Origin of the sequence: Aeromonas media, from assembly GCF_020423125.1 — a bacterium.
GTDB classification, from domain to species: Bacteria; Pseudomonadota; Gammaproteobacteria; order Enterobacterales; family Aeromonadaceae; genus Aeromonas; species Aeromonas media.
This window is the reverse complement of record NZ_CP075564.1, coordinates 1,800,630-1,858,300: the sequence shown is the minus strand read 5'-3', so window position 1 is coordinate 1,858,300 and position 57,671 is coordinate 1,800,630. Positions and strand designations below refer to the sequence as shown.

Genomic DNA, 57,671 nt, shown 5'->3' with positions numbered 1-57,671 from the left:
GGTCTCCAACGTGCTGGCCGATATTCCGGGCATGGTGGTGGTCACCGGCCACACCGACAACTCCCAGGCGCCGGTGGAGCTCTATCGCAACAACTGGGAGCTGTCGGTGCTGCGAGCCGCCACCATAGTCCATACCCTGCTCACCAACCCCAAGCTGGATTCACGCCGCGTCATCGCCCAGGGCGTGGCGGACACCCAGCCCCGCTTTGCCAACGACACCCCGGCCCATCGCCAGGCCAACCGCCGGGTGGAGATAGTGCTCTCCCAGGGCAAAGCGGCAGAGCAGGCCCTTCCCCTCCTCGCCCCCTGAGGAAAAGACCCCGCCATGCGGGGTCTTTCGTTTTGTCGATTAGTTTGTTTTTTGCACCATTTCGCCATTTCTCTCACCGCGTAAAAGCAATTGAAAATGATTCTCAAATGAGAAAATTGACCCCGCTAGCAAAACGCGATTTTCCCCCCGTTGATTAATAATTAATCCTTTGAAATGACATGTAAATCAGTATGAAAGTGGCATACTACGTAGCATCCTTGTTAAGTCACATGATTAATTCGGTTAGGGAAAACCTATATGTTTGCTGATATTGCTGTCCAGCATTGGGCCTTTGCTGTCTACGTCATTGGGGCCATCTGCATCTGTCTGACCATGATAGGCGTCGCCGCCTTGCTGGGGGGACGAGCCTATGGCCGTGCCAAAAACAGGCCCTTTGAATCGGGCATCGACTCCGTCGGCAATGCCCGTCTGCGTTTCTCCGCCAAGTTCTATCTGGTCGCCATGTTCTTCGTCATCTTCGACGTCGAGGCGCTCTATCTCTTCGCCTGGTCTGTCTCCGTTCGGGAGAGCGGCTGGGTCGGTTTCATCGAAGCCACCATCTTCATCACCCTGCTGCTGGTAGGCCTCATCTACCTGTGGCGCATCGGTGCCCTCGACTGGGCCCCGAAGAAACGCGTCCTGACTGACAAGAAGCCAGACTGATTTACCGATTATCCCTTTGAGGTTGCACCATGAAGTACACCCTGACCCGGATTGACCCGGATGCGCCCGTTGAGCGCTACCCCCAGGAACAGCGCCAGACCGTCGATGACCCGCTGGCGCAGCAGGCGACCCGCGGCATCATGATCGGGCGCCTCGAAGAGGTGCTGCAAGACACCGTCAACTGGGGCCGCAAGAACTCCCTCTGGCCCTACAACTTCGGCATCTCCTGCTGCTATGTGGAGATGTGTACCGCCTTCACCTCCCCCCATGACGTGGCCCGCTTCGGCGCCGAAGTCATCCGGGCTTCGCCCCGTCAGGCGGATTTCATGGTGATCGCAGGGACTCCCTTCATCAAGATGGCGCCGGTCATCCAGCGCCTCTATGAACAACTGCTCGAACCCAAGTGGGTCATCTCCATGGGGGCCTGTGCCAACTCGGGCGGCATGTATGACATCTATTCCGTGGTGCAGGGGGTGGACAAGTTCCTGCCGGTCGACGTCTACATCCCGGGCTGCCCGCCCCGTCCCGAAGCCTTCCTGCAAGCCCTGATGCTGCTGCAAGACTCCATCGGCAAGGAGCGCCGTCCCCTCTCCTGGGTGGTGGGCGATCAGGGGGTCTACCGTCCCCAGATGCAGGCGGAGAAGGATCGCAAGCGGGAAGAGCGCATCCAAGTCACCAACCTGCGCACGCCGGATGAGATCTGACCATGAAACTGACTCGAGAATTCCCAAGCAACTACACCATGGCCCAGGGGCAGACGGCGGATCACGCCGATGCCCAGGTGGTCGGCGAACTCTTTGCCCACTTCGGTGCAGAGCGCTTCACGGTGCAGAGCACCCGCACCGGGGTGCCGGTGATCTGGCTCTCCCGCGATCTGCTGCTGGACGTGATGGGCTTTTTGCAAAAGCTCCCCTCCCCCTTCGTGATGCTGTTTGATCTCAGCGCCACCGACGAGCGGATGCGCAGCCATCGTCACGGCCTGCCGGACAGCGACTTCACCGTCTTCTATCACCTCATCTCCATCGACCGTAACGCCGATGTGATGCTGAAGGTGCCGCTGATGGAGAGCGATCTGCACCTGCCCACCATCAGCCGCCACTTCCCCAACGCCAACTGGTACGAGCGGGAAGTCTGGGATCTGATGGGCATCACCTTCGACGGTCACCCCCATCTGACCCGCATCATGATGCCCAAGAGCTGGCAGGGACACCCGCTGCGCAAGGACTACCCGGCCCGCGCCACCGAGTTCGATCCCTTCATGCTCGATGCGGTCAAGCAGGATCAGGAGCAGGACAACCTGCTGTTCAAGCCCGAAGAGTGGGGCATGGCCCGTGGCAACGAGAACGAGGACTACATGTTCCTTAACCTCGGTCCCAACCACCCCTCGGCCCACGGTGCCTTCCGCCTGGTGTTGCAGCTCGACGGGGAAGAGATCCGCGACTGCGTGCCCGACATCGGCTATCACCACCGCGGTGCCGAGAAGATGGGCGAGCGCCAGTCCTGGCACAGCTACATCCCCTACACCGACCGGGTCGAGTACCTGGGGGGGGTGATGAACAACCTGCCCTATGTGCTGGCGGTCGAGAAGCTGGCGGGGATCAAGGTACCCAACCGGGTCGACATGATCCGGGTGATGATGGCGGAGCTGTTTCGCATCCAGAGCCACCTGCTGTTCCTTGGCACCTACATCCAGGACGTGGGTGCCATGACCCCGGTCTTCTTCACCTTCACCGACCGGCAGAAGATCTACACCATCATCGAGGCTATCACGGGCGCCCGCATGCACCCGGCCTGGTTCCGTATCGGCGGTGTGGCCCACGATCTGCCCACCGGCTGGGCTCGCCTCATCCAGGACAACCTGCTGAGCTGGCTGCCCAAGCGCTTGATGGAGTATGAAAAGGCCGCCATGCGCAACAGCATACTGCGCGGTCGCACCATCGGCGTCGCCGCCTACAACACGGCGCAGGCGCTCGCCTGGGGCACCACGGGGGGCGGTCTGCGGGCCACCGGCCTCAACTTCGATGTGCGCAAATGGCGCCCTTATTCCGGCTACGATCAGTTCGAATTCGAGGTACCGGTGGGCAGCAACGGGGATGCCTACGACCGCGCCACCGTGCGCATCGAGGAGATCCGCCAGAGCATGCGCATCATAGAGCAGTGCATGAAGAACATGCCGGCGGGGCCCTTCAAAGCGGATCACCCGCTCACCACGCCGCCGCCCAAAGAGCGCACCTTGCAGGACATCGAGACCCTGATCACCCACTTCCTGCAAGTGTCATGGGGCCCGGTGATGCCGGCCGCCGAGTCCTTCCAGATGATAGAGGCGACCAAGGGCGTCAACAGCTACTACCTGACCAGCGACGGCTCCACCATGAGCTACCGGACCCGGATCCGGACCCCGAGCTTTGCCCACTTGCAGCAGATCCCCTCGGTGATCCGTGGCCAGATGGTGTCGGACCTCATCGTCTACCTGGGCAGTATCGATTTCGTTATGTCAGATGTGGATCGTTGAGTCCTCTCGCCCCGGCCGACGGGGCGAAGGGCAAGACGCGCAGTAAAGGGAAAAGCCACAAAAGGTCAAGTCATGAGCCAATGTCAGTGTCACAATAACCAGACCCCCCAAGGGCAAGGGGCATGCAGCAGCACACAGGGCGATTTCGTCCTGAGCCAGGCTGAGCGCGATGCCATCGAACATGAGAAACACCACTACGAAGATCCCCGTGCCGCCAGCATAGAAGCGCTCAAGATAGTGCAGCAGGCCCGCGGCTGGGTGCCCGACGGTGCCATTCACGCCATCGGTGCCGAACTCGGCATCCCCGCCAGCGACGTGGAGGGGGTCGCCACCTTCTACAGCCAGATCTTCCGCCAGCCGGTGGGTCGCCACATCATCCGCGTCTGCGACAGCATGGTCTGCTACATCAACGGCCACGAGCAGCTGCTGGCCGGTCTGAAAGAGGTCGTCAATCTGGTCCCAGGCCAGACCTCCCCGGATGGCCGCTTCACCCTGCTGCCGGTCTGCTGCCTCGGCAACTGCGACAAGGGACCTGCCATCATGATAGATGACGATACCTATGGCGGACTCGATCCGGTGACGTTGCTGAAAACCCTGGAGGCTTACCCATGAGCATCCAGCCAGGCAAGACACTCGCCTCCCTCGGCACCGCCAACCGCATCCCCCGCGCCCCCGAGACCCATCCCCTCACCTGGCGGCTGCGGGATGACGGCCAGCCGGTCTGGCTGGAGGAGTATCAGGCCAAACAGGGCTATGAAGCCGCCCGCAAGGCACTGGGCCAGATGAGCCCGGATGATATCGTCAGCACCGTCAAGGACGCCGGCCTCAAGGGGCGCGGCGGCGCCGGCTTCTCCACCGGGGTGAAGTGGGGCCTGATGCCCAAGGACGAGAGCATGAACATCCGTTACCTGCTCTGCAACGCCGACGAGATGGAGCCGAACACCTACAAGGATCGGCTGCTGATGGAGCAACTGCCCCACCTGCTGATCGAGGGGATGATCATCAGTGCCCGGGCCCTCAAAGCCTATCGCGGCTACATCTTCCTGCGCGGTGAGTACGTGGATGCCGCCATCCACCTGCGCCGCGCGGTGGAAGAGGCCAAAGCCGCCGGTCTGCTGGGCAAGAACATCCTGGGCTCGGGCTTTGACTTCGAGCTGTTCGTCCACACCGGCGCCGGCCGCTACATCTGTGGCGAAGAGACGGCGCTCATCAACTCCCTGGAAGGGCGGCGCGCCAACCCGCGGGCCAAACCCCCCTTCCCCGCCGTTTCCGGTGTCTGGGGCAAACCCACCTGCGTCAACAACGTCGAGACCCTGTGCAACGTGCCCGCCATCATAGGCAACGGCGTTGCCTGGTATCAGGGACTGGCGCTGCCGGGGTCGGAAGATCACGGCACCAAGCTGATGGGCTTCTCCGGCAAGGTGAACAACCCCGGCCTCTGGGAGCTGCCGTTTGGCATCACAGCCCGCGAGCTGTTCGAGGAGTACGCCGGCGGCATGAAGCCCGGCTATCGCCTCAAGGCCTGGCAACCGGGGGGCGCCGGTACCGGCTTCTTGCTGCCCGAACACCTGGATGCCCAGATGTATGCAGGCGGCATCGGCAAGGTCGGCACCCGCATGGGCACCGGGCTCGCCATGGCGGTGGATGACAGCATCAACATGGTAGGCCTCTTGCGCAACATGGAAGAGTTCTTCGCCCGCGAATCCTGCGGCTGGTGCACCCCCTGCCGCGACGGCCTGCCCTGGAGCGTCAAGATCCTGCGGGCCCTGGAGCGAGGCGAAGGCCAACCCGAGGATCTCGCCACCCTGGAGCAGCTGGTCAGCTTCCTGGGGCCAGGCAAGACCTTCTGTGCCCATGCCCCCGGCGCCGTCGAGCCCCTTGGCAGTGCCATGAAGTACTTCCGGTCCGAGTTCGAGGCCGGGGTCAAGGCCCCCCATGACAATCACAAGCTGTTCAAGGGTATCCAGCCCAATCTGCTGGGCGAGCGCTGGTAATACGTCAGGACGCATCGGGCAATAGCCGATTTCACAAAACAGGTTTCAGGGAAGTTGTATGGCAACCATTCATGTAGACGGTAAAGAGTTCGAGGTAGACGGGGCAGACAACCTGCTGCAAGCCTGTCTGTCGCTGGGTCTGGACGTCCCCTATTTTTGCTGGCACCCGGCGCTCGGCAGCGTCGGCGCCTGCCGCCAGTGCGCGGTCAAACAGTACCAGAATGCCGACGACAAGCGCGGCCGCCTGGTCATGTCCTGCATGACCCCCTCCACCGATGGCACCTATATCTCCATCGAGGACGAAGAGGCGAAGGAGTTTCGCAAGACGGTGGTGGAGTGGCAGATGACCAACCACCCCCACGACTGCCCGGTGTGCGAAGAGGGTGGCGCCTGCCACCTGCAGGACATGACGGTGATGACGGGCCACAACAGCCGCCGCTACCGCTTCACCAAGCGCACCCACCAGAATCAGGATCTCGGCCCCTTCATCAACCACGAGATGAACCGCTGCATCGCCTGCTATCGCTGCGTGCGCTACTACAAGGATTACGCCGGCGGCGAGGATCTGGGGGTCTATGGCGCCCACGACAACGTCTACTTCGGCCGGGTCGAGGATGGCACCCTGGAGAGCGAGTTCTCCGGCAACCTGGTGGAGGTCTGCCCCACCGGCGTCTTCACCGACAAGACCCACTCCGAGCGCTACAACCGCAAGTGGGACATGCAGTTTGCGCCCAGCATCTGCCAGCAGTGCTCGGTCGGCTGCAACATCAGCCCGGGGGAGCGTTATGGCGAGCTGCGCCGCATCGAGAACCGCTTCCACGGCGCCCTGAACCACTACTTCCTCTGTGATCGCGGCCGCTTCGGTTACGGCTATGTCAACCAGGCCGATCGCCCGCGCCAGCCGCTGCTGCGCGATGGCAATGACAAACTGGCCATCACGGTGGATGGCGCCCTCAACCGCGCTGCCGATGCCCTGCGCACCGCCGCCGGCATCATCGGCATCGGCTCGCCCCGCGCCTCGCTCGAGAGCAACTTCGCCCTGCGCGAGCTGGTGGGCGCCGACAACTTCTACGCAGGCGTTGAGCAGAGCGAATGGGCCTGCCTGCAGAAGATGCTGCATGTGCTGCACCAGGGCGGGGTACGTACCCCGAGCCTTAGGGACATGGAAGAGGCCGACGCCGTGCTGGTGCTGGGTGAAGATGTCACCCAGACGGCCGCCCGTATTGCCCTGGCCCTGCGTCAAGCGGTCAAGGGCAAGGGACGCGAGATCGCCCGCAAGCTGAAGGTGGACTTGTGGCAGGTCGCCGCGGTGCAGACGCTCGCTCAAAATGAGCGCTACCCCTTGCTCATCACCAGCCTGGATCAGACCCGTCTCGACGACGTGGCCGCCGATACATTGCATGCCCCCCACGCCGATCAGGCCCGCCTCGGCTTTGCCATCGCCCACCTGCTCGACGGCTTGGCCCCTGCCCCGCAGGATCTGGACGCCGATCAGCTGGCGCAAGCCAGCCGCTGGGCCGAGCTGCTCGGCAATGCCAAAAAGCCCCTCATCATCGCAGGCAATGGTGCCCGCAGTCAGGCGCTGATCGAGGCAGCCAGCAACATAGCCCACGCCCTCAAGGGTCGCGGTCAGGCCGTCGAACTGGCGCTGGTGGCCCAGGAAGCCAACAGCCTGGGGCTGGCCATGCTGGCTGGCAACGCCGCCCCGCTTGAAGCTGCCCTCGAGCGCATCGAAGGGAGCGATCGGCTTGCGCTGATCACCCTGGAGAACGATCTCTACCGCCGTGCCCCCCGCAACCGGATCGATGCCGCCATCAAGCGCCTGCAGCATCTGCTGGTGGTGGATCATCAGGACACCCGCACCGCCCAGCAGGCCCACCTGGTGCTGCCTGCCGCCAGCTTCGCGGAGGCCGATGGCACCCTGATCAACATGGAAGGCCGCGCCCAGCGCTTCTTCCAGGTCTATGCCCCCGCCTTCTACGACGCCGACATCCAGGTACGCGAGGGCTGGCGCTGGCTGGCCGCGCTGCAAGGCACGCTGGACAGAAAGGCCCCGCGCTGGAGCACCTTCGACGAGGTGAGTGCGGCCTGCGCCGCCTCGGCTCCGCTACTGGCCACCATGCGCGAAGCCGCCCCCAACGCGGGTCTGCGCATCCGTGGCATGAAGCTCGCCCGCGAGCCGCACCGCTACAGCGGCCGCACCTCCATGCTGGCGGATCAGAACGTGAGCGAGCCCCGTGTGGCGCAAGACCCCGACTCCCCCTTCAACTTCTCCATGGAAGGCTATGCCGGTGCCCGCCAACCCCTGCAACAGGTGCCGTTCGCCTGGGCACCGGGCTGGAACTCCCCCTCCGCCTGGAACAAGTTCCAGGACGAGGTGGGTGGCAACCTGCGGGCCGGCGATCCCGGTCGTCGCCTGCTGGAGCCGGGCAGCGAGTCCCTCGGCTGGTTCGACACCATTCCCGCCCCCTTCAGGGCAGAGGCAGCCCTGCAGGTGGTCAGTTATGACCAGCTGTTCGGTGGCGACGAGCTCTCCGCGCGCAGCCCCGTCATCCAGGCCCGCATGGGGGACCCCGAGCTGGTGCTGAACCCGGCCGACGCCGCCCGCTTGGCCCTTCATGCCGGCCATCTGGTGGCCTTCTCCTGGGGTGGCCACCACTGGCGGCTGACCCTGCGGATCAGCGAACGGCTGGCACCGGGCCTGCTCGGCCTGCCCCTGGGGGCCCATGGTCTGCCGACCGCGCTGCACCAGGCCTATGTGACTGACTTGCAGGAGGCCATCGCATGAGCAATGAGCTGATCGATCTGTTGCTGGAGGTAGGCAAAGCCTTGATCGTGCTGGTGGGGATCGTGGGGGCTGGCGCCTTCATGAGCTTCATCGAGCGCCGTCTGCTGGCGCTCTGGCAAGACAGGTACGGCCCCAACCGGGTGGGCCCCTTCGGCCTGCTGCAACTGGCGGCCGACATGGTCAAGATGTTCTTCAAGGAGGACTGGATCCCGCCGTTCGCGGATCGCCGGATCTTCGTGCTGGCCCCCATCATCGCCTTCACCGCCTTCATCCTGGCGTTTGCGGTGGTGCCCATCACCCCCACCTGGGGCGTGGCGGATCTCAACGTGGGGCTGCTCTACATCCTGGCCATCGCAGGGCTCGCGGTCTACGCCGTGCTGTTCGCCGGCTGGTCGAGCAACAACAAGTACTCATTGCTCGGCAGCCTGCGCGCCTCGGCCCAGACCCTCTCCTACGAGGTGTTCCTCGGCCTCTCCTTGATGGGCATCGTCATCCAGACCGGCAGCTTCAACCTGCGGGACATAGTGGAAGCGCAAGCCGGTTTGTGGAACGTGATCCCCCAGTTCCTGGGCTTCATCACCTTCCTGTTTGCCGGGGTTGCCGTCACCCACCGCCACCCGTTTGACCAGCCGGAGGCCGAGCAGGAGCTCGCCGACGGCTATCACATCGAGTACGCGGGCATGAAATGGGGTCTCTTCTTCGTGGGCGAGTACATCGGCATAGTGCTGATCTCCTCCCTCATCGTGACCCTCTTCTTCGGTGGCTGGCACGGCCCCTGGTTGCCGCCCTTCATCTGGTTTGCCCTGAAGACCGCCTGTTTCATGGTGTTCTTCATCCTGCTGCGGGCCTCCCTGCCCCGCCCGCGCTTTGACCAGGTGATGTCCTTTGGCTGGAAAGTCTGCTTACCGCTTACCTTGCTCAACATGCTGGTAACCGGCGCCGTCGTGCTTATGAACGTGCAGTGAGGCACCAATGAAAATTACGAGCATTATCAAGGGTGTTGGCACCCAACTGCGCAGTCTGGGGATGGTCTTCTCCCATGCATGGCGCCCCCGCGAGACCCTGAACTACCCGGAGCAGCAGGTCTATGCCGCGCCCCGTTTCCGTGGCCGCATCGTACTGACTCGGGATCCGGACGGTGACGAGCGCTGTGTGGCGTGCAACCTGTGCGCCGTGGCCTGCCCGGTCGGCTGCATCTCGCTGCAAAAAGCGGAGCGGGACGACGGTCGCTGGTACCCGGAGTTCTTCCGCATCAACTTCTCCCGCTGCATCTTCTGCGGCCTGTGTGAAGAGGCCTGCCCCACCACCGCCATCCAGCTGACGCCGGATTTCGAGATGGGGGAGTATCGCCGCCAGGATCTGGTGTACGAGAAGGAAGATCTGCTGATCAGCGGCCCCGGCAAATACCCGGACTACAACTTCTACCGCATGAGCGGGATGGCCATCGACGGCAAGCCCAAAGGGGATGCCGAGAACGAAGCCAAGCCCATCGATGTCAAGAGCCTGCTGCCCTAGGAGTCAATCATGGAACTGGCATTTTATGCCGCGGCCCTGGTCGCCGTTTACAGCACGCTGCGGGTCATCAGCACCAGCAACCCCATGCATGCGCTGCTCAATCTCATCATCTCCCTCATCGCCGTGGCCATGATCTTCTTCTGCCTGGGGGCCTCCTTCGCAGGCGCCCTGCAGGTGATCGTCTACGCCGGCGCCATCATGGTGCTGTTCGTGTTCGTGGTGATGATGCTGAACCTGGGTTCCTCCCAGGATCAGGAGCGCAACTGGCTCACCCCCATGACCTGGGGTGGGCCCGCCCTGCTCTCCCTCATCCTGCTCGGCTTTCTGGCCTACGGTATCCTCGGGGTCACCGGCGGTGAGCTGGGGCTGACCGACGTCAGCGCCAAGGAGGTCGGCATCGCCCTGTTCGGCCCCTATGTGCTGGCGGTGGAGCTAGCCTCCATCCTGCTGCTGGCGGGTCTGGTCACCGCCTATCACCTTGGCCGTGAAGACAAGAGCGGGGAAGTGCTTTCCGTCCCCAAAACCGCCCCCCGTCCGAACCAAGAAGGAGGTCAGCAATGAGTGGTATCCCCATGGTGATGCATGACCTGCTGCTGGCGGCTTGCCCCCTTTCCGTCCTGCAAGCGCAAGGAGAATGGCGATGAACGGAATCCCAATGGAACACGGCTTGCTGCTGGCCGCCATCCTGTTCTGCATCGGTTTGTGCGGTCTGCTGATCCGCCGCAACCTGCTGTTTATCCTCATGAGTATCGAGATCATGATGAATGCGTCCGCGCTGGCGTTCGTGGTGGCAGGCAGCCGCTGGGCCCAGGCCGACGGCCAGATCATGTACATACTGGTGATTTCTCTGGCGGCAGCGGAGGCCAGTATCGGCCTCGCCCTGTTACTGCTGCTCTATCGTCGTTACCACACCCTGAACGTGGACACTGTGAGCGAGATGCGCGGATGAGCCTCCTATACCTGACTTTTCTATTCCCCCTGCTGGGGTGGCTGGTGCTGGCCTTCTCCATCGGCCGTTTCGGCGAGCGTAGCGCGGCACTGATCGGTGTCGGCAGCATAGGCCTGTCGGCCCTGACCACGCTCTGGGTTGGCATCGACTTTTTCGGCAACATGCCGGAAGGCGGCGTCTATACCCAGACCCTGTGGCAGTGGATGTCGGTGGGCAGCTTCGCCCCCACTTTCCGTCTGGCGCTGGATGGGCTGTCCCTCACCATGCTCGGGGTGGTGACCGGGGTGGGCTTCTTCATCCACCTGTTCGCCTCCTGGTACATGCGCGGGGAAGAGGGCTATTCCCGCTTCTTCACCTACACCAACCTCTTCATCGCCAGCATGGTGTTCCTGGTGCTGGCCGATGATCTGCTGTTCGTCTACCTCGGCTGGGAAGGGGTGGGGCTGTGCAGCTACCTGCTGATCGGCTTCTACTACCGCAACCCCGCCAACGGCGCCGCCGCCCTCAAGGCATTCGTGGTGACCCGGGTCGGCGACGTCTTCCTCGCCATCGGGCTCTTCGTGCTCTACCGCGAGCTCGGCACCCTCAACATCCACGAGCTGCTGGTGCGCGCCCCCGCGATGTTTGCCGAGGGCTCCCCTGCCCTGTCGTTCGCCTGCCTGATGCTGCTCGGTGGCGCGGTCGGCAAGTCCGCCCAGCTGCCGCTGCAGACCTGGCTGGCAGACGCCATGGCGGGCCCGACCCCGGTCTCGGCGCTGATCCACGCGGCCACCATGGTGACCGCCGGTGTCTACCTCATCGCCCGCACCCATGGTCTGTTCCTGCTGGCCCCGGAGATCCTCCATCTGGTGGCCCTGGCCGGTGCCATCACGCTGGTGCTGGCAGGCTTCGCCGCCCTGGTACAGACCGACATCAAGCGGATTTTGGCCTACTCCACCATGAGCCAGATTGGCTACATGTTCCTGGCTCTGGGGGTCGGCGCCTGGGAAGGGGCCATCTTCCACCTGATGACCCACGCCTTCTTCAAGGCGCTGCTGTTCCTCTCCGCCGGTGCCGTCATAGTCGCGACCCATCACGAGCAGAACATCTTCAAGATGGGCGGCCTGCGCAAGAGTCTACCGCTGGTCTATGCCTGCTTCCTGGTGGGGGGCTCGGCCCTGGCCGCGCTGCCGCTGGTCACCGCCGGCTTCTACAGCAAGGACGCCATCCTCTGGCAGGTGCAGGCCAGTGGCCAGAGCACCCTGCTGTGGGCCGGTCTGGGTGGGGCCTTCCTGACCTCCCTTTACACCTTCCGCCTCATCTTCATCGCCTTCCATGGCAAGGTGCAGACCGAGGCGCACGCCGGACACGGTCTGGCCCACCAGCTGCCGCTGCTGGTGCTGCTGGTGCTCTCCACCGGGGTGGGTGCATTGATAGTGCCGCCGCTCGCCGGGGTGTTGCCGGCTGGCCCCGGGGATCATATCGAGGAGGGGCGCCACGCTCTGGAAGTAGCCTCCGGTATCGTCGCCATCGCCGGCATCGCTTTGGCCGCCTTCCTCTTCCTCGGCGAACGTCGCCTGGCGAAGGGGATCGCCGAGAGTGCGCCGGGCCACGCCCTCAGCACCCTCTGGTTCAATGCCTGGGGCTTTGACTGGCTCTATGACTGGCTCTGGGTCAAGCCCTACCTGCTGACAACCCGCTTGCTCGGCAAGGACCCACTGGATCGGATGATGAACCTGCCCGCCGTGCTGGCCCAGGGTGGCCACCAGCTGCTGGCCTGGACCGTCTCCGGCAAGCTGCGCTGGTACGCCGCCTCCATGGGGATGGGCGCCGCCCTGATCCTGGCCCTGCTGCTGCTCGGCTGATCCATGAGCCCAATATGTGTGGCAGGCCAGGGGCCTGCCCGACTAGAACCTAGACGAGAGCTGATATCGTGACCTTACTCTGGATCTTGTTAATTCCTTTCATCGGCGGCTTGCTCTGCTGGCAGATGGAGCGGCTCGGCGGACAATTCGTTCGCTGGGTAGCCCTGCTCTCCATGAGCGCCTGTCTGGTGCTCTCCGGTGCCATCTGGCTGGGGGGTGACTTCTCCCTCGCGAGTCCCGGCCTCCCCGTCTGGGCGGCCGAGTGGCAGCAACCCTGGATCCCCCGCTTCGGCATCTCATTGCACCTGGCGGTAGACGGATTGTCCCTCCTGATGGTGATGCTCACCAGCTTCATCGGCGTGCTGGCCATCCTCTGTTCCTGGAAGGAAATCGTGCAGCGCATCGGCTTCTTCCACCTCAACCTGCTGTGGATCCTGGGGGGCGTGCTCGGCGTCTTCATGGCGGTGGACCTGTTCCTGTTCTTCTTCTTCTGGGAGATGATGCTGGTCCCCATGTACTTCCTGATCGCGCTCTGGGGCCACTCGGTCACCGACGGCAAATCCCGGATCAACGCGGCCACCAAGTTCTTCATCTACACCCAGGCGAGCGGCCTCATCATGCTGGTGGCCATCCTGGGCCTGGTGCTGACCCATCACGCCAGCACAGGTGTCTTCACCTTCAACTACCTCGACCTGCTCAACACTCCGATGAGCAAGGGCGTACAGTGGCTGCTGATGCTGGGCTTCTTCATCGCCTTCGCGGTCAAGATGCCGCTGGTGCCGCTCCATGGCTGGTTGCCTGACGCCCACAGCCAGGCGCCGACCGCGGGCTCGGTGGACTTGGCAGGGATCCTGCTGAAAACCGCTGCCTACGGCCTGCTGCGCTTCACCCTGCCGCTGTTCCCGGAGGCTTCCGCCGAGTTTGCCCCCTACGCCATGCTCCTTGGCCTGTTCGGCATCGTCTACGGCGCCCTGCTGGCCTTCGCCCAGACCGACATCAAGCGCCTGGTGGCCTACACCAGCATCTCCCACATGGGCTTCGTGATGATCGCCATCTATTCGGGCAGCGAGCTGGCCCTGCAGGGCGCGGTGGTGCAGATGATCGCCCACGGCCTCTCCGCCGCCGGTCTGTTCATCCTGTGTGGTCAGCTCTACGAGCGGCTGCACACCCGGGATCTGCGTCTGATGGGCGGCCTCTGGGGTCGGCTGCGCTACCTGCCCGGCGTCATGCTGTTCTTCTCGGTAGCCTCCCTTGGCATGCCGGGGACAGGCAACTTCGTCGGCGAGTTCCTGATCCTCATCGGCAGCTTCCAGGTAGCCCCCATCATCACCATCATCGCCACCTTCGGCCTGGTGCTGGCCTCGGTCTACTCCCTCATCATGCTGCAGCGCGCCTGCTTCGGTGCCCCCAGGGACGAGAGCGTCCTCAAGGGCCTGGACAGACGGGAGCTGGCCATGATGCTGACCATCGCCGGCCTGCTGGTGCTGCTCGGTCTCTACCCGCAACCCGTGCTCGACACCGCCAGCAGCAGTCTGCTGAGCGTGCTGCACTGGTACGCGCTGCCAGCCACAGGAGCACTGCAATGATGCCCTCTCCTTCTCTCTCCCTTTCCTTGTCCACGCCGGGAGCCTTGTCATGACGTTTACCGCCGCCCAACTATTGGCCCTGCTGCCCCTGTTGCTGACCACGGGAGCCATGGTCGCCCTGATGCTCGCCATCGCCTGGAAACGCTGCGATGACACCGCCTTCGTGGTGACCATCACAGGTCTCAACCTGGCGCTGTTTTCCCTGCCCATCGTCATGGCCCAGGGGGATCAGGGGGTCACTCCCCTGCTGCAAGTGGACAGCTATGCAGTCTTCTACATGGGGCTGGTGCTCATCGGTGCCCTGGCCACCTGTACCTTCGGTCGCTCCTGGCTCAAGGGCTACCCGGACAACCGGGAAGAGTTCTACCTGCTGCTGCTGATCGCCACCGCCGGTGGCCTGGTGCTGGCGGGCTCCCGTCACCTCGCATCGCTGTTCATCGGGATCGAGATGCTGACCCTGCCCATGTTCGGTCTGGTGGGTTATGCCTACCGCGAGCGCCACTCCCTGGAGGCCAGCATCAAGTACATGGTGCTCTCCGCCGCCGCCACCGCCTTCCTGCTATTCGGCATGGCGCTGCTCTATGCCCAGGCGGGCAGCCTGAGCTTCAGCGATCTCGGCCTGACCCTGGCCCAGAGCCCGGCTCACCACCCGCTGCTGATGGGGGGATTCGGCCTGATGCTGGTGGGCTTCGCCTTCAAGTTGTCGCTCGCCCCCTTCCACCTCTGGACCCCGGATGTCTATGAGGGCGCCCCGGCGCCTGTGGCCACCTTCCTCGCCACCGTGAGCAAGATAGCCGTGTTCTGCGTGCTGCTGCGCTTCTACCTGGCGGTACCGGCCACCTCGGATCCCATGATCCACTGGCTGCTGGCAGCCATGGCAGTCATCTCCATCGTGGTCGGCAACCTCCTGGCCCTGATCCAGACCAACATCAAGCGGATGATGGGTTACTCCTCCATCTCCCACTTCGGCTATCTGCTAGCGGTGATAGTGGCAAGCCGCCTCGGCCAGATGCCGGTGGAAGCGGCGGGTGTCTACCTGCTGATGTACCTCTTCACCAGCCTGGGGGCCTTCGGCGTCATCAGCATGATGTCGAGCCCCTATCGCGGCAAGGATGCGGACTCTCTGCACAGCTACCGAGGCCTGTTCTGGAAGCGCCCTTACCTGACCGCCGTCATGACGGTGATGATGCTCTCCTTGGCGGGCATTCCCATGACGCTGGGCTTCATCGGCAAGTTCTACCTCATCGGGGTGACGGTCGATGCCAAGCTGTGGTGGCTCTCCGGCGCCATCGTGCTCGGCAGTGCGCTGGGTCTCTACTACTACCTGCGCGTCATGGTCACCCTCTACCTGCGCGAACCCGGCATGCAGCTGCGCGATGCCAGGGCCGACTGGGCCTTCTCCTCCGGCGGGCTGGTGGTGCTGCTCTCCGCTATCCTGGTGGTGGCGCTCGGCATCTATCCCCAGCCGGTCATCAGCCTGGTACAGGGCTTCCAGCACGTGGTGCTGCGCTAGCCTCAAGTGCAGCCCACACAACAAAACCGGCCCCCGTGGCCGGTTTTTTTATCTCCCCAGACTGCCGGGCCCTGGGGTCAAGCTCGCCGTGCCAATGCCCTCCTCCCGTTCAGCCTCTCACCTCAACGCTCATCTTTGCTCTCCCCTCCCTCAGTCACCATTCACCAGCCATCACCCCAAGGGGCATAAAGCCTCTCACGCGCCCATAAAAAAGGCGCTGTCCCAATTACGTGTTGGAAGACTAACCTTGGAGTAGGTCATCACCTTGAGGGCCTCCATCATGGATACCCAAGCCTTCCAACATCTCCTTACCCTGTTCCCGCAACTCTCTGTCCGACAACGACATATCGCTCAACGTGAGTTGCAGCAACCCAGCTTGCCTTCTCGCATTAACGCCTTGCTACCGGATTGCCCTGCTTGTCCCCATTGTCATGCACAGCCAGACCAGCTTGCTCCCTGGGGCTGGACTCGGGGGTTACGGCGTTACCGTTGTAAACAATGCTTGCGGACCTGCTCTACCTTGACCAAGACGCCATTGGCACGCCTGAGAAAATCCCAATGCTGGCAAGCCTATGCCCAGGCGCTCATCGACGGTCTAACCGTCAGAGCAGCGGCTCGGCGCTGTGGGGTCAGCAAGAACACCGCCTTCCTGTGGCGCCATCGCTTTTTGCGTGCCATGGCGGAGCATCGGGCCGACCATGAAGGCGGGATTGTGGAAGTGGATGAGACCTTCTTTCTTGAGTCCTTCAAAGGCCAGCATGTCTGGTCACGACCAGCCCGACAGCGAGGTGGCAAAGGGCGAACCCGAGGAACGGGACCGGATTACATCCCGGTGGTCGTGGTGCAAGACAGGGAAGGCCATCTGGCCGATTTCCAACTGGAGCAACTGGATGCCAGGCATGTGAAGGCGGTCCTGGCGCCGCTAGTCGACAAGGATGCGGTGCTGTGCAGTGATGGGGCAGGCGTGTATGCGAGCTTTGCCCGTAGCCAGGGATTGAGCCATCAGGTGCTGCATAACCGGGCGGGACAGCGAGTGATAAGCGGTGCTTACCATATCCAGCATGTGAACGGGTATCACCGCAGGCTAAAGGAATGGATGGAGCGATTTCACGGTGTCGCGACGTCTTACTTGAAGCATTATCTGGGTTGGCGGCGGATGCTGGAGCGTTATCAACGAGGGATAGACGTCAGGTGTTGCTTGCATGAGGCGCTAGGGCGCCCCATGCAACACGTAATTGGGACATAGCCATAAAAAAACCGGCCACGGGGCCGGTTTATGACTTTCTACCATGTCAGCGCGGGATTAACCCAGACGCACGCGAGCGTTTCTGAACATCCGCATCCAGGCGCCATCTTCGCCCCAGTTGTCCGGGTGCCAGGAGTTCGCCACTGTGCGGAACACCCGCTCCGGGTGCGGCATCATGATGGTGGCGCGGCCGTCCGTGGTGGTGACCGCAGTGATGCCCGCCGGCGCCCCGTTCGGGTTGGCCGGGTACTGCTCGGTGACCTGACCCCGGTTGTTCACGAAACGCAGCCCCACCAGGCCGCTCTGTTGCAGCGCGGCAAGGTGAGCGGCGTCGCGCACCTCTACCCGCCCTTCCCCGTGGGAGACGGCAATCGGCATCACCGAGCCCGCCATGCCGGCGAAGAAGGCGGAGGGGGAGTCCTGCACTTCCACCAGGCTGAAGCGCGCCTCGAAACGCTCGGAGCGGTTGCGCACGAAGCGCGGCCACAGATCGGCCCCCGGGATGAGGTCCCGCAGGTTGGACATCATCTGGCAACCGTTGCACACCCCCAGCGACAAGGTATCGCCGCGCTCGAAGAAGCGCTGGAACTGCTCGCGGGCCCCGTCGTTGAACAGGATGGACTTGGCCCAGCCTTCCCCCGCCCCCAGCACGTCGCCGTAGGAGAAGCCACCACAGGCCACCAGGCTCTGGAACTCCTCCAGCTTGATGCGACCGGACAGGATGTCACTCATATGCACATCCACCGCCGCGAACCCGGCGCGATCGAACGCCGCCGCCATCTCCACGTGGGAGTTGACCCCCTGCTCGCGCAGCACCGCCAGACGGGGGGAGACCCCGCGGGCGATATAGGGCGCGGCCACGTCCTCGGACGGGTTGTAGGTCAATCTGGCCTGCAGACCCGGATCGGTGGCGTCCTGACGGGCAGCGTGCTCCTGATCCGCGCACTCCGGGTTGTCCCGCAGGCGCTGCATCTGCCAGCTGGTCTCGCCCCAGAGGGTGCGAAGCGCAGTGCGGCTGGCGCGGTACACTTCGGTGCCGGCGCGCTGGAACAGGATGAGGTCGTCTTCACGCACCGTGCCCAGCACGTGGGAGCAAGCCGCCAGACCGTGACCGGCCAGCAGGGTCAGCACCGCTTCCTTGTCGTCGCGGCGCACCTGGATGACGGCCCCCAGCTCCTCGTTGAACAGCGCCGGCAGCAGGTCGCCACCCACGCGATCGAGCTGGATGTCGAGGCCGCAGTGACCGGCAAACGCCATCTCGGTCAGGGTGACGAAGAGGCCGCCGTCGGAGCGGTCGTGGTAGGCAATCAGCTTGCGATCTGCCACCAGCGCCTGTATGGCGTTGAAGAAGCCCTTGAGCTGGACCGGGTTGTCCAGATCCGGGGCACTCTCGCCAAGCTGGCGATAGACCTGGGCCAGGGCAGAGGCGCCGAGGCGCTGCTTGCCGTTGCCAAGGTCAATCAGGATAAGATCGGTCTCGCCGAGATCGGTACGCAGCTGCGGCGTGACGGTATTGCGCACGTCTTCCACGCGCGCGAAGGCGGAGATAAGCAGGGAGAGCGGCGAGGTGACGCTGCGCTCCTCCCCGTCCTGCTGCCAGCGGGTCTTCATGGACATGGAGTCCTTGCCCACAGGGATTGTGATGCCAAGGGCCGGGCAGAGCTCCTCGCCCACCGCCTTGACCGCCTCATAGAGGCCGGCATCTTCCCCCGGGTGACCGGCGGCAGACATCCAGTTGGCGGAAAGCTTGACCCGCTTGAGGGAACCGATATGAGCCGGCGCCAGGTTGGTGAGCGCCTCGGCCACCGCCATGCGGGCAGAAGCCGCGTGGGAGAGCAGCGCCACCGGGGTACGCTCCCCCATGGACATGGCTTCACCATGGTAGCTGTCGTAGGTAGCGGCGGTGACGGCGCAATCGGCCACCGGGATCTGCCAGGGGCCGACCATCTGGTCGCGGTTGACCAGACCGGTCACGCTGCGATCGCCAATGGTGATGAGGAAGGATTTCTCCGCCACTGTCGGCAGGCGCAGTACCCGCTCGGCCGCGTCACTCAGGGTGATGCCGTCCAGTTGCAGCGCCTTGCCCTGGGCGGGCAGGGTCTGCACGTCGCGGTGCATCTTGGGCGCCTTGCCGAGCAGCACGTCCAGGGGCAGATCGATGGGCTGGTTGTCAAAGTGCGCATCCGAGAGCGTCAGGTGCTTCTCTTCGGTGGCGGTACCTATGACCGCATAGGGGGCGCGCTCACGCTCGCACAGGGCCTTGAACAGGGGCAGCTTGTCCTGGGCGACCGCCAGCACGTAGCGCTCCTGGGATTCGTTGCACCAGATCTCCAGCGGGCTCATGCCCGGCTCGTCGCTGGCGATGGCACGCAAGTCGAAGCGACCGCCCCGATCGCCGTCGTTCACCAGCTCCGGCATGGCATTGGAGAGGCCGCCGGCGCCCACATCGTGGATGAAGACGATGGGGTTGTCATCGCCCAGCTGCCAGCAGCGATCGATCACCTCCTGGCAACGGCGCTCCATCTCGGGGTTGTCCCGCTGCACAGAGGCGAAATCGAGGTCTTCGGCAGACTGGCCGGAGGCCATGCTCGATGCCGCGCCACCACCCAGACCTATGTTCATGGCCGGGCCGCCCAGCACGATCAGGGCTGCCCCCACCGGGATCTCCCCTTTCTGGACGTGTTCGCTGCGGATGTTGCCTATGCCGCCCGCCAGCATGATGGGCTTGTGGTAGCCCCGCACCTCGACGCCGTTGTGGCTCGGCACCTGCTCTTCGAAGGTACGGAAGTAGCCGAGGATGGCCGGACGACCGAATTCGTTGTTGAAGGCGGCGCCGCCAAGGGGCCCCTCCTGCATGATGTCAAAGGCGCTGACAATGCGGCTCGGCTTGCCGAAATCCTGCTCCCAGGGCTGCTCGAAACCTGGGATGCGCAGGTTGGAGACGGAGAAGCCCACCAGGCCCGCCTTGGGCTTGGCGCCACGGCCTGTCGCGCCCTCGTCGCGAATTTCGCCGCCGGAGCCGGTGGCCGCCCCCGGGAAGGGGGAGATGGCGGTCGGGTGGTTGTGAGTCTCCACCTTCATCAGGATGTCGACGCGCTCCTGGTGATACTGGTATTCGCCACTGGCGGGGCTCGGGAAGAAGCGGCCACCCTGGCTGCCTTCCATCACGGCGGCGTTGTCTTTATAGGCAGACAGGACATGATCCGGCGTCTGCTCGAAGGTGTTCTTGATCATCTTGAACAGCGACTTGGGCTGCTGCTCACCGTCTATGGTCCAGTCGGCGTTGAAGATCTTGTGACGGCAGTGCTCGGAGTTCGCCTGGGCGAACATGTAGAGCTCGATGTCGTTGGGATTGCGACCAAGGCGGGTGAAGTTCTCCACCAGGTAGTCGATTTCGTCATCGGCGAGGGCCAGGCCCAGCTCGATGTTGGCCGAGGCCAGGGCGCTGCGGCCACCGCCCAGCACATCCACCTGGGTGAAGGGGCGCGGTTCGTGATGGGCAAACAGGGCGGCAGCCTGGCTCGGCTCATCGAACACCACCTCCATCATGCGATCGTGCAGCAGGGCTGCGACCTCGCCACGCTGGGCAGTGGTCAGCTCACCCTTGGCCTGCACGTAATAGGCAATGCCGCGCTCCAACCGCTTGACCTGGTTCAGGCCGCAGTTGTGGGCGATGTCGGTTGCTTTGGAAGACCAGGGGGAGATAGTGCCGGGGCGGGGGGTAACGAGAAACAGCTGACCGCTGGGGGTGTGTTCCGGGATGGTCGGGCCGTAGCGCAGAAGCTGGCCCAAGGTCGCTCGCTCCGGGGGCGAGAGCGGGCTCGAAAGCTCGGCAAAGTGCACGTATTCGGCATAGACGTCTGCTATCTCTACTCCTCTCTGTGCGCAGCTCTGCAGCAGCTTGTGGACACGAAACTCAGACAGTGCTGGGGCACCACGCAAGATTTCCATATACCTTTCTCACCAAGTTTTAGAGTGTGGGGGGATTTGAGACGCGCGTATTATAGGGATCAGGCTCACCGCGAACAAACGTTTTTCTCATCTCCCACGATGTGACTCCCTCCACCGTCTCTGGTATAAAGGTGCCTCTCTTTTGACAAATGCCGATTTTTTCAACAAGGGTACTCACCTACTTGCGCTGCATTTTTCGACTGTTTATCGGGATGTTGCTGACACTGGCCCTGGCCGGCTGTGACTTCTATTCCCCCTCCAGCCAGCTGGAGCAGATCCGCCAACGGGGCGAGATCCGTGTTGGCACCCTTTATGGTCCCACCTCCTATTACCAGCGCGACGACACCGCCCAGGGGTTCGATTACGAGCTGGCGCAGCACTATGCCGACTGGCTGGGGGTCAAACTGACCATAGTCCCGGCCTACTCCACCGCCGAGCTGGTCGAGCAACTGCAAAAGGGCAAGCTGGATCTCGCCGCCGCCGCCATCGTCGTGACTCCGGAGCGACGCAAGCTGTTTCGCTTCGGCCCGGGCTTCTACCAGGTATCCCCCAAGCTGGTCTATCGCAACGGCTCCCCCAGGCCCAAAGATCTCGGCGACATCAAGGGCACCATAGTGGTGCCTGCCGGCTCCACCGGTGAGGACCTGATGAAGGAGATGGCCAGCCAGTACCCCAATCTGAACTGGCGCATCAACCGCGATGCCGACGTGGAGGAGCTGCTCAAACAGGTCGCCGACGGCGAGGTCGACTACACAGTGGTGCAGGACACCGTACTGGCCCGCACCCAGCGTTACTACCCCGAACTCACCGAGGGGCTGACCCTCGCCAGCAAGCAGACCGTGGCCTGGGCCATGACCAAGCTGCCCGATGACAGCCTCTATGCCAGCATCATCGACTTCTTCGGTCAGCGCTTCATGGATGGCTCCATCGCCAAGCTCGACGAGAAGTACTTTGGCCACGTGCAGAACTTCGATTTCGTCGACACCCGCACCTTCCTGCAGCGGGCCAAGAGCCTGCTGCCCAAGTACCAGGATCTGTTCCAGACTCACGCCAAGGAGATCGACTGGCGCCTGCTGGCCGCCATCAGCTATCAGGAGTCCCACTGGGATCCTCAGGCACGTTCCTACACCGGGGTGCGCGGCATGATGATGCTCACCGGCCCTACCGCCAAGGCGATGGGGGTGAATGACAGGCTGCACCCGGAGGAGAGCATCAAGGGGGGCGCCCGCTACCTGCAGGAGATGATGGAGAAGGTGCCCGACTCGGTACCGGCCGACGAGAAGGTGTGGTTTGCCCTCACCGCCTACAACATCGGCTATGGCCACATGATGGATGCCCGTCGCCTGACCAAGGAGCTCGGCAAGAACCCTGATGCCTGGGGGGACGTGAAAGAGGTGCTGCCCCTGCTGCAGCAGTCACGCTGGCATCGCAAGGTACGCTATGGCTATGCCCGGGGTGGCGAGGCGCGCAACTATGTCAACAACGTGCGCCAGTACTACCAGAGCCTGCTGTGGCTCGACAACGAGCAACAGAAGGCTCATCGCCGCGAAACCCTGGACGAGGACGACGGCAGCGAGCCGGCCGCCCCGGCAGAGCGCCCCGCCATCATCGCCGAAGTGGTCAAGCAGATCATCACCCCCTGAGCCCTGCCGGGTGTGTCGTCTGGGGAAATTCTCTGTTACCATCCTCCCAGACCCAAGCCTGTCTGAGAGAGGCTTGCTGCAATATATTCATCAACTTGCGATACCGATGGCCCCCTATGTCAGGGCTGTCAGCGTCGCCGGGATGACCAGGGAGGAAAACCAGATGCGAACACGCAGAAGAGCCACGTTGACCAGAAAGACCAGATGCGCCTGGAGCCCCAGACGCAAGCTGAAACTGGCCGACATGAAACGCAAGATATGGCACCGAAACCGCTCCTACACCTTGCTGATTGCGGAGCACACAGCATAAACCCGGCCAAGGCCGGGTTTTTTAATGCCTTTTTATGCCTCGACCGGCGTCAGCTCAAACTGGACTGTACGTTTGGAGATGAGGCTGTTGCAGTGGTGGCAGAAGTAATCCACGGCGCCACATGCCCTGAGCCGTTCAAGCTCATGCTGGCAGGTAGGGCACAGCGCCCGGATCCGATAGTTGGCATGGCACTGGCCACAGCTCGCCTCCGCACTGCGGCTGTCCAGCTCGGCGTGGCAGGCCGGGCATGTCAAGAGACTCATGGTCATCTCCTCTCAGGCATGAGCGCTGGGCTCACCTCTCATCTTGCAGATAAAAAAACGGCTGCCACCGGGGCAGCCGTCAGGGCTTATTTCTTGCTCTTGTTCTTCGCCTTGAGCAGGCGATCCCGTTGCCGCTCCTGGCTCAGGGTCAGGGTGTTCTTCTTGCCCTCGAACGGGTTGACCGATTCCTGGAACTCGACCCTGATCGGGGTCCCCATGATCTTCAGGGACTTGCGGAAGTAGTTGATGAGATACCGCTTGTAGGAGTCCGGCAGGTCATTCAGCTGGTTGCCGTGGATCACGATACGCGGCGGGTTGTAGCCACCGGCGTGGGCATACTTGAGCTTGACGCGGCGACCATTCACCATCGGCGGCTGATGGTCTTCCTGCGCCATCTGCATGATGCGGGTCAGCATGGCGGTGCTGGTACGACGGGTGGCGGACTGGTAAGCCTCATTGATGGACTCGAACAGATGGCCGACACCGCTACCGTGCAGGGCGGAGATGAAGTGGACGCGGGCGAAATCGATGAAGCCCAGACGACGGTCCAGCTCGTTCTTGACGTCCTCTTTCACCTTCTGATCCAGACCGTCCCACTTGTTCACCACCAGCACCACGGAGCGGCCGCTGTGGAGGACGAAGCCCAGGATGCTCAAGTCCTGATCCGTGATGGTCTCGCGCGCGTCGATCACCAGCAGGCAGACGTTGGCATCTTCAATCGCCTTGAGCGTCTTGATGACGGAGAACTTCTCCACCGTCTCGTGCACCTTGCCACGACGGCGCACGCCGGCGGTGTCGATGACCACGTACTTCTGCTCGTCACGCTCCATGGGGATGTAGACGGAGTCGCGGGTGGTGCCCGGCATGTCATAGACGATGACCCGGTCTTCACCCAGCATGCGGTTGGTCAGGGTCGACTTGCCGACGTTGGGGCGACCGACGATGGCGAACTTGATGGGCAGGTCGGCAAACGGGGTCTCCTTGGTGTCTTCCCGGGTGTCGAGATCACCGGCGGCCACCATGCGCAGCAGGGCTTCTTCGTCGAAGTCCTCCTCTTCCTGCGTCTCTTCTTCGGCGGCCTCGACCAGGGTCTCAAGGTGGGGAGCCAGCGCCAGCTCCAGCAGGCTCAACACGCCACGGCCGTGGGCGGCGGCGATCTGGTAGACCTCCCCCAGCGCCAGACCATAGAACTCGGAGACCGCGGAATCACCGTCGATGCCATCGGTCTTGTTGGCGACCAGGAACACCTTCTTGTGGGTCTTGCGCAGGTGCTCGGCGATAGCCTGATCCGCGGCGGTCAAACCGGCACGGGCATCCACCATGAACAGCACCACATCGGCTTCCTCGATGGCCAACAGGGACTGCTCGGCCATCTTCAGCTCGATCCCCTCCTCGGTGCCATCGATACCGCCGGTATCGACCACGATAAATTCCAGCTCGCCCAACTTCGCCTGGCCGTATTTACGATCCCGGGTCAGGCCGGGGAAATCGGCAACCAGGGCATCCCGGGTACGGGTCAGGCGGTTAAACAGGGTGGATTTCCCCACGTTGGGGCGGCCCACCAGGGCTACTACAGGAGTCATAAAAGCCTCATTCTCAAGACGACAAAGGCTCCGGGTCCGAAGACCAGGAGCCGGATATTCAGATTGACGGGCGATCAGGGACGCTTGATTGCGTACAACTTGCCGCCACGGCTCTGCACATACAGGGTGTCACCGTCCACCAAGGGCGCGGCATAGAGACCACTGCTGTCGAGCTGCTGCATGGCCTTGATGGACCCGTCGGTACGATCCAGCCAATACAGGTAGCCTTCCACATCGCCGACCACCACATAGTCACCCAGGACGACGGGGGCGGTCACGGTGCGGTTTTCCAGCTGGGTGTTGGACCACAGCTCGAGTCCATTGCGACGATCGACCGCAAACAGATGGCTGCGGTTGTCGGTCAGCACGATGGCATTGCCGGTCACCGCCATGTCGCGGTAGCCGGAATACTTGCGCTTCCACACCTCGTCACCGGTCATCAGCTTGCGGGCCATCAGCTGGCCATTGTAGGCGATGGCGTAGAGCTCATCACCGGCAATCAGCGGGCTGGCGTCCACGTCGATCATGCGATCCAGTTCGGTGGCGCCGCGCGGGTCAGCCACCTTGGACTGGCGCACCGGCTGACCGTTGCTCAGCAGGGCGATGCCCACCTTGCCATCGGCACGGCCATAGAGCACGGCACCGTTGGTGATGACCGGGGTCCCGGCACTGCGCAGGGTCAGGGGCGGCTGCTCTTCGGACAAGGTCCACTGCAACTTGCCCTCATCGGTGTCGAGCGCCACCAGACGACCCGAGGTGGTCAGCACCACCACGCGACCATCTTCGACGGCGGGGCTCGCCACCACTTCACCGGGGACAGTGGTCTGCCACAGCACTTCCCCGTTCGCTTCGTTCAGGGCGTAGACCACCCCGTTCTCGGAGCCGAGGAACAACTTGCCATAGCGGGAGACCAGACCGCCGGAGAGACGGGCGCTGCGTTTGTCGGCGTTGATGGGCAGGTCCGCCAGATCCACGCTCCACAAGGTCTCGCCACTGTTGCGATCGAAGGCGGTCACGTCGCCATCACGGGCGGCGGCATAGATGTGATCCTCTTCCACCACGGGTTGCAACTGGGAGTAGAAATCACCGATGCCATCGCCGACGGAGGAAGACCAGGCCGTGTCGGCCGTGAAGGCGGACTCGACCACGGGCAGGGGCGCCATCGGGGTCAGGTCTTCCTCGGAACTGAACAGGGAGCAGCCCTGCAGGGCCAGGGAAACTGCCACCCCCAGCGCCATTTTCTTGTACAGATTACGCATCCGGAGCCTCACCCGCTGTCACCGCTGGCAGCGCCAGATCGTCCATCTTCAGCTTGAGCTCGGCGCTGCTCTGCAGGCCGCCGGCATCGGCCGCCACCTGATAGGCATCGCGCGCCTCTTCGGGCTTGCCCTGACCCAGCAGCACATCACCACGCACTTCCGCTACCTGGGCCTTGAAGGCATCGTTGTTGATCTTGCCAAGCTGGGCCAGAGCCTCGTCAGCCTTGCCCTGATCCTTGAGCACCCGGGCCAGGCGCAAGGCGGCGATGGGCTTGATGCTCTCGTCACCGTTCGCGGCCACCTGGGTCAGCTGCTCGGCAGCCAGATCCAGCTTGCCCGCCTTGACCGCAGCCGCGGCCAGTTGCAGGGCAGCCAACTCCGCATAGGCGTCGCCCTGATGGGCGCTGATGAAGCTCTTGGCCTGCTCAAGGGCGGCATCGTCACCCTTGGCGAGCTGGGCTGTCATGGCGTTGTAAGCCTGGGAGGCGGCTTCCTGGTTGGTTTGCTGCAGCTCGTTGTAGTAACGCCAGCCAAAGAGGCCGACCAGACCGATCACGGTCCCCGCGAGTACCGAGGTGCCGTTCTCTTTCCACCAGCTCTTGATGACCTCAACCTGTTGTTCTTCAGTGGTATACACTTCCACAGCTTACTCTCCTTTAGCTGCCAGCAGGGCGATGGCGGCATCGACCGAGACGGTCTGTTGCTCGGCCTGGCCACGCAGATATTTGATGGTGATCTCCCCGCTTTGCACCTCGGTCTCGCCGAGGATCAGGGCAATGGCCGCGCCGCTCTTGTCGGCACGCTTGAGTTGTTTCTTGAAGTTGCCGCCGCCGCAGTGACTCATCAGACGCAAGTCCGGCAGGGCATCGCGCAGCCGCTCGGCAAGCTGGAAACCAGCCTGTTCCGTCCCCTCGCCCACCATGCAGAGATAGACATCCACCGCCGGGCGGATATCGGCGTTGAGTTCGAGAGTTTCGAGCATCAGCACCAGACGCTCCATGCCCATGGCAAAGCCCACGGCCGGGGTCGCCTGACCGCCGAGCTGCTCCACCAGGCCGTCGTAACGACCACCGGCACAGACGGTGCCCTGGGCACCCAAGCTGTTGGTCACCCACTCGAACACGGTGAGGTTGTAGTAGTCGAGGCCGCGCACCAGACGCTCATTCACCTCGTATTGGATACCGGCGGACTCGAGCAAGCGCTTGAGCCCCTCGAAGTGGGCCAGGCTCTCTTCGCCCAGGTGATCGAACAGACGGGGCGCACCCACCAGGATGGCTTGCACTTTTTCGTCCTTGGAGTCGAGCACCCGCAGCGGGTTGCTGTACATGCGGCGCTGGCTCTCTTCGTCCAGCTCGCTCTTGTACTGCTCCAGGTAGGCGACCAGGGCATCGCGGTAGGCGGCGCGCTCGGCGCTCTGACCGAGCGTGTTGAGCTGCAGGGTGACATGATCGCTGATGCCGAACAGGCGCCACAGACGGTGGGTCAGCATGATCAGCTCGGCATCGATGTCCGGCCCGTTGATACCAAACAGCTCGACTCCGAACTGGTGGAACTGGCGATAACGGCCCTTCTGGGGACGCTCGTGACGGAACATGGGGCCCATGTACCACATCCGGCGTTCCTGGTTGTAGAGCAGGCCGTGCTCGATACCGGCACGGACGCAGCTGGCGGTCCCTTCCGGGCGCAGGCTCAGGCTGTCGCCGTTACGGTCTTCAAAGGTGTACATCTCTTTTTCGACCACGTCGGTCACTTCACCGATGGCGCGCTTGAACAGATGGGTCTGCTCGACGATGGGCATGCGCACTTCGCTGTAGCCGTAGCTGGCGACGACCTGGCGCAGGATCTGTTCCACTTTCTGCCATACCGGGCTCTGCTCCGGCAGGCAATCATTCATACCGCGAATAGCTTGGATCTGTTTTGCCACGTTGATACTCGAGAAAAAGAGGTAAAATTTGGCCGCATTATAGGGATTTTCGGCCCCGAGGTAAAATCAGGGTGCCCGGATGCGGGATGTAAAATCAACAACCTAAAGCCGGGGCCACCCCAGGTGGCCCCTTCATGGTTCAACCTTTGTCCACCTGGATCTGGTTGGCGGGATCCAGCATGGCCGCCCGGGCGCGGATGCGGCGCTCCAGCACGGGGATGAGATCCTTGTTGTCGAGCCTGTCGACCCGCTGGCCCCCTTCATAGAAGGCACTCTTGTTGGCGGCACCCGCCAGACCAAGGTCAGAGACCAGGGCCTCGCCCGGGCCATTGACCACGCAGCCGATGATGGAGACGTCCATCGGGGTGATGATGTCCTCCAGCCGCTCTTCCAGGGCGTTCACCGTCCCTATCACGTCGAACTCCTGACGGGAGCAGGAGGGACAGGCGATGAAGTTGATGCCGCGGGAGCGGATGCGCAGGGACTTGAGAATGTCGAAGCCCACCTTCACCTCTTCCACCGGATCGGCGGCCAGGGAGATGCGAATGGTGTCGCCTATGCCATCGGCCAGCAGCATGCCGAGCCCGATAGCGGACTTCACCGCGCCGGCACGGAAGCCGCCCGCCTCGGTGATCCCCAGGTGCAGCGGCTGGTCGATCTGCTTGGCCAGCAGGCGATAGGCACCGACCGCCAGGAAGACGTCGGAGGCCTTGACGCTCACCTTGAAGTTCTCAAAGTTGAGGCGATCCAGGTAATCCACGTGGCGCATGGCCGACTCGAGCAAGGCTTCCGGGGTCGGTTCACCATACTTTTCCTGGATGTCACGCTCCAGAGAGCCGCCGTTGACGCCGATGCGGATCGGAATGTTGTAATGACGGGCACAATCGACCACGGCGCGCACCCGCTCTTCGTTGCCGATGTTGCCCGGGTTGATGCGCAGGCAGTCAGCACCGTACTCGGCCACTTTCAGGGCGATACGGTAGTCGAAGTGGATGTCGGCGACGATGGGAATGCGGGTCTGCTGCTTGATGAGCCGGAAGGCTTCCGCCGCTTCCATGGTGGGCACCGAGACCCGGACTATGTCAGCACCGACCCGCTCGATCCGCTGGATCTGCTCGACGGTGGCGGCAACATCGGTAGTCTTGGTGTTGGTCATGGTTTGCACCGTGATGGGGGCATTGCCCCCAACCGGCACGTTGCCGACCATGATCTGCCTGGATTGACGACGAATAATGGGGGATTCGTGAGCGGACATGGCGGACAGATTACTCCTGCGGCAGTGAGAAGCGAGCAGTCCGGCCGTTGTTGTAACGGCTCATGTCGAAGGACTTGCCCTGGTATTCGAGATTGACCGCCATGGGCGCGCCAATGATGAATCTGAGTGGCTCGGGTCCTTCCAGCACAAGCTCGTCGTTCGCCTTCTTCAGACCACTGAACAGGGTCTTGCCGTTGGCATCCTTGACATCCAGCCAGCAGTCGGCGGTGAAGCTCATCTTGAGCTGGGGCGCCTTGCCAGGTTCGGTGGCGACCGTCTCTGCCGGCGCCAGGGTCGCCTCTGCGGCCGAGGCCTCGGTAGACAGGGCGGCGCTGGTCGCGGCAACGACATCCGGTGCTGTGGCGGCGGCGTCACTCACCGCAGGCTCAGTCGCCACGGCATCGGAGGCGACGGGCAACACGGGGTCGGCCACGTCCACCGTAGGCGTCACGTTGGCGACCGACGCGGTCTGGTCCGTGCCCATCTCGCTCGCCGCAAGGGCTTCATCCCCGGCGGAGCGACGCGCTGTACTCTGCCACCACCAGGCGATGGAGAGCGCAATCAGTGCCAGGATCACCAGCCAGGTCACCACTTTGAGCCGACTGTCGTTGGCTTGCTGGCGGGAGCGGCGGGAGAAGCTCTGCATGTCGATGTTATCGGGCGGCGTCAGCCCCAGCTTGTCGTAGGCCGCGAGTATGGTTTCCTCGGGAATGCCGACCAGCTTGGCATAGGTACGCAGATAGCCCCGAATGAAGGTGTGGGACGTGTGCTTGTCGTAGGTATCCGATTCGATAGCGGCGATCAGGGTCAGACGAAGGTGAATGCGGGACGCAACCTGCTCTCGTGTCCAGCCGAGCTGTTCACGGGCGTTGCGCAGCAGCTGGCCTGGGCCAACTGCCTGGGAGTCGTCTTGGAAATCGTGTGGCTGTTCAGTAGTCATTGGCTAAGTAACGCTTGGCTTGTTGCGAAGTGGGATATTGCCTTACCAGCTCAGTCCCGAATTGGTGAAGTAATGCCGGTTTGTCCATGGCCTGGGCAAGCCTCAGCCGGAGCCAGAGGCTCTCCTCGTTCTCGTCTGCCACGTCGGCGAAACGCACGAGATAAGACTGCACATCAGGCAGCTTGCCATCTTTCATGGAAAGCTCGGCCATGTCCAGCAATAACCTTGGATTGCGGGGATTATACCCCAAGGCCAGACGATAGTACTCGTTGGCCTTGTCATTTCTGTGATTTTGCATCGAGCAGAGCGCCGCATTCTCGTAGGTATCGGCGATCTTGATGTAATCCGGCTGGCTGACCGCCTGCAGGAATGCCTTCTCCGCCTCGTCGAAGCGCCCACGGTTGCACAGGAAGGCACCGTAGTTGTTCATCGCGTCAGCGTTGGTCGGATCCATGGCCAGTGCCTTCTTGTAATTCTCTTCGGCCGCCTTGAAATCGGATACCTGCTGGTAGAAATAGGCGAAGCCGATATACACCTGAGGGTTGCTGGGGTCGTACTGGAGGGCCCGATCGAGGTTGAACTTGGCCTGTTCGGCATTGCCCTGACGCAGATATTGAATACCCAGATCGAGGCGGGTCTGGGCAGCCGCCTTGAAGTCGGGACCCACTTCACGCTGGGTAGAATTCTGGCCAGCGTAAGTGGTCTCGGTGACACAGCCAGGCAGCGCGCAGAGCGCTGCCACTACGATCAATGTACGGATATCCATTTCCTGTCTATACAATGGCTTAGCGAGTTAAACCATTTTGACGGAAATCCCATCCTGTTGCATCCGATTTTTCATGGTGCGCTTGGTGCGGTCGATCACCTCCCCCACCAGCTGGCCACAGGCCGCATCGATGTCATCCCCGCGGGTCTTGCGGACGATGACGGTCATACCGTATTCCATCAGCACCTTGGAGAAGCGGTCGATGCGACTGTTGCTCGGCTTGCCAAACGGATTGCCCGGGAAGGGGTTGAACGGGATCAGGTTGACCTTGCAAGGGGTATCTTTGAGTACCTGCGCCAGCTCGTGGGCATGCTGCATGTCGTCATTGATATGATCGAGCAGCACATATTCCACCGTCACCCGGCCGCCATTGGCGTTGGACTTGGCCAGATAGCGGCGCACCCCCGCCAGGAAGGCCTCGATGTTGTACTTGTCGTTGATCGGCATGATCTCGGAGCGCAGCTTGTCATTCGGTGCATGCAACGAGATGGCCAGCGCCACGTCGATCTGGTCGCCCAGCATGTCCAGCGCCGGCACCACGCCGGAGGTGGAGAGGGTGACGCGGCGCTTGGAGATACCAAAACCAAAGTCATCCATCATCAGGCTCATGGCCGGCACCACGTTGGCGAGATTCAGCAGCGGCTCGCCCATGCCCATCATCACCACGTTGGTGATGGGGCGCTTGCCGCCCACCACCTTGGCGGCACGCCAGACCTGGCCGATGATCTCGGAGACCTTCAGGTTGCGGTTGAAACCTTGCTGGGCGGTGGAGCAGAAGGTGCACGCCAGGGCGCAGCCGACCTGGGAGGAGACACAGAGGGTTGCCCGATCCGCCTCCGGGATGTAGACGGTCTCGACTTCCTGATCCCCGACCTGCAGGGCCCACTTGATGGTGCCATCCGCGGAGCGTTGTTCACGGCTGATCTCGGGGGCTCGGATCTCGGCAATGGCCTTGAGACGCTCACGCAACGCCTTGTTGACGTTGCTCATCTGATCGAAGTCATCACAACCGGAGTGGTAGATCCACTTCATTATCTGATCTGCCCGGAACGGCTTCTCGCCCAGCTCGACGAAGAAGGCACGCATGGCATCCCGATCGAGATCCAGCAGGTTGGTTTTTGTTTCGCTCATCAAGGGCCTCAGCTCACACACTTCATAAATTATCGGCTGACCTACGTCAGGGGGCGGCATTGTACAAATAATGGGTCTGCCTTTCCACCTGGAGAATAAGAGGATATTGACCGAATGACCAAAAAACAAAAGGGAGCCGAGGCTCCCTTGATGATCTTCTGACGAAAATCAGCCGCGTGGGCAGATCTCGGCGTCGGAGAAGAAGTAGGCGATTTCACGAGCGGCAGAGGCCGGGGCATCGGAACCGTGCACAGCGTTGCGATCGATGCTCTCGGCATAGCAGGAGCGCAGGGTGCCGGCCAGGGCCTCTTTCGGGTTGGTGGCGCCCATGATTTCGCGATGACGGCGAATGGCGTCTTCCCCTTCCAGCACCTGTACCATGACGGGGCCTGAGGTCATGAAAGCAACCAGTCCATCATAGAAAGGCTTGCCCTGGTGTTCGGCGTAGAAACCGGCGGCCTGCTCGCTGCTCAGGTGCAGCATCTTGGCGGCGACCACTTTCAGGCCGGCGCTCTCGAAGCGGCTGTAGATGGCACCGATCAGGTTCTTGCTGACCGCGTCCGGCTTGACGATAGAGAAGGTACGTTCGATAGCCATTGAGTTCTTTCCTTAACTACAGAGTTTTATTGTAGGAATCCATGTTCGGCGGCGATTATACGTAAACAAAAACCGAAATAACACACAAAATAGCAACTTTTTATTAAACAAAAAATTCCTTGAAACAACATGGTGACTCATCTTGTGTCATGGCACTGAGAAAAAATGTGCGCTTGTGCACGATAGTCACGCTAACCCGCTAAAACCCTATCTATTGCTCATATAACCAGCACCGTTGAAAAGGGCACCCCGAGGTGCCCTTTCGCCTTGTCATGCCCCTCGGCGCGTCTCCGCCAGCAGGGTATGGGCGATGGTGCGCATCCCCAGGGTGTTGGCCCCGGGGGCCCAGAGGTTGTCACCGTTCTCGCTGAAACAGGCGGCGAGATCGACGTGCAGCCAGCCCCGCCCTTCATTGCCGACGAAGCGGGAGAGGAAACCCGCCGCGTTGGAGGCACCGCCCGGGCCACCACCCGGCACCGGACGGCTGTTGGCCGTATCGGCATAGTGGGACGGGCACTGCTGGCGGTGCCAGGGTTCCAGCGGCAGCGGCCAGGCTGGCTCCTGCTCCGCATCCGAATAGGCCATAGCACGGCTCACCAATCCCTTGTCGAGGCCGAACAGGGCGTTGTAGCGCCCCCCCAGCGCCATCACGGCGGCCCCGGTCAGGGTGGCGGCGTCGATGATGAGCGGTGCGCCGGACTCCCCGGCGAGCTGCAGACCGTCGGCCAGCACCAGGCGCCCCTCGGCGTCGGTGTTGACGATCTCGACCGTGGTGCCGTTCTTGTAGGTGAGGATATCACCCAGCTTGTAGGCGTGACCGGAGACCAGGTTCTCGGCGCAGCAGAGAATGAGCTTCACCCGCTTGTCGAGGCCGCGCAGTATGGCCAGCGCCAGGGCGCCGGTGACGATGGCCGCCCCCCCCATGTCATGCTTCATGGTGAGCATGCCCTGGGAGGTTTTCATGGAGTAGCCGCCGGAATCGAAGGTGATGCCCTTGCCCACCAGGGCCGCCGCCACGGGGGCGTTGCGATCCCCGGTGGGGTTGTAGTCCAGCTCCAGCATCACGGGTTCGCGATCGCTGCCGCGGCCAACCTGATAGAGACCGACCCAACCCGCCTGCTGCAAGGCTTCGCCCTTGAGGATGCGATGGCTGATCCTGTCCGGTGCCAGCTCGGTGATGAAGGCTGCCGCCTCCACCGCCAGCTCCAGCGGTCCCAGCTGCTCCGGGGTGGCATTGGTCATCTCACGCACCCAGCGCCCGCACAGCCAGCGCGCCTCCAGCTCTTCCCTGTCCTCTTCGGACGAGGTCGCCCACTGCAGCTCCACCTCGGCCTTCGGGGTCTGCAGCCCCTGGGCGAAGGCCCACTGCTGCTCGCGCTCCCAGTGACCGCACAGGGCGACCTTCTGGATCCCCTGACCACAGAGACGGCGGGCCGCCTGCTGGATGTCCAGCAAGGGGGACGCCGTCACCAGGTGGATCACCATGCCATCGGCACGGTGGGAGAGCAGCGCCCCCTCGCCCCAATCGGGGGCGGCAAATTCACGGCTCAGCCAGACGTTCATTCACACACCTCCTGCAACCAGCGGGCAATCATGGATACACAGGCCTGGCCTGCCGGCATCTGGCGCACTTCACGGCGCCACTCGTGATTCAAACAGATGTTCATGCAGAAACCTCCTGCAACCAGCGCGCTATGGTGCGCAGACCGTGCCCTTTGGCGCCGGTCGCCCACAGCTCGTTGCCGGACTTTTGATAGGAGGCGGCGAGATCCAGGTGCACCCAGCCCTTGCCCTCGTCACGCACGAAGCGCGACAGAAACGCGGCGGCCGTGGTGGCTCCGGCGGTGCCTTCGGCGGAGGCGACGTTACCCAGTTCGGCGAAGGCAGAGGTGAGCTGACCCGCATGCCAGGATTCCAGCGGCAGCGGCCAGGCCTTCTCCTGCTCGGCTTTCGCAGCGGCCAGGGCGCGCTGTTGCTCGCACTCGTCCAGAGCAAACACGGCATTGTAGTCGCGCCCCAGCGCTGTCTTGGCGGCGCCGGTCAGGGTAGCGGCATCGAGAATGTGGGCGGCGCCGCTGTCGGAGGCTGCCAGCAGGCCATCGGCCAGCACCAGGCGCCCTTCGGCGTCAGTGTTCTGGATCTCCACCGAGATGCCGTTCTTGTAGGTGAGGATGTCACCGAGCTTGAAGGCGTGGCCTGAGACCAGGTTCTCGGCGCAGCAGAGGATGAGTTTCACCCGCTTGTCGAGGCCACGGCTGATGGCGAGCGCCAGGGCGCCGGTCACCATGGCGGCCCCACCCATGTCGGACTTCATCGGCAGCATGTTGTCAGAGGACTTCATGGAGTAGCCACCGGAGTCGAAGGTGATGCCCTTGCCCACCAGAGCCGCCACCACGGGGGCGTTGCGATCCCCGGTCGGGTTGTAGTCCAGCTCCAGCAGCACGGGCTCGCGCTCGCTGCCGCGACCCACCGACCAGATCCCGATATGGCCGGCCTCGCGCAGAGCTTCGCCTGCGGTGATGCGGGCGGTGACCTGATCGCCACCCAGGCCGCGGAGCAGCAGCAGGGCGGACTCCGCCAGGCTCATGGGGTAGATCTCTTCCGGGCAACCGTTGGTCACCTCGCGCACCCAGCGGGTCGCCTTGACCAGCGCCTCCAGCTCGAGGGCATCCGCTGTGCTCTGCTCGCCGAAGTCCAGTTCACGCTGCCCATTGGCGGCATAGAAGCCCTGGGCGAAAGCGTAACGGCGCTCCAGATCCCAACCCTCACCGACCAGGCTCACCCGCTTGATGCCGCTCGATTCGAGTCGACGAGCCGCACGCTGAACTGTGCGCAGGATATCCTGCTGCAAGACGGTGGAACCCAGGTGGATCAGGGTCTCCTCACCGTTGAAACTGAGCAGGGCGCCTTCACCCCAGTGGGCGGCAGCAGCCTGGGCGGATAACAGTACCTTCATCATGTCAGCCATTTTCTCTTGCTTCCTTTTCTTCTTGGCACGATTCATTAACAACGCGGGGTAACGGAGACAAAAAAGGCCGTTCCCCCGAGGGGTACGGCCTTCACCATATCATTACTGCACCATGAGATGCTGCACGCGCAATTCACTCATGTGTAATTAGCGGGTCAATCAGTGACGCTCGGAGGCGAGGTTGATGGTGTACTTGGGCAGCTCCACCACCAGATCCTCATCCGCCAGACGGGCCTGGCAACTCAGGCGGGATTCCGGCTCCAGTCCCCATGCCTTGTCCAGCATGTCGTCCTCCAGCTCATCGCTCGGCTCGAGGGAGTCAAACCCCTCCCGCACCACGCAGTGGCAAGTGGTACAGGCACAGGACTTCTCGCAGGCATGCTCGATCTCGATGCCGTTGCGCAGGGCGATGTCCAGTATGGTCTCACCGGTCGCGCCCTCGAGGGCCGCGCCGTCCGGACAGAGTTCGGGGTGAGGCAGAATGATCAGTTTTGGCATATTACACCTTGTTGACGTTTTGGCCGGTCAGCACCTTGCGAATGGACACATCCATGCGACGGGCCGCAAACTCGCCACTGACGGCATCCGCCGCCTCGATGGCATCTTTGATTTGATTGGTTGTGCCGGTGGCACGCATGGCCAGCAGATGAGTGATCGCGGCGTCGATCTCGGCACGTTCGGCAGCATTGAGCAGTGCTTCGCCATCGGCGGCCAGCGCCGCATTGAGGCTCTCCACCACCCGATCGGCTTCCACCTGCTGCTCCGCCAGCATGCGGGCATCCATGTCCTGCTGGGCATTGGCGATGGAGGCGCTCAGCATGCTGAGGATGTCCTCTTCCGCCAAGCCATAGGAGGGCTTGACCTGGATCTCCGCCTGCACGCCGGAGGATTTTTCCATGGCGCTGACCGACAGCAGTCCGTCCGCATCCACCTGGAAGGTGACGCGAATGTGGGCGGCACCGGCCGCCATGGGCGGAATACCGGTCAGGGTGAAGCGGGCCAAGGAGCGGCAATCCGCCACCAGCTCGCGTTCTCCCTGCACCACGTGGATGGCCATGGCAGTCTGGCCATCCTTGAAGGTGGTGAACTCCTGGGCACGGGCCACCGGTATGGTGGTGTTGCGCGGGATCACTTTCTCGGCAAGCCCCCCCATGGTCTCAAGACCCAGAGAGAGCGGGATCACGTCCAGCAGCAGCATCTCGGCATCGGGCTTGTTGCCCACCAGGATGTCGGCCTGGATGGCAGCCCCGATGGCCACCACCTTGTCCGGATCTATGCTGGTCAGCGGCGTACGCTGGAAGAATTCCCCCACCAGCTCGCGCACCAGCGGCACCCGGGTGGAGCCCCCCACCATCACCACTTCCAGCACCTCCACCTGCTCGAGCCCCGCATCGCGCAGGGCGCGGCGGCAGGCCAGCAGAGTGCGCTTGACCAGCGGCAGGATGAGCTCGTCGAACTGGCTGCGGCTCACCTCCCCCTGCCAGCCGGCAAAGGAGCAGGCAACGCGGTCTGCATCCGTCAGGCCGTGCTTGACCGCCGCCGCCACATCCAGCAACTCCCGCTGGGTGCGGGCATCGAGCTGGCCACTCAAACCGGCCTGCGCCTTGATCCAGTCTGCCAGCAGATGATCGAAATCATCGCCACCCAGCGCCGAGTCGCCGCCGGTAGCCATCACCTCGAACACCCCGCGATGCAGACGCAGGATGGAAATGTCGAAGGTGCCACCACCGAGGTCATAGACGGCGATCACCCCTTCCTGACCGGAGTCGAGGCCGTAGGCGATGGCGGCGGCGGTGGGCTCGTTGAGCAGGCGCAGCACGTGTAGACCAGCCAGACGGGCCGCATCCTTGGTGCCCTGGCGTTGGGCGTCATCAAAATAGGCGGGCACTGTGATGACCACACCGTCGAGATCACCGCCGAGGGAGGCGGCGCCGCGCTCGGCCAGTTTTTTGAGGATCTCCGCCGAGACCTGCACCGGATTGACCAGCCCCTGGCGGGTCTGGATCTGGGGCATGCCGTTGTCGGCGGCCACGAACTCGTAAGGCTGCTGACGGATATCCATGTCGGCCAGCGCCTTGCCCATCATCCGTTTGACCGAGACGATGGTGTTGTGGGGATCGAGGGCGGCTTCGCGCTTGGCGTCAAAGCCCACCCTGATGGCGTCGGCCTGACCAGCTTGATAGTGCACCACGGAGGGCAGCAGATCGCGCCCCTGTTCGTCACTCAGGGTATCGGCCTGGCCGCTGCGTACGGCGGCAACCAGGGAGTTGGTGGTGCCGAGATCGATGCCTACGGCACGTTTGTGCTGATGAGGCGCGGCGCTCTGGCCGGGCTCGGCGATTTGCAGTAATGCCATGGGTAATCACAATTCCAGCGTTAGAGGGTCAAGACTCGAACAGCGAGTCTTCGAATCGTTCCAGCTCCTCGAGGAGCTTGTCGACAAACTTGAGTTTGCGCACGCAGTCGGCCGCCGCCAGATCTTCACCCGCGGTGAGGGCATCGGTCAGCCGTTGCATCAGAGACTGGTGATCATGCCTGATCTCGCAACGAAAATCTTCGATGGCACGCTCAGGACTCGCATTCCCTTTCAGGTCAGCCAGGCGCTCGCGCCACTCCAGCTGTTGCATCAGGAAAGAGGTGTCTTGCAGGGTCTGTTGCTCGCCTCGAATGTCAGTACCGCGCAGGGAGAGCAGGTATTCTGCTCGGCGCAGGGGGGACTTGAGGGTAGTGAAGGCATCGTTGATCTGGGCGGCACGCTGCACCGCGGCCAACTGCTCCCGCTCGGGGGCGGTGGCAAAACGATCGGGGTGAAACCGGGTTTGCAACTGGCGGTAGGTGTCTGCCAGCTGGCGGGTATCGAGCTCGAAGCCCTCTGCCAGCCCGAACAGCTCGAAATGATTCATTCTGTGTCCTCAGACTCGAAGGCTAGTGCCTTGCTCACCATCCATCTTGAACGGCAAAGCCGGCAGCAGGCTGCCGGCTTCATCGATTAGACGCTGAAGCTCTCGCCACAACCGCACTCGCCCTTGGCGTTCGGGTTGTTGAACTGGAAGCCCTCGTTGAGGCCCTCCTTGACGAAGTCCAGCTCGGTGCCATCCAGATGGATCAGGCTCTTGGCATCGACGATGATCTTGACACCGTTTTGCTCGAACACCTGATCCTCAGCGGCCAGCTCATCCACAAACTCGAGCACATAGGCAAGGCCAGAACAGCCGGTGGTCTTAACGCCGAGGCGCAGGCCTATGCCCTTGCCCCGGTTGGTTATGAAAGAGGAAACCCGTGCCGCTGCGGCATCTGTCATGGTAATGGCCATACTGCTCTCCGGACCTTAGAGACCTTTCTTCTGCTTGTAATCGGCGATGGCGGCCTTGATGGCATCCTCCGCCAGAATGGAGCAGTGGATCTTCACCGGCGGCAGGGCCAGCTCTTCGGCGATGTCGGTGTTCTTGATGCCGGCGGCTTCGTCCAGGGTCTTGCCCTTGACCCATTCGGTCACCAGGGAGCTGGAGGCGATGGCGGAGCCACAGCCATAGGTCTTGAACTTGGCGTCTTCGATGATGCCGTCGTCGCTGATCTTCAATTGCAGCTTCATCACGTCGCCACAGGCCGGGGCGCCGACCATGCCGGTCGCGATGCTGGGGTCGTTCTTGTCAAAACCGCCGACGTTGCGGGGATTCTCGTAGTGGTCGATTACTTTTTCACTGTAAGCCATATCTAACTCCTGCTAATTCCGTTGTTCACCAAACACTTGCCACGTTGGCAAGGATCAGTGATGTGCCCATTCGACCGTGTTCAGATCGACGCCGTCCTTGAACATCTCCCACAGGGGGGACATCTCGCGCAGACGACCGATGGAGTCGCAGATGAGCTTGATTGCGTAGTCGATCTCTTCCTCTGTGGTGAAGCGACCGATGCTGAAGCGGATGGAGCTGTGTGCCAGCTCGTCGTTCAGGCCCAGGGCGCGCAGCACGTAGGAAGGCTCCAGGCTGGCCGAAGTACAGGCCGAACCGGAAGAGACCGCCAGATCCTTCAGCGCCATGATGAGGGATTCCCCTTCCACATAGGCGAAGCTGACGTTCAGGTTACCCGGGACACGCTGGTCCAGATCGCCGTTGATATAGACTTCTTCGATGTTCTTGATGCCATTCCACAGACGCTGACGCAGGGCCATGATGTGCTGGCTCTCGCTCGCCATCTCTTCCTTGGCGATGCGGAAAGCCTCACCCATGCCAACGATCTGGTGGGTCGCCAGGGTGCCGGAACGCATGCCGCGCTCATGACCGCCACCGTGCATCTGGGCTTCCAGACGTACGCGGGGCTTGCGGCGCACGTACAGGGCACCGATCCCCTTGGGGCCGTATACCTTGTGGGCGGACATGGAGAGCAGGTCCACTTTCAGCGCTTCCACGTCCACCGGGATCTTGCCCACGCTCTGGACCGCGTCCACGTGCAGCAGGATCTTGCGGGAGCGGCACAGCTCGCCGATGGCGGCGATGTCCTGCACCACACCGATCTCGTTGTTCACATGCATGATGCTGACCAGGATGGTGTCATCGCGCAGGGCACCTTCGATCTGCTCGAGAGTGAACAGGCCGTTTGGCATCGGTTCGAGGTAGGTCACCTCATAGCCTTCACGCTCCAGCTGGCGGCAAGTGTCGAGCACCGCCTTGTGTTCAGTCTTGGAGGTGATGATGTGCTTGCCCTTGCCAGCATAGAAGTGGGCTATGCCCTTGATGGCCAGGTTGTTGGATTCGGTCGCGCCGGAGGTGAAGACGATCTCGCGAGGATCTGCACCAATCAGCTCTGCCACTTGATTACGGGCCAGGTCCACCGCCTCTTCGGCCTGCCAGCCGAAACGGTGAGAGCGGGAGGCAGGATTGCCAAACAGGCCGTCCATGGTGAGGCACTGCATCATTTTTTCTGCGACACGCGGGTCCACCGGACAGGTTGCCGAATAATCAAGGTAAATAGGCAGTTTCATGTTTTTCTCCGTTACGACGCGGCCACACAGCGACTCGTCGTGGAAAGCACGTTTATAGTTGGACTTTCAAGCTCACATCACCGCGTTCGGCCCGGTCAACCAGGGACAACACGGTCTTCATTTGTTCATCTTGCTTACCGGCGATGCGGCGCACATCGGCCTGACCGACCAGCTCCGCCAGGGTGATGTCCCCCAGGAAACTGGAAATGCGCTCACTCAAGTCACGCCACAGGGAGTGGGTCAGACACTGGGTACCACCGTGGCAGCCACCCTTGCCGAGACATTTGGTCGCATCGACCGATTCATCGACCGCGGTGATCACCTGACCTACCGAGATCTCGCCAGGGGCCAGGCCGAGGCGATAACCACCGCCCGGGCCGCGCACGCTGCTCACCAGCCCATGCTTGCGCAGACGGGCAAACAGTTGTTCCAGATAGGACAAGGAGATGCCCTGGCGCTCTGAAATATCAGCAAGAGGAACGGGCCCCTGCTCTGCATGCAACGCCACGTCGAGCATGGCTGTCACTGCGTAACGTCCTTTTGAGGTCAGTCTCATATGCCTTACCGTCTTGCGAACAAATCAATATGGGCACATGGTCACATACCCGACTAAAACAGTCAAGTATATGCTTGAGTAAATCAGTCGGGATTAATCCTGCGGCCGGGCTTTCTGCACCGAGGTGAGAATGCCCCGCAGGATATTCAATTCAACCACTTCCGGCCGGGCGCGGTTGAACAGACGGCGCAGCTTGCTCATGACATGACCGGGGTGATCATCGGCAATGAAGCCTGTCTTCTGCAGGGTCTGCTCCAGATGCAGATAGAAGCCTTCCAACTGCTGGGCACTGGGATAATCCACCCGCTCCGCATCCGATTCCACCGTGGCAGTTCCCTGAGTCTCCAGCCAGCGCATCCGCACCTCGTAGCAGAGGGTCTGCACCGCCATGGCCAGATTGAGAGAGCTGTATTCGGGGTTGGCCGGGATGGCCACGTGGTAGTGACACTTTTGCAGCTCATCGTTGGTGAGGCCGGTGCGTTCACGACCAAACACCAGAGCGACCGGATGCATCACCCCCTCCGTCACCAGCTTCTCACCCGCTTCGCGGGGATCCAGCATGGGCCAGCTCAGGGTCCGAGAGCGGGCACTGGTGCCGATGACCAGGCCACAATCGGCGATGGCCTCATCGAGCGTCGGCACGATGCGGGCGTTGACCAGCACATCGCTGGCTCCCGCCGCCAGGGCGATGGCATCGTCATCGGGCAAGGCTTGCGGATCAACCAACACCAGCTGAGTCAGCCCCATGGTCTTCATGGCTCTCGCCGCAGAGCCCATGTTGCCGGTGTGAGAGGTGTTTACCAAAACGATACGAATCTGATCCAACATGCCCAGTCAATCTTCAGTCAAAAATGGCGCGTAATAGTAACATAACGAATCGCTATTTTGGCACCGCTTCTGACCCCGCATTTCAGAACAAAAATCACCGCTTGTATAACCAACCGGCCTGAAGGGGGGAAAAGGGAGAGCTAACCTTAGAGGGTCAAGCTGCATTACCCGGAGCACTCCTCTCATGCTTCCCCCCTGGATCTATGAACAATTGCCGCTACTTTACCTGCTGCTCTCCGCTGTGTTGTGGTTCTTTGCCCACTCACCGCTGCTCTGGCTCGCGGCGATCCTGCTGTTTGTGGTGGGTGCTCTCCTCTGGATGATGCGCTCCAACTACAGGCGCACCGATCTGGTCATCTATCCCGCCAAACGCTGGCTGCAACCGGAGTGGTGCTATGAGGCCCTGCCTTTCCTGTGGCTGGCGCTCGGGCTGGTGCTGCTGCGCCAACCTGACACCACGGCCCTGCTCGCCCTGCTCCCCTGTCTCTGGGGTGGCCGCTGCTTGTGGACCAGGCGGCGTCATCGCCATCATACCCCGGGGCTGGCGATGCAGCTGAGACGCGGCTCAGGCCATCGACGCGGGCAGCGGATCCTGCGCTGATCGGACCCGCTCTATCAGGGTGGCCAGGTCCATCAAGGGATATTTCATCAGCCCGGGCAGCCCATCCAGATCCAGGCTGTCCATCAGGTTCTTCACCTCGAGGCCCAACTCGGTATCCCCTTCTATCTTCAGCCTGCGCTGGAAGAAGAGGGAGTCCGGATCCTCTTTTCGACCGGCAATCAGGATGAGATCCTGGCTGCTACCGCTGAAGCAGACATCGGCACGCTCGCAGTCACGGGCCACCACCAGTTTTCCCTCTCGCTCGCTGACGAACCAGCATAGTTCGAGATCCGACACCTCAACTTTGAGCCACTTGCCGGCCAGGAAGGCGAAATCCCCGTCCTGGATGGCCTCCTTGAACGCCTGTGCCAACAAAGCCTCCATCAGGTTTTGCTGCAGGGTGAAGGGCACCAGCTTGAGCGGGCGGCGCAAGAGACGAGGAGCCTGTTCGACCAGGCGACGTTGCAGTTGTTGAAACACGATAAACTCCCAGTTTTTTGCGTATTCAAACACAGTGCAATTATCAGGATCCTGTTGAAAATCAAACTTGTGCCCACTTACCTCTAGAAGGGTAAAGCCACACAAAGCTGCCTCAGGTCAAAAAGCGGGGGGTCAAGCCTGCATACAATCGGGCCACTTTTTGCATTTTTGCCCTCTCGGAGCGTACCCGATGGAATTACTCTGCCCGGCAGGTAGCCTGCCGGCACTGAAGACAGCCGTGGATAACGGGGCCGATGCGGTCTATATCGGCTTCAAGGATGACACCAACGCCCGCCACTTCGCCGGGCTCAACTTCACGGACAGCAAACTGGAGAAGGCGGTGGACTATGTGCACCGGCACGGCCGCAAGCTGCACATCGCCATCAACACCTTCGCCCACCCGGGCTCCGATGCCAGATGGAAGCAGGCCGTGGACAGGGGAGTGGCGCTCGGTGCCGATGCCCTGATCATCGCCGATCTCGCCGTGCTGGATTACGCCAGCCGCCATCATCCCGACATGGAGCTCCATGTCTCGGTGCAGGCCAGCGCCACCAACGCCGCCGCCATCCGCTTCTACCAGCAGCACTTCAACGTCGGCCGGGTGGTGCTGCCACGGGTGCTCTCCATGCACCAGGTCAGGCAGCTGGCCCGCGAGACCGATGTCGGCCTCGAGGTGTTCGCCTTCGGCAGCCTCTGCATCATGGCGGAGGGGCGCTGCTATCTCTCCTCCTACATGACGGGTGAAAGCCCCAATACCGTGGGCGCCTGCTCCCCCGCCAAGTTCGTGCGCTGGGAAGAGACCCCCCGCGGTCTCGAATCCCGTCTCAATGAGGTGCTGATCGATCGCTACGGCCCGGGGGAAAACGCCGGTTACCCGACCCTGTGCAAGGGACGTTTCGAGGTGGATGGCCAGACCTATCACGCCCTGGAGGAGCCCACCAGTCTCAACACGCTTGGCCTCTTGCCCGAGCTGTTCCAGACCGGGATCCAGTCGGTCAAGATCGAGGGCCGCCAACGCAGCCCCGCCTATGTCGAGCAGGTGACCCGGGTCTGGCGCGCCGCCATCGATGCCTATCAAGCCAACCCCGACGCCTACAGCGTCAAGAGCGAGTGGGATGCCCAGCTTGCCCGCGTCTCCGAGGGAAGTCAGACCACCCTCGGCGCCTATCATCGCCAGTGGCAATAAAAGGAGCACATCATGCAATTCTCTCTCGGGCCCCTGCTTTTCTACTGGCCCAAGGCCGACACCCGGGCCTTCTATGAGGCGGCGGCCCAGAGCCAGGCCGACATCATCTATCTGGGTGAGACGGTGTGCAGCAAACGCCGTGAACTGAAAGTAGATGACTGGATTGCCCTGGCCCGCCAGGTGGCGAGCACGGGTAAACAGACCGTGCTCTCCACTCTGGCGCTGATCTCGGCGCCATCGGAGCTCAAGGAGGTGAAGCGGCTGGTGGACAACGGCGATCTCATGGTCGAGGCCAACGATCTCGGCACCGTCCAGCTCGCCTGTGAGGCGGGCCTGCCCTTCGTGTGTGGCCCGGCCATCAATGCCTACAACGCAGACGTGCTGCGCATGCTGCTCAAACAGGGGATGCAGCGCTGGGTGATGCCGGTGGAGCTCTCCCGCGACTGGCTGGTGCAACTCAATGAGGATCTTGGCCCGCTCCGCCAGCAGTTCGAGGTGGAGGTGTTCGCCTACGGCCACCTGCCGCTCGCCTACTCGGCGCGCTGCTTCACCGCCCGCTCCCTCGACAAGCCCAAGGACAACTGCGAGCTCGCCTGCATCCACTACCCGACCGGACGGCTGGCCAGCAGCCGCGAGGGGCAGAAGGTGTTCAATCTCAACGGCATCCAGACCCAGTCCGGCTACTGCTACAACCTTGGCAACGAGCTTAAAGGCATGGCGGGACTGGTGGATGTAGTGCGCCTCTCTCCCGAAGGGATGGAGACACTCGACATGCTGGCGCGTTTCAAGGCCAACCAGCAGGGTCAGGCTCCCCTCCCCCTGCAGCAGGAACGGGACTGCAACGGTTACTGGCGACAGATCCCCGGCATGAGCCTGGTGAAGTGATCACGCAGGGACGACAGCAGCAGACAGCAAAAAGGCCTCATCAAGAGGCCTTTTTCACTGAGGGCTGACGCCCTTCTCACGCTTTGCTGCTTTTGCCCTGGGCACCCGGCGGCAAGGGTTTGCGCGCCATCAGCTCCAGCTCCAGCAGGGCATAGCGATGCTCGATGAAGTCATAGACGTTGTTGGCCAGCGCCAGCTTGAAGTAGCTGATGGCTTCCTTGCGGTTGCCCTTTGCCAGCTCGAACTTGCCGAGGTAGAAGTAGGTTTCGCACAGGCGCTCGGCGAGCTCCCGGTTGTCCTTCACCCCTTTCACCACGTTGCCCATCAGCTGGGTGGCGTTGATCTCGCCGGTATAGAGGCGCACCAGATCCCAGTTCCAGGCGTCGTCGTCATACTTGTTGAGGCGCTCACGCATCCGGCTCATGGCCGCCGGCCCGTTGAGCTTCTGCTCGGCAAGATAGAGCCAGATCACCCGGTAGGGATCTTCCGGCTGCGCCTCGTAGAAACGCTTCATGTCGGCGGTAGCCAGCTCTGACCTGTTGCCGTAATAGAGCGCGATGCCACGGTTGAGATAGGCGTAATCGTAATCCGGGGCGAGCTCGAGTGCCGAGTCGAACGCCTCATAGGCCTCGTCATAGTTCTGTTGCTGAACCAGATAGACACCGATGAAGTTGTAAGCCTCGGCAAAGTCGGGCTTCTCCCGCAGGGCACGGTTGAAGTCGAGCCGAGCGAGGGAACGCAAGCCAACCCGGTCAAACACCACGGCACGCTCATAGAAGAGCTCCGCCCGCTGTTCGGTCGTCAATTCCATTTCACTGAGCATCTGCCCGAGTCGCGCCAACGCCAACTCGCTCTGGTAGGAGACCTGCAAGGGGGTCGCCAATACCAATGAAGCGGGTTGCGGCTTGGGAACTTGAGGCGCTGTAACCTGACTGCTACTGCTGCATCCCCACATGGGGAGCAACAACAGAATACCGGTGAGGTATCCAATCCCTTTCCTGACGTTCAATGAACACTCCGACGCTTACGCTTGACCCCGCATATGGTAAAGGTCAACCGGCCTTTTGTCATGTGGCGCAACCCCTATCCCTCAAATAAATCAGGATTCGACAGGGTATCCGGCATCACTCCAACCACGAAAGCCTCCATCGACGCTGACCACCCGGGAATACCCCATCTTTTGCAGGTTGTCCGCCACCAGGATGGAGCGAAAACCCCCACCACAATAGAGGTAGAGCTCGGTGTCGGGATCGGGAAAACGGGTCTCGATGTCCCGCTCCATCACCCCGCGGCCCAGATGCTCGGCCCCCGGCAGGTGCCCTTTCGCCCACTCGTTATCTTCCCGCACGTCGATCAGGTGAAAATCACGGCCTTCTTCCTGCCAGCGCCTGATCTGGTGCACGTCGGTTTCCCGTACCTGCGGGCGAATGGCCTCTACCAGGGCCAGAAAACGGGGATTATGTTGCATGGCTTGCTCCTTGCATTTTTGCAATGGGTAATGAGGATGGGTTGTAGGGAGCATAATGACTTAGCCGCGCCCCAAGAGAAAGGGCGCCCTGTGGCGCCCTTGTCTGTTACGGCAGGATCTCTTGCTGATCCGCACCTTCTTTTTCCACCTGGGTCGGCAGCATGTGCTCCCGCTTGACCCCGAAGAACATGGCAGAGGCACTCGCCACATAGATGGAGGAGTAGGTCCCGAAGGCCACCCCTATCACCATGGCGATGGCGAAGCCGTGGATCAGCGGGCCGCCCTTGAGCAGCAGCGCCACCACCACCACGAAGGTCAACCCCGAGGTGATGATGGTCCGGCTCAGGGTCTCGGTCATGGAGAGATCCATGATCTCAGCGGTATCACCCCGGCGCACCTTGCGGAAGTTCTCCCGCACCCGGTCGAACACGACAATGGTATCGTTCAGGGAGTAACCCACCAGGGTCATCAACGCCGCCAGCACGGTCAGGTCGAACTCGTACTGGAAATAGGCGAAGATGCCGAGGGTGATGATGACGTCGTGCGCCAGGGAGAGGATACCCCCCATCGCCAGACGCCACTCGAAGCGCACCGCCACATAGGCCAGGATACAGAGGATGGAGGCCAGCATGGCCAGGGCACCGTCTGTCGCCAGCTCGTCACCGACCGAAGGACCGACGAACTCGACCCGCTTGAGCACGGCGCTTTCATCGATCAGCTTGGCGGCCGCCAGCACCTCGTTGCCCTGCTGCTCGACCTTGACCCCCTCTTTCGGAGCCATGCGCACCAGCACGTCGCGGCTGGAGCCAAAGAATTGCAGGGTCGCCCCTTCAATCTTCTGCTCGTCCAGCGCCGCGTGCATCTTGTCCAGGCTCACCGATTGCTGGAAGCCCACCTCAATAGTGGTCCCCCCGGTGAAGTCCAGACCCCAGTTCAAACCGCGATCGAACAGACAGAACAGGGCGAGCATCGTCAGCAAGGCAGAGAACACCATTCCCGACTTGGCAAAGCGCATGAAGGGGATGGGCTTTTCAAAATGTAGAATCTGAAACATGTCTCTTCCTTAGATCGGCAGCTTGTCGATGCGCCGTCCGCCCCAGGCCAGGTTGATGATGGCGCGGGATACCGTGATGGCCGTAAACATGGAGGCGGTCAGACCGATGCCCAGCGTCAGGGCGAAGCCCTTGATGGCGCCGGTGCCGATGCCAAACAGGATCACACAGGTGATGAGCGAGGTGACGTTCGAGTCGGCGATGGTCGAGAAGGCGCGGTCAAAGCCCATGTGGATGGCTTGCTGCACGCCGCGGCCGTTACGGATCTCTTCACGAATACGTTCGTAGATCAGCACGTTCGCATCCACTGCCATGCCCAGCGTCAGCACGATACCGGCGATACCCGGCAGGGTCATGGTGGCCCCCGGTATCATCGACATGATGCCGACGATCAGCACCAGGTTCATGGAGAGAGCCAGGTTGGCCACCCAACCGAACGCACGGTAGTAGATCCCCATGAACAGCACGATCACCAGCATGGCCCAGCCGATGGCTTCCATCCCGCTGTCGATGTTCTGCTGACCCAGGCTCGGGCCTATGGTGCGCTCTTCGACGATCTGGATCGGGGCTATCAGGGCACCGGCACGCAGCAGCAGCGCCAGGTTGTGGGCTTCGTTGGCGTTGTCGATACCTGTGATGCGGAACTGGCTGCCAAGGCGCGACTGGATGGTGGCGACGTTGATCACCTCCTCCTGCTTGCGGAACTTGCGCTTGCCGTCCGGACCGGGTTGACCGACCGGCTTGTACTCGATGAAGACGGTGGCCATGCCCTTACCAACGTTGTCCTTGGTAAAGTTGGCCATCTTGTTGCCACCCTGGCCATCGAGCTTGATGTTGACCTGGGGACGGCTGTATTCGTCGAAACCGGACTGGGCACCCACGATGTGGTCACCGGTCAGGATCACGCGCTTTTGCAGCACCACGGGACGACCGTTGCGATCGTTGTAGACCTTGGAGCTCGGCGGCACCCGGCCTGCGGCCGCGGCCTGGATGTCGGCGGCCTCATCGACCATGTGGAACTCCAGGGTCGCGGTAGCCCCCAGGATCTCCTTGGCACGGGCGGTGTCCTGGATACCGGGCAGCTCCACCACGATGCGCTCGGCACCCTGCTGTTGTACCAGCGGTTCGGCCACACCCAGTTCGTTCACCCGGTTACGGATGATGGTGATGTTCTGCTCGAGGGCGTACTTCTTCACTTCCTTGATCTTGGCTTCACTCAGGCCAGCCAGCAGGATGAAGTCATCCCCTTTCTGCTCTGTGGTGAAGGTGAGATCTGGATTCTGCCGACGCAGGAAGGCGGCGGCCTTGGCCTGATCGGCCTCCTCGCGGAACACCACCTGCACCTGATCACCCACCCGGCGCACACCGGAGTAACGGATCTTCTGGGTGCGCAGCTCGGAGCGGAAATCCTGCACCATCTGCTCTTGCTGCTTGGTCAGCGCCTCGGCCATGTCCACTTCCATCAGGAAGTGCACGCCACCTCGCAGGTCCAGACCCAGCTTGAGGGGAGCGGCGCCGATGGCTTCGAGCCAGGCAGGCGTGGAAGGTGCCAGGTTGAGGGCGGTAATGAAGTTGTCGCCCAGCTTGTTGGCGACAACGTCACGAGCCTTGAGCTGGTCTTCGGTATTGGTGAACCGGATCAGAATGAAACCGTGTTCGAACGCAGCATGTTTGACCGGGATCTGAGCCGCTTCGAGCGTCTCCTTCACCTGATCGAGCGTCTCTAGTTTGACTTCGGCACCACGGCTGGCAGAGACCTGCAAGGCCGGGTCTTCGCCGTAAAGATTGGGGGCTGCATATAGAAAACCGATGGCGATCACGACGATCACCATCAGGTATTTCCACAGCGGATAGCGATTTAACACGCTGTGCTCCTCGGGAGATTAAAGGGACTGGATAGAACCCTTGGGCAGAACGGCAGAGACGAAATCACGCTTGATGGTGACTTGAGTCTGATCGTTCAGGGCCAGCACGATGTAGTCGCTATCGGCGGAGACCTTGGCGATCTTGCCGACCAGGCCACCTGAAGTGAGCACTTCGTCACCCTTGGCCAGGGAGCTCATCAGATCGCGATGAGTCTTGGCGCGCTTGGCCTGGGGACGGTAGATCATGAAATAGAAGATGAGGCCAAACACGGCCAGCATGATGATCATTTCCATGCCACCACCCTGTGCACCCGGAGCTGCGCCTTCTGCATACGCCTTGGAGATAATGCTCATTTAACAACCTCTTATTGATGTAGATTTGAAAACTAACTTATATGTCGTTGTTATTTCACGTCATTTTCAGTTAACGGAGGCACGGGCTTCCCTTGCCGACGGTAAAACTCAGTTACAAAGTCGTCTAATTTACCCTGCTCGATCGCGTCCCGCAAACCCTGCATCACACGCTGGTAATAACGCAGGTTATGAATGGTATTCAGACGGGCACCGAGGATCTCGTTGCACTTGTCCAGATGGTACAGATAGCTGCGGGTGTAGTTCTTGCAGGTGTAGCAATCGCAGTCGGCATCCAGGGTGCTGGTGTCTTCGCGATACTTGGCGTTGCGGATCTTGACCACCCCGTCCGTGGTGAACAGATGGCCGTTGCGGGCGTTGCGGGTCGGCATCACGCAATCGAACATGTCGATGCCGCGGCGCACCCCTTCCACCAGATCCTCCGGCTTGCCCACCCCCATCAGGTAGCGCGGCTTGTCGGCCGGGATCTTCGGGCAGACGTGATCCAGGATGCGGTGCATGTCTTCCTTGGGCTCGCCCACCGCCAGACCGCCGACCGCATAGCCGTCGAAGCCTATTTCCAGCAAACCGTCGAGGGAGACATCCCGCAGCGGCTCGTAGACGGAGCCCTGAATGATGCCGAACAGGGCGTTCTTGTTGCCCAGTGCATCAAACTTCTCGCGGGAGCGCTTGGCCCAGCGCAGGGACATCTCCATGGACTTGCGCGCCTCTTCGTAGGTCGCGGGGTACGGGGTGCATTCGTCGAAGATCATCACGATGTCGGAGCCCAGATCGTACTGGATCTCCATGGATTTCTCGGGGTCGAGGAAGATCTTCTCGCCGTTGATGGGATGACGGAAGTGCACCCCGGCCTCGGTGATCTTGCGAATGTGACCCAGGCTGAACACCTGGAAACCACCGGAGTCGGTCAGGATGGGGCCCTGCCAATTCATGAAGTCATGCAGATCCCCGTGGGCGCGCATCACCGCCTGACCCGGCCGCAGCCAGAGGTGGAAGGTGTTGCCAAGCAGGATCTGGGCGCCGGTTTCGCGCACCTCTTCCGGGGTCATCCCCTTGACGGTGCCGTAGGTACCGACCGGCATGAAGGCCGGGGTCTGGACCACACCGCGCTCGAATACCAGCTGACCGCGACGGGCGCGACCATCTGTGGTTTTCAGTTCAAATTTCATTGCTACCTCGATTCAGTCAGAGAAACAGTCTGACAACGGAGGGCCCCATGGGGCCCGATACAAGAAACCGGCCAGGATCCTGACAAGGCCTCCCTGAACGGCTTCTGAAGGCGGAGGCTTATGCCTCGACCTGGCGACGGGTGACGAACATGGCGTCCCCGTAACTGAAGAAACGGTACTGCTCGGCCACGGCCGCCTGGTAAGCCGCCATCACGTTGTCGTAACCCGCGAAGGCGCTGACCAGCATGATCAGGGTGGATTCAGGCAGGTGGAAGTTGGTGACCATGGCATCGACCACCTGGAACTGGTAGCCGGGGAAGATGAAGATGTCGGTGTCGCTGAAGAAGGGCGCCAGCGGCTTGCCCTGGGCCAGGGTCACCTTGGCCGCGCTCTCGAGCGATCGCACCGAGGTGGTGCCCACGGCAACCACGCGACCACCGCGGGCACGGGTCGCGGCGATGGCGTCCACCACCTCCTGCGGCACTTCGGCATATTCCGAATGCATGTGGTGATCTTCAATCTTCTCCACCCGCACCGGCTGGAAGGTGCCCGCCCCCACATGCAGGGTGACGAAAGCCGTTTCCACGCCCTTGGCCCGAATTTTCTCAAGCAGCGGCTCGTCGAAGTGCAGACCCGCGGTCGGCGCAGCCACGGCGCCCGGCTTCTGGTTGTAGACGGTCTGGTAGCGCTCCTTGTCGGCATCCTCGTCGGGACGGTCGATATAGGGGGGCAGCGGCATGTGGCCTATAGCTTCCAGGATCTCAAGCACGGGGCGGGGGTCCAGGAAGTGGATCTCGAACAGGGCATCATGGCGGGCGCGCATCTCTGCCTCCACCTTCTCCCCATCGGGGCCGCCATCGAGGATAAGGCGGGTGCCGGGCTTGGGAGACTTGGAAGAGCGGACATGGGCCAGCACGCTGTGCTCGTCCAGGATGCGCTCCACCAGCACCTCCAGCTTGCCGCCGCTGGCCTTCTGGCCAAACATGCGCGCCGGAATGACCCGGGTGTTGTTGAACACCAGCAGGTCGCCCGGGTTGAGCTGGTCCAGCACATCCACAAATTGACCGTGGCGCAGGGCGCCGCTTTGACCATCGAGCTGCAACAGGCGGCTGGCGGTGCGCTCTGCCATCGGATAGCGGGCAATCAGCTCGTCTGGCAGATCAAAATGAAAATCGGATACTTGCATCTTTCACCTCGGGGGAATCGGCGGCTAGTCTAGTTATCCCCCTCTTCCAAGGCAACCCAAAAGACCAAAAACCCAAGGCCGGCAAGGGATAGCGCTCTTTTTGCGAGCCTGGGGGCCCCTTGGCGCACCGACACGGGCACTTGGGCGTCAATTTGTACCCCGCCGTACCAACAACCCCTGGGTTAATGATTCTTTAATGATCTGTATTGACCCTGATCAGGTTCCACCGCCAGGAGCTGAGCTAGGGTGAGAACAGAGACACGAGGAGGCCCACCATGATGACCCTGACTGAAATCATGACCGAACACCCCTTCACCCTGGGGCCACAGAACAGCGTCAAGCAGGCGATGGAGCTGATGCAGCAGGAACAGATCCGCCATATCCCCATCGTCGATGAGCACCTGCATCTGCTGGGACTGGTGACCCTCTCCGACATACTGGCGACCCGCGAGTCCAAACTGTTGCTCATCAATCCGGAGCGGGAAGCGGAGTTCACAGACAGCGTCCAGCTCGACGAGATCATGACCCGCCAGGTGGCGAGCGTGGATCCCCATGCCGGCATCAAGGAGGCAGCCCTCTACCTGCAGCGCCACAAATATGGCTGCCTGCCGGTGGTGCGGGGACGCAAGCTGGTGGGCATAGTCACGGAGTCGGATTTCATCACTGTCGCCATCAATCTGCTGGAACTGATGGAGGAGCAGGAGCCGCCCTCTGATTTCTGATCACAAAAAAATGTAATAAAATTACAATAAAAGCGTTTTCAGCTTAGTTAATCGCCTAAATAGCTGAAACACTTTCAGTTTGATTGAAAAATTACACCACAAACTTGCTTTGTGATCTTCATCACACTATGATGCCGTCCATGCAATGGTTGCCGAAGAGGAGATGAGGATTGTGCACCCGATGTCTTCTCTTCATATGTCTGCAAGTTTGCACACCCCGTAGTTAGTCTTTGCTGTAAAGCATTTTTATATCGCCATTCCTTGTTTGATGACCCGGCCCTGTCTGTGCGACGGCGCCGGGATTTTTTTGCCCGTCTCTCACGCCCTCCCCCTCTGCCCGACGCACCTTCAACACTCCTCTCATCACTTCCGGCATAAAACAAGTTCCCATCCGGGACTTGAAAATGTGACATGGCGGACAGAAATTGAACTTCGACAATGAGTTATCTCTGAAGGCCTGAGATATTCATGTTAGGTACAGTTGCGATGGGCTATCTAATAAATAGATTTAAGTGATTCAAAATTGTGGCTTTGACCGATTAGCGAAAAGCCCTATGATGCCTCCATCGAAAGTTAAGCGCCTCGCCTGGCCAAGCACTTCACGACCAGACGGGCATATGTACATCACCAAGGAGCAAATACATGTCTACCTATATCAACACTGAAATCAAGCCGTTCAACGCTACCGCCTACCACAATGGCAAATTCGTTCAGGTGTCTGACGCTGACCTGAAAGGCAAGTGGTCCGTGGTGTTCTTCTACCCGGCTGACTTCACCTTCGTTTGCCCGACCGAGCTGGGCGACCTGGCTGACAACTACGCTGCCTTCAAGAAGCTGGGCGTCGAGATCTACGCCGTTTCCACCGACACCCACTTCACTCACAAGGCCTGGCACGACACTTCTGACACCATCAAGAAGATCCAGTACCCGATGATCGGCGACCCGACCGGCACCATCACCCGCAACTTCGGCGTGATGATCGAAGAAGCTGGCCTGGCTGACCGCGGTACCTTCGTCATCGACCCGCAAGGTGTCATCCAGATCGTTGAAATCAACGCTGGTGGCATCGGCCGTGACGCTCTGGAGCTGCTGCGCAAGGTCAAGGCTGCCCAGTACGTTGCCGCTCACCCGGGTGAAGTGTGCCCGGCCAAATGGCAAGAAGGCGATGCCACCCTGGCCCCGTCCCTGGATCTGGTAGGCAAAATCTAAGCCTCCTGCTCTCCAAGACCGGCCCACTCAAGGGCCGGTCTGCTTTCTGGCCCAGTGCTTTCTGTATTCATTAATAGTGCCGACCGCCATAACAAGAAGGAATTCGACCATGTTAGATACCAACCTCAAACAACAACTCAACGGTTACTTGCAGTACATCGTCAATCCCATCGAGATCAGCGTGTCCGGCAATGACAGCGACAAATCCGCAGAGCTCCTGGCATTGGCCAACGAGATAGCCGAGATGTCCCCCAAGATTTCCATGACCGATGGCACTGCTACTCGCAAGCCTTCCATGAGCGTGGCGCCACAAGGCCAGGCACCGCGCGTGCATTTTGCCGGCATCCCCATGGGTCATGAATTCACCTCCCTGGTGCTCGCCCTGCTGCAAAGCGGCGGCCACCCCTCCAAGGCCGATCCGGCCGTGCTGGAGCAGGTCAGGAACCTCAAGGGCGAGTTCCACTTCGAGACCTATATCTCCCTCTCCTGCCACAACTGCCCGGACGTGGTACAGGCCCTGAACCTGATGGCCACCCTGAACCCCGGCATCACCCACACCATGATCGACGGTGCCCTGTTCCAGGACGAGGTGAACGAGCGCCAGATCATGGCGGTCCCGAACGTCTACCTGAACGGCCAGCCGTTCAGCCAGGGTCGCACCTCCCTGGAAGAGATCGTCGCCAAGCTCGATACCGGCGCGGCAGAGCGCAAGGCGCAAGAGCTGAGCGAAAAGGCCCCCTACGACGTGCTGGTGGTGGGCGGTGGCCCGGCTGGCGCCGCAGCGGCCATCTATGCAGCTCGTAAAGGCATTCGCACCGCCATCGTCGCCGAGCGCTTCGGTGGTCAGGTGATGGATACCGTCGGCATCGAGAACTTCATCTCAGTGCCCTACACCGAAGGCCCCAAGCTGGCCGCCAGCCTGGAGCAGCACGTCAAGCAGTACGGCGTGGAAGTGATCACCGAGCAGCGTGCCGCCGCCATCAGCAAGGATGGCTACGTGAACGTGGATCTCGCCTCTGGCGCCACCTTGAAGAGCCGCGCCGTGATCCTGGCGACCGGTGCCCGCTGGCGCGACCTGAACGTGCCGGGCGAGCTCGAGTACCGCACCAAGGGCGTGGCTTACTGCCCGCACTGTGACGGCCCCTTCTTCAAGGGCAAGCGGGTGGCGGTGATAGGTGGTGGTAACTCCGGCATAGAAGCGGCCATCGATCTCGCTGGCATCGTCGAGCACGTCACCGTGGTGGAGTTTGCCGATACCCTGCGCGCCGACGAGGTGTTGCAGAAGAAGGCCCGCTCCATGGGCAACATCGACATCATCATGAGCGCCCGCACCACCGAAGTGATCGGTGACGGCAGCAAGGTGGTGGGCATGGACTACGAGGATCGCACCACGGGCGAGATCAAGCACCTGGCGGTGGCCGGCATCTTCGTGCAGATAGGTCTGGTACCGAACACCGAGTTCCTCAAGGGGAGCGAGGTCGCCCTGACCCGCTTCGGCGAGATCGAGATCGACACCAAGGGGGCAACTTCCCTGCCCGGCGTTTACGCCGCAGGGGATGCCACCACTGTGCCGTTCAAGCAGATCATCATCTCCATGGGCGCTGGCGCCACCGCCGCCCTGGGGGCCTTCGATTACCTCATCCGCAATGCGGCGCCGGAAGCCGCTGCCGCCAAGGCCGATGCCGTGACCGCCTGACAGGCTCATCGCCCGACAAAAAGCCGACTCCCTGGAGTCGGCTTTTTTATGCACGTCTTCGGGCAGACCTGCCCTCAGCGAACCTGCGACTCCTCAATCCCCTCCACATCCTCAACCTCGGGCGCGGCATAACTCGCGGGCACCGCCTCCCCTTCCAGATCCGTTCTCGGCTCCAGCTCGGCCGTCATGGGGGTATTGGGCGGCACCGGCATGAACACCTGGTGCTCGGCCAGGGGAATGGGCGCCCGCTGCCGCCTGCGCCAGTCCAGATAGCCCGCCAGCAGGACACCGCACAAGGCGAAGTAGATAAACAGCCCCTCTGGCCCGAACTGCACCATGACGAAGGGCGCCAGCAGCGGCCCTATCATGGCCCCCAGACTGTAGGCGAGCAGCAGCCCCTGATTGGCCCCCAGCACCTGATCCGGGCGCAACTCGTCGCAGGCGTGGCTGAGACTCAGGGGGTAGATGGAGAACGCCATGCCCCCCAGCAGGAACACCAGGGCACCCGCGATCGGCTCGCGCCACGCCTCGGGCAGCAGCACCATCAGCAGGGCGAGCAGAGTCAGCGCCCCGCACAGCAGCAGGATCACCAGCCGCCTGTCATAACGATCTGACATCCGGCCGATGGGGTATTGCAGGCACATGCCCCCCAGGATCACCAGCGCCATCATGTCCGCCACCCGAGAGAGCGAGGCGCCGCTGTCGGTAAAGTAGAGCGGCAGCAGGCCGTAGATGGCCCCGAGGATGAGGCCCGAGGTGAAGCTGCTGCCCATGCCCGCCGGGGTGAGCCGGACAAGCTCCAGCACTCCCACCGGCTGGGGTGCCACCATGGCCGGAGTGGGCACCCGGGAGAGCGCGAGCGGCACCACCGACAGGGTGGCGGCCATGGCGCACAGGGCAAAGGGGGTCAACACCATGGGATCCACCCACTTGAGCAGCAACTGGCCCATGGCCAGGGATCCATAGAGCAGGATCATGTAGAGGGACATCAGCCGCCCCCGGTTCGCCGGGGTGCTTGAGACCAGCATCCAGGACTCCAGCACCACGAACAGGCCGCCGGTGGCAAAGCCTCCCAGCAGCCGCAGCGCCGCCCAAGCGATAGGGTCCACCACCATGCCGTGCAGCAGGAACAGGAAGCAGAGCAGGGAGGCGTAGGCCGCATAGGCCCGGATATGGCCCACCCGGATGATGAGGCGAGCATTGACGAAGGCCCCCAGCACCAGGCCGCCAAAATAGGCGGCCGACACCAGGCCGATGGCCTGCACCGACACCTGCTCGGCAAAAAGGCGCACCGTCAGCAGGGTGTTGAACATGCCGTGGCCCAGAATGAAGATCACCAGGCTGGTCAGGGGTGACAGCAATCTCGTGAGTGTCATGGCGCCTCCTAGTGACGAAAGGGTCATGGTAGCCTTTGTTTCTTGCCCGGTTCAACCCAATGGCCCAGGCCCTCCCGGGCTATTCTTAACGGGATCCCATCAAGGAGGTCATAGAGATGAGACTCATGCTGTTGTTGGCAACCCTGCTCTTCGCCGGGAGCGCCATCGCCTTCCACTGCCCCATGGACATGAAGAAGATTGATGATGCCCTGGCAACGAACCCCGCCCTCAGCGCCGAGCAACTGGCCGAGGTAAAACAGTTGAGAGCAGAAGGAGAGACCCTGCACAAGGCAGGCAAACATCAGGAATCCGTCGATACCCTGGCCAAAGCCATGGCCATCCTGGGCATCGACATGGAATAAGGTCATGGTACCCCCTCGCGACGGTCTGCTTCACAGCCCACCCATGCGAGGTCCCAGGGTCATCACCAAGGCCCTCGTCGAGAACGACGAGGGCCTTGTCATACCGGGTATCGGCCTCGGTCAGGCCGACACCCGACCACTGTAAACCAGGGTGCAATAGTTGAAGG

Annotated in this window: 54 protein-coding genes (2 of these 54 cut by a window edge); 23 read left to right on the top strand and 31 right to left on the bottom strand. The window is 62.0% G+C overall.

All coding sequences use genetic code 11. The features are described from left to right. The 15 genes from KI797_RS08565 to KI797_RS08495 form a co-directional block, all read left to right on the top strand. Positions 1-310 carry the 3' end of a flagellar motor protein MotB gene (locus KI797_RS08565; protein WP_226173053.1) on the top strand. It extends 569 nt beyond the left edge of the window, so 310 of the gene's 879 nt are visible here — the last part of the coding sequence; the start codon falls outside the window, past its left edge; it ends in the stop codon at positions 308-310. A 258-nt stretch (positions 311-568) separates the two neighbouring features. After that, positions 569-973 (top strand): NADH-quinone oxidoreductase subunit A, encoded by a 405-nt coding sequence (locus KI797_RS08560; protein WP_025327214.1) that lies wholly within the window; start codon positions 569-571, stop codon positions 971-973. Between the two features lie 29 nt (positions 974-1,002). Continuing rightward, positions 1,003-1,677, top strand: coding sequence for a NuoB/complex I 20 kDa subunit family protein (locus tag KI797_RS08555; RefSeq protein ID WP_005324228.1), 675 nt, complete (start codon positions 1,003-1,005; stop codon positions 1,675-1,677). 2 nt (positions 1,678-1,679) lie between these two features. Continuing rightward, on the top strand, positions 1,680-3,485 hold the full coding sequence (gene nuoC, locus KI797_RS08550) for an NADH-quinone oxidoreductase subunit C/D (RefSeq protein WP_042650472.1): 1,806 nt from the start codon (positions 1,680-1,682) through the stop codon (positions 3,483-3,485). Between the two features lie 72 nt (positions 3,486-3,557). Continuing rightward, entirely contained in the window at positions 3,558-4,097 is a 540-nt protein-coding gene (gene nuoE, locus KI797_RS08545) for an NADH-quinone oxidoreductase subunit NuoE (RefSeq protein ID WP_043131686.1), read from the top strand. Next, positions 4,094-5,479: an NADH-quinone oxidoreductase subunit NuoF gene (gene nuoF, locus KI797_RS08540; protein ID WP_171268903.1), complete on the top strand. Its 1,386-nt coding sequence runs from the start codon at positions 4,094-4,096 to the stop codon at positions 5,477-5,479. The genes nuoE and nuoF overlap by 4 nt, the downstream gene beginning before the upstream one ends. 58 nt (positions 5,480-5,537) lie before the next feature. Continuing rightward, positions 5,538-8,267, top strand: coding sequence for an NADH-quinone oxidoreductase subunit NuoG (nuoG, locus tag KI797_RS08535; protein ID WP_226172555.1), 2,730 nt, complete (start codon positions 5,538-5,540; stop codon positions 8,265-8,267). Next, positions 8,264-9,232: an NADH-quinone oxidoreductase subunit NuoH gene (gene nuoH, locus KI797_RS08530; protein ID WP_025327220.1), complete on the top strand. Its 969-nt coding sequence runs from the start codon at positions 8,264-8,266 to the stop codon at positions 9,230-9,232. The genes nuoG and nuoH overlap by 4 nt, the downstream gene beginning before the upstream one ends. Before the next feature lie 7 nt (positions 9,233-9,239). Next, positions 9,240-9,782 (top strand): NADH-quinone oxidoreductase subunit NuoI, encoded by a 543-nt coding sequence (gene nuoI, locus KI797_RS08525; protein WP_025327221.1) that lies wholly within the window; start codon positions 9,240-9,242, stop codon positions 9,780-9,782. A 9-nt stretch (positions 9,783-9,791) separates the two neighbouring features. Then, on the top strand, positions 9,792-10,343 hold the full coding sequence (gene nuoJ / locus KI797_RS08520; RefSeq protein WP_171273711.1) for an NADH-quinone oxidoreductase subunit J: 552 nt from the start codon (positions 9,792-9,794) through the stop codon (positions 10,341-10,343). Between the two features lie 79 nt (positions 10,344-10,422). Further along, positions 10,423-10,731, top strand: coding sequence for an NADH-quinone oxidoreductase subunit NuoK (gene nuoK / locus KI797_RS08515; protein ID WP_005314891.1), 309 nt, complete (start codon positions 10,423-10,425; stop codon positions 10,729-10,731). Continuing rightward, entirely contained in the window at positions 10,728-12,575 is a 1,848-nt protein-coding gene (gene nuoL, locus KI797_RS08510; protein ID WP_226172553.1) for an NADH-quinone oxidoreductase subunit L, read from the top strand. Before nuoK ends, nuoL begins: the two co-directional genes overlap by 4 nt. Before the next feature lie 68 nt (positions 12,576-12,643). Beyond that, the gene (nuoM, locus tag KI797_RS08505; RefSeq protein WP_042650466.1) at positions 12,644-14,161 is read left to right on the top strand and encodes an NADH-quinone oxidoreductase subunit M; all 1,518 of its coding nucleotides are present in this window, start codon (positions 12,644-12,646) and stop codon (positions 14,159-14,161) included. Between the two features lie 49 nt (positions 14,162-14,210). Continuing rightward, positions 14,211-15,674, top strand: a complete 1,464-nt coding sequence (nuoN, locus tag KI797_RS08500; protein WP_171273708.1) for an NADH-quinone oxidoreductase subunit NuoN — start codon at positions 14,211-14,213, stop codon at positions 15,672-15,674. Between the two features lie 280 nt (positions 15,675-15,954). Beyond that, a complete protein-coding gene (locus KI797_RS08495; RefSeq protein WP_226170148.1) occupies positions 15,955-16,920 on the top strand; it encodes an IS1595 family transposase in 966 nt (321 codons plus the stop codon). A gap of 57 nt (positions 16,921-16,977) precedes the next feature. On the opposite strand, the gene purL is transcribed toward KI797_RS08495, so the two are convergent. Further along, entirely contained in the window at positions 16,978-20,871 is a 3,894-nt protein-coding gene (gene purL, locus KI797_RS08490; protein ID WP_226172550.1) for a phosphoribosylformylglycinamidine synthase, read from the bottom strand. 149 nt (positions 20,872-21,020) lie between these two features. Here purL and mltF point away from each other — a divergent pair, with 149 nt between their 5' ends. Further along, the gene (gene mltF, locus KI797_RS08485) at positions 21,021-22,514 is read left to right on the top strand and encodes a membrane-bound lytic murein transglycosylase MltF (protein WP_041205934.1); all 1,494 of its coding nucleotides are present in this window, start codon (positions 21,021-21,023) and stop codon (positions 22,512-22,514) included. 342 nt (positions 22,515-22,856) lie between these two features. On the opposite strand, the gene KI797_RS08480 is transcribed toward mltF, so the two are convergent. The 20 genes from KI797_RS08480 to trmJ all read right to left on the bottom strand — a co-directional run bounded on the left by KI797_RS08480 (position 22,857) and on the right by trmJ (position 41,875). After that, positions 22,857-23,087, bottom strand: coding sequence for a zinc ribbon domain-containing protein (locus KI797_RS08480; protein WP_042650463.1), 231 nt, complete (start codon positions 23,085-23,087; stop codon positions 22,857-22,859). 86 nt (positions 23,088-23,173) lie between these two features. Next, complete coding sequence (der, locus tag KI797_RS08475) at positions 23,174-24,670, bottom strand: ribosome biogenesis GTPase Der (protein WP_041205938.1); 1,497 nt, start codon at positions 24,668-24,670, stop codon at positions 23,174-23,176. Positions 24,671-24,744: 74 nt separating this feature from the next. Beyond that, complete coding sequence (gene bamB, locus KI797_RS08470; RefSeq protein ID WP_226172548.1) at positions 24,745-25,929, bottom strand: outer membrane protein assembly factor BamB; 1,185 nt, start codon at positions 25,927-25,929, stop codon at positions 24,745-24,747. Then, positions 25,922-26,572 carry a YfgM family protein gene (locus KI797_RS08465; RefSeq protein WP_041205942.1) on the bottom strand — a complete coding sequence of 217 codons (651 nt, stop codon included), beginning with the start codon at positions 26,570-26,572 and terminating at the stop codon, positions 25,922-25,924. Before KI797_RS08465 ends, bamB begins: the two co-directional genes overlap by 8 nt. A 3-nt stretch (positions 26,573-26,575) precedes the next feature. Further along, positions 26,576-27,853, bottom strand: coding sequence for a histidine--tRNA ligase (gene hisS / locus KI797_RS08460; protein WP_041205944.1), 1,278 nt, complete (start codon positions 27,851-27,853; stop codon positions 26,576-26,578). A gap of 139 nt (positions 27,854-27,992) precedes the next feature. Next, a complete protein-coding gene (gene ispG / locus KI797_RS08455) occupies positions 27,993-29,108 on the bottom strand; it encodes a flavodoxin-dependent (E)-4-hydroxy-3-methylbut-2-enyl-diphosphate synthase (RefSeq protein ID WP_042650459.1) in 1,116 nt (371 codons plus the stop codon). A gap of 10 nt (positions 29,109-29,118) precedes the next feature. After that, positions 29,119-30,048: a RodZ domain-containing protein gene (locus tag KI797_RS08450; RefSeq protein WP_226172545.1), complete on the bottom strand. Its 930-nt coding sequence runs from the start codon at positions 30,046-30,048 to the stop codon at positions 29,119-29,121. Continuing rightward, the gene (gene tapF, locus KI797_RS08445) at positions 30,038-30,829 is read right to left on the bottom strand and encodes a PilW family type IVa pilus biogenesis/stability lipoprotein TapF (RefSeq protein WP_081805703.1); all 792 of its coding nucleotides are present in this window, start codon (positions 30,827-30,829) and stop codon (positions 30,038-30,040) included. The genes KI797_RS08450 and tapF overlap by 11 nt, the downstream gene beginning before the upstream one ends. 12 nt (positions 30,830-30,841) lie before the next feature. After that, positions 30,842-31,945, bottom strand: a complete 1,104-nt coding sequence (locus KI797_RS08440; protein ID WP_041205947.1) for a bifunctional tRNA (adenosine(37)-C2)-methyltransferase TrmG/ribosomal RNA large subunit methyltransferase RlmN — start codon at positions 31,943-31,945, stop codon at positions 30,842-30,844. 168 nt (positions 31,946-32,113) lie between these two features. After that, a complete protein-coding gene (gene ndk, locus KI797_RS08435; RefSeq protein ID WP_005324280.1) occupies positions 32,114-32,542 on the bottom strand; it encodes a nucleoside-diphosphate kinase in 429 nt (142 codons plus the stop codon). A 270-nt stretch (positions 32,543-32,812) separates the two neighbouring features. After that, entirely contained in the window at positions 32,813-34,105 is a 1,293-nt protein-coding gene (pepB, locus tag KI797_RS08430) for an aminopeptidase PepB (protein ID WP_005324282.1), read from the bottom strand. Positions 34,106-34,205: 100 nt separating this feature from the next. After that, complete coding sequence (pepB, locus tag KI797_RS08425; protein WP_226172543.1) at positions 34,206-35,510, bottom strand: aminopeptidase PepB; 1,305 nt, start codon at positions 35,508-35,510, stop codon at positions 34,206-34,208. Between the two features lie 159 nt (positions 35,511-35,669). Further along, positions 35,670-36,008, bottom strand: coding sequence for an ISC system 2Fe-2S type ferredoxin (gene fdx / locus KI797_RS08420; RefSeq protein WP_005324284.1), 339 nt, complete (start codon positions 36,006-36,008; stop codon positions 35,670-35,672). Position 36,009: 1 nt separating this feature from the next. Further along, positions 36,010-37,866 (bottom strand): Fe-S protein assembly chaperone HscA, encoded by a 1,857-nt coding sequence (hscA, locus tag KI797_RS08415; protein WP_226172541.1) that lies wholly within the window; start codon positions 37,864-37,866, stop codon positions 36,010-36,012. Between the two features lie 28 nt (positions 37,867-37,894). Then, positions 37,895-38,413, bottom strand: a complete 519-nt coding sequence (gene hscB, locus KI797_RS08410) for a co-chaperone HscB (RefSeq protein ID WP_005324288.1) — start codon at positions 38,411-38,413, stop codon at positions 37,895-37,897. An 86-nt stretch (positions 38,414-38,499) separates the two neighbouring features. Continuing rightward, positions 38,500-38,823: an iron-sulfur cluster assembly protein IscA gene (iscA, locus tag KI797_RS08405; RefSeq protein ID WP_005324290.1), complete on the bottom strand. Its 324-nt coding sequence runs from the start codon at positions 38,821-38,823 to the stop codon at positions 38,500-38,502. A gap of 15 nt (positions 38,824-38,838) precedes the next feature. Further along, positions 38,839-39,222 carry a Fe-S cluster assembly scaffold IscU gene (gene iscU / locus KI797_RS08400; RefSeq protein ID WP_005299770.1) on the bottom strand — a complete coding sequence of 128 codons (384 nt, stop codon included), beginning with the start codon at positions 39,220-39,222 and terminating at the stop codon, positions 38,839-38,841. Between the two features lie 54 nt (positions 39,223-39,276). Continuing rightward, positions 39,277-40,491 (bottom strand): IscS subfamily cysteine desulfurase, encoded by a 1,215-nt coding sequence (locus KI797_RS08395; protein ID WP_041205949.1) that lies wholly within the window; start codon positions 40,489-40,491, stop codon positions 39,277-39,279. Between the two features lie 52 nt (positions 40,492-40,543). Next, the gene (gene iscR / locus KI797_RS08390) at positions 40,544-41,047 is read right to left on the bottom strand and encodes a Fe-S cluster assembly transcriptional regulator IscR (protein WP_025327241.1); all 504 of its coding nucleotides are present in this window, start codon (positions 41,045-41,047) and stop codon (positions 40,544-40,546) included. A 93-nt stretch (positions 41,048-41,140) separates the two neighbouring features. Continuing rightward, positions 41,141-41,875 carry a tRNA (cytosine(32)/uridine(32)-2'-O)-methyltransferase TrmJ gene (gene trmJ, locus KI797_RS08385; RefSeq protein WP_182788629.1) on the bottom strand — a complete coding sequence of 245 codons (735 nt, stop codon included), beginning with the start codon at positions 41,873-41,875 and terminating at the stop codon, positions 41,141-41,143. A 184-nt stretch (positions 41,876-42,059) separates the two neighbouring features. Between trmJ and KI797_RS08380 the strand changes: the two genes are divergently transcribed. Next, positions 42,060-42,476, top strand: coding sequence for a hypothetical protein (locus KI797_RS08380; RefSeq protein ID WP_005324297.1), 417 nt, complete (start codon positions 42,060-42,062; stop codon positions 42,474-42,476). On the opposite strand, the gene ubiT is transcribed toward KI797_RS08380, so the two are convergent. Continuing rightward, positions 42,441-42,956 carry a ubiquinone anaerobic biosynthesis accessory factor UbiT gene (ubiT, locus tag KI797_RS08375; protein ID WP_041206966.1) on the bottom strand — a complete coding sequence of 172 codons (516 nt, stop codon included), beginning with the start codon at positions 42,954-42,956 and terminating at the stop codon, positions 42,441-42,443. The two genes, KI797_RS08380 and ubiT, sit on opposite strands and share 36 nt — an antisense overlap. A gap of 190 nt (positions 42,957-43,146) precedes the next feature. On the opposite strand from ubiT, the gene ubiU reads away from it, so the two are divergent. Together ubiU and KI797_RS08365 are read left to right on the top strand one after the other, a co-directional pair. Further along, positions 43,147-44,142 (top strand): ubiquinone anaerobic biosynthesis protein UbiU, encoded by a 996-nt coding sequence (gene ubiU, locus KI797_RS08370; protein WP_041205950.1) that lies wholly within the window; start codon positions 43,147-43,149, stop codon positions 44,140-44,142. Between the two features lie 12 nt (positions 44,143-44,154). After that, a complete protein-coding gene (locus KI797_RS08365) occupies positions 44,155-45,027 on the top strand; it encodes a U32 family peptidase (RefSeq protein ID WP_005324304.1) in 873 nt (290 codons plus the stop codon). Between the two features lie 76 nt (positions 45,028-45,103). On the opposite strand, the gene nlpI is transcribed toward KI797_RS08365, so the two are convergent. From nlpI to queA, 7 genes are all read right to left on the bottom strand, one after another. Continuing rightward, positions 45,104-46,036: a lipoprotein NlpI gene (gene nlpI, locus KI797_RS08360; protein WP_306821178.1), complete on the bottom strand. Its 933-nt coding sequence runs from the start codon at positions 46,034-46,036 to the stop codon at positions 45,104-45,106. A gap of 90 nt (positions 46,037-46,126) precedes the next feature. After that, positions 46,127-46,495 carry a rhodanese-like domain-containing protein gene (locus KI797_RS08355; RefSeq protein ID WP_041205952.1) on the bottom strand — a complete coding sequence of 123 codons (369 nt, stop codon included), beginning with the start codon at positions 46,493-46,495 and terminating at the stop codon, positions 46,127-46,129. Between the two features lie 106 nt (positions 46,496-46,601). Next, positions 46,602-47,549 carry a protein translocase subunit SecF gene (secF, locus tag KI797_RS08350; RefSeq protein ID WP_005324311.1) on the bottom strand — a complete coding sequence of 316 codons (948 nt, stop codon included), beginning with the start codon at positions 47,547-47,549 and terminating at the stop codon, positions 46,602-46,604. 9 nt (positions 47,550-47,558) lie between these two features. Continuing rightward, entirely contained in the window at positions 47,559-49,412 is a 1,854-nt protein-coding gene (secD, locus tag KI797_RS08345) for a protein translocase subunit SecD (RefSeq protein ID WP_042650445.1), read from the bottom strand. 18 nt (positions 49,413-49,430) lie between these two features. Then, complete coding sequence (gene yajC / locus KI797_RS08340) at positions 49,431-49,766, bottom strand: preprotein translocase subunit YajC (RefSeq protein WP_041205953.1); 336 nt, start codon at positions 49,764-49,766, stop codon at positions 49,431-49,433. Between the two features lie 50 nt (positions 49,767-49,816). Then, positions 49,817-50,953, bottom strand: a complete 1,137-nt coding sequence (tgt, locus tag KI797_RS08335; RefSeq protein WP_005324320.1) for a tRNA guanosine(34) transglycosylase Tgt — start codon at positions 50,951-50,953, stop codon at positions 49,817-49,819. A gap of 118 nt (positions 50,954-51,071) precedes the next feature. Then, positions 51,072-52,139, bottom strand: coding sequence for a tRNA preQ1(34) S-adenosylmethionine ribosyltransferase-isomerase QueA (gene queA / locus KI797_RS08330; RefSeq protein WP_005324322.1), 1,068 nt, complete (start codon positions 52,137-52,139; stop codon positions 51,072-51,074). Positions 52,140-52,414: 275 nt separating this feature from the next. Between queA and KI797_RS08325 the strand changes: the two genes are divergently transcribed. From KI797_RS08325 to ahpF, 3 genes are all read left to right on the top strand, one after another. Beyond that, positions 52,415-52,861, top strand: coding sequence for a CBS domain-containing protein (locus KI797_RS08325; protein WP_005324325.1), 447 nt, complete (start codon positions 52,415-52,417; stop codon positions 52,859-52,861). A 642-nt stretch (positions 52,862-53,503) separates the two neighbouring features. Continuing rightward, positions 53,504-54,070, top strand: a complete 567-nt coding sequence (gene ahpC / locus KI797_RS08320) for an alkyl hydroperoxide reductase subunit C (RefSeq protein WP_005324327.1) — start codon at positions 53,504-53,506, stop codon at positions 54,068-54,070. A gap of 109 nt (positions 54,071-54,179) precedes the next feature. Beyond that, the gene (gene ahpF / locus KI797_RS08315) at positions 54,180-55,766 is read left to right on the top strand and encodes an alkyl hydroperoxide reductase subunit F (RefSeq protein WP_226172539.1); all 1,587 of its coding nucleotides are present in this window, start codon (positions 54,180-54,182) and stop codon (positions 55,764-55,766) included. 74 nt (positions 55,767-55,840) lie between these two features. On the opposite strand, the gene KI797_RS08310 is transcribed toward ahpF, so the two are convergent. After that, positions 55,841-57,142, bottom strand: a complete 1,302-nt coding sequence (locus KI797_RS08310) for an MFS transporter (RefSeq protein ID WP_226172537.1) — start codon at positions 57,140-57,142, stop codon at positions 55,841-55,843. Between the two features lie 116 nt (positions 57,143-57,258). Here KI797_RS08310 and KI797_RS08305 point away from each other — a divergent pair, with 116 nt between their 5' ends. Beyond that, positions 57,259-57,504: a hypothetical protein gene (locus tag KI797_RS08305; RefSeq protein WP_005324333.1), complete on the top strand. Its 246-nt coding sequence runs from the start codon at positions 57,259-57,261 to the stop codon at positions 57,502-57,504. 120 nt (positions 57,505-57,624) lie between these two features. Here KI797_RS08305 and KI797_RS08300 read toward each other — a convergent pair whose 3' ends face one another. Further along, positions 57,625-57,671: the final stretch of a class I SAM-dependent methyltransferase gene (locus KI797_RS08300; RefSeq protein WP_226172535.1), read on the bottom strand. It continues 709 nt past the right edge of the window; the window shows 47 of its 756 coding nt (coding positions 710-756); its start codon lies beyond the right edge, outside the window — the gene reads right to left on this strand; it ends in the stop codon at positions 57,625-57,627.

Coding starts and splice junctions, on each gene's coding strand:
- KI797_RS08560 (WP_025327214.1), top strand. CDS start 569: ATGTTTGCTGATATTGCTGTCCAGCATTGGGCCTTTGCTGTCTACGTC.
- KI797_RS08555 (WP_005324228.1), top strand. CDS start 1,003: ATGAAGTACACCCTGACCCGGATTGACCCGGATGCGCCCGTTGAGCGC.
- nuoC (WP_042650472.1), top strand. CDS start 1,680: ATGAAACTGACTCGAGAATTCCCAAGCAACTACACCATGGCCCAGGGG.
- nuoE (WP_043131686.1), top strand. CDS start 3,558: ATGAGCCAATGTCAGTGTCACAATAACCAGACCCCCCAAGGGCAAGGG.
- nuoF (WP_171268903.1), top strand. CDS start 4,094: ATGAGCATCCAGCCAGGCAAGACACTCGCCTCCCTCGGCACCGCCAAC.
- nuoG (WP_226172555.1), top strand. CDS start 5,538: ATGGCAACCATTCATGTAGACGGTAAAGAGTTCGAGGTAGACGGGGCA.
- nuoH (WP_025327220.1), top strand. CDS start 8,264: ATGAGCAATGAGCTGATCGATCTGTTGCTGGAGGTAGGCAAAGCCTTG.
- nuoI (WP_025327221.1), top strand. CDS start 9,240: ATGAAAATTACGAGCATTATCAAGGGTGTTGGCACCCAACTGCGCAGT.
- nuoJ (WP_171273711.1), top strand. CDS start 9,792: ATGGAACTGGCATTTTATGCCGCGGCCCTGGTCGCCGTTTACAGCACG.
- nuoK (WP_005314891.1), top strand. CDS start 10,423: ATGAACGGAATCCCAATGGAACACGGCTTGCTGCTGGCCGCCATCCTG.
- nuoL (WP_226172553.1), top strand. CDS start 10,728: ATGAGCCTCCTATACCTGACTTTTCTATTCCCCCTGCTGGGGTGGCTG.
- nuoN (WP_171273708.1), top strand. CDS start 14,211: ATGACGTTTACCGCCGCCCAACTATTGGCCCTGCTGCCCCTGTTGCTG.
- KI797_RS08495 (WP_226170148.1), top strand. CDS start 15,955: ATGGATACCCAAGCCTTCCAACATCTCCTTACCCTGTTCCCGCAACTC.
- purL (WP_226172550.1), bottom strand. CDS start 20,871: ATGGAAATCTTGCGTGGTGCCCCAGCACTGTCTGAGTTTCGTGTCCAC.
- mltF (WP_041205934.1), top strand. CDS start 21,021: ATGCCGATTTTTTCAACAAGGGTACTCACCTACTTGCGCTGCATTTTT.
- KI797_RS08480 (WP_042650463.1), bottom strand. CDS start 23,087: ATGAGTCTCTTGACATGCCCGGCCTGCCACGCCGAGCTGGACAGCCGC.
- der (WP_041205938.1), bottom strand. CDS start 24,670: ATGACTCCTGTAGTAGCCCTGGTGGGCCGCCCCAACGTGGGGAAATCC.
- bamB (WP_226172548.1), bottom strand. CDS start 25,929: ATGCGTAATCTGTACAAGAAAATGGCGCTGGGGGTGGCAGTTTCCCTG.
- ispG (WP_042650459.1), bottom strand. CDS start 29,108: ATGTCCGCTCACGAATCCCCCATTATTCGTCGTCAATCCAGGCAGATC.
- KI797_RS08450 (WP_226172545.1), bottom strand. CDS start 30,048: ATGACTACTGAACAGCCACACGATTTCCAAGACGACTCCCAGGCAGTT.
- KI797_RS08440 (WP_041205947.1), bottom strand. CDS start 31,945: ATGAGCGAAACAAAAACCAACCTGCTGGATCTCGATCGGGATGCCATG.
- ndk (WP_005324280.1), bottom strand. CDS start 32,542: ATGGCTATCGAACGTACCTTCTCTATCGTCAAGCCGGACGCGGTCAGC.
- pepB (WP_005324282.1), bottom strand. CDS start 34,105: ATGAACGTCTGGCTGAGCCGTGAATTTGCCGCCCCCGATTGGGGCGAG.
- pepB (WP_226172543.1), bottom strand. CDS start 35,510: ATGGCTGACATGATGAAGGTACTGTTATCCGCCCAGGCTGCTGCCGCC.
- fdx (WP_005324284.1), bottom strand. CDS start 36,008: ATGCCAAAACTGATCATTCTGCCTCACCCCGAACTCTGTCCGGACGGC.
- hscA (WP_226172541.1), bottom strand. CDS start 37,866: ATGGCATTACTGCAAATCGCCGAGCCCGGCCAGAGCGCCGCGCCTCAT.
- hscB (WP_005324288.1), bottom strand. CDS start 38,413: ATGAATCATTTCGAGCTGTTCGGGCTGGCAGAGGGCTTCGAGCTCGAT.
- iscA (WP_005324290.1), bottom strand. CDS start 38,823: ATGGCCATTACCATGACAGATGCCGCAGCGGCACGGGTTTCCTCTTTC.
- iscU (WP_005299770.1), bottom strand. CDS start 39,222: ATGGCTTACAGTGAAAAAGTAATCGACCACTACGAGAATCCCCGCAAC.
- KI797_RS08395 (WP_041205949.1), bottom strand. CDS start 40,491: ATGAAACTGCCTATTTACCTTGATTATTCGGCAACCTGTCCGGTGGAC.
- iscR (WP_025327241.1), bottom strand. CDS start 41,047: ATGAGACTGACCTCAAAAGGACGTTACGCAGTGACAGCCATGCTCGAC.
- trmJ (WP_182788629.1), bottom strand. CDS start 41,875: ATGTTGGATCAGATTCGTATCGTTTTGGTAAACACCTCTCACACCGGC.
- KI797_RS08380 (WP_005324297.1), top strand. CDS start 42,060: ATGCTTCCCCCCTGGATCTATGAACAATTGCCGCTACTTTACCTGCTG.
- ubiU (WP_041205950.1), top strand. CDS start 43,147: ATGGAATTACTCTGCCCGGCAGGTAGCCTGCCGGCACTGAAGACAGCC.
- KI797_RS08365 (WP_005324304.1), top strand. CDS start 44,155: ATGCAATTCTCTCTCGGGCCCCTGCTTTTCTACTGGCCCAAGGCCGAC.
- KI797_RS08355 (WP_041205952.1), bottom strand. CDS start 46,495: ATGCAACATAATCCCCGTTTTCTGGCCCTGGTAGAGGCCATTCGCCCG.
- secF (WP_005324311.1), bottom strand. CDS start 47,549: ATGTTTCAGATTCTACATTTTGAAAAGCCCATCCCCTTCATGCGCTTT.
- yajC (WP_041205953.1), bottom strand. CDS start 49,766: ATGAGCATTATCTCCAAGGCGTATGCAGAAGGCGCAGCTCCGGGTGCA.
- tgt (WP_005324320.1), bottom strand. CDS start 50,953: ATGAAATTTGAACTGAAAACCACAGATGGTCGCGCCCGTCGCGGTCAG.
- queA (WP_005324322.1), bottom strand. CDS start 52,139: ATGCAAGTATCCGATTTTCATTTTGATCTGCCAGACGAGCTGATTGCC.
- KI797_RS08325 (WP_005324325.1), top strand. CDS start 52,415: ATGATGACCCTGACTGAAATCATGACCGAACACCCCTTCACCCTGGGG.
- ahpC (WP_005324327.1), top strand. CDS start 53,504: ATGTCTACCTATATCAACACTGAAATCAAGCCGTTCAACGCTACCGCC.
- ahpF (WP_226172539.1), top strand. CDS start 54,180: ATGTTAGATACCAACCTCAAACAACAACTCAACGGTTACTTGCAGTAC.
- KI797_RS08310 (WP_226172537.1), bottom strand. CDS start 57,142: ATGACACTCACGAGATTGCTGTCACCCCTGACCAGCCTGGTGATCTTC.
- KI797_RS08305 (WP_005324333.1), top strand. CDS start 57,259: ATGAGACTCATGCTGTTGTTGGCAACCCTGCTCTTCGCCGGGAGCGCC.